The 54,386-nt window shown below is 73.4% G+C and carries 54 protein-coding genes, 3 tRNA genes and 2 pseudogenes (1 of these 59 running past the window's edge); 31 read left to right on the top strand and 28 right to left on the bottom strand.

Going from position 1 to position 54,386, the window contains the following annotated elements; all coding sequences use genetic code 11:
* On the bottom strand, window positions 1-506 hold the start of the coding sequence (locus ACWCV9_RS15545) for a sensor histidine kinase (RefSeq protein ID WP_450787002.1). The gene continues 880 nt to the left of window position 1, outside the view; 506 of the gene's 1,386 nt are visible here — the first part of the coding sequence; it begins with the start codon at window positions 504-506; the stop codon falls past the left edge of the window.
* Window positions 503-1,210 carry a response regulator transcription factor gene (locus ACWCV9_RS15540; protein ID WP_385843748.1) on the bottom strand — a complete coding sequence of 236 codons (708 nt, stop codon included), beginning with the start codon at window positions 1,208-1,210 and terminating at the stop codon, window positions 503-505. The genes ACWCV9_RS15545 and ACWCV9_RS15540 overlap by 4 nt, the downstream gene beginning before the upstream one ends.
* Before the next feature lie 101 nt (window positions 1,211-1,311).
* On the opposite strand from ACWCV9_RS15540, the gene ACWCV9_RS15535 reads away from it, so the two are divergent.
* The gene (locus ACWCV9_RS15535; RefSeq protein ID WP_450787000.1) at window positions 1,312-1,818 is read left to right on the top strand and encodes a hypothetical protein; all 507 of its coding nucleotides are present in this window, start codon (window positions 1,312-1,314) and stop codon (window positions 1,816-1,818) included.
* A 21-nt stretch (window positions 1,819-1,839) separates the two neighbouring features.
* On the opposite strand, the gene ACWCV9_RS15530 is transcribed toward ACWCV9_RS15535, so the two are convergent.
* Window positions 1,840-2,658, bottom strand: a complete 819-nt coding sequence (locus tag ACWCV9_RS15530; RefSeq protein ID WP_450787361.1) for a spermidine synthase — start codon at window positions 2,656-2,658, stop codon at window positions 1,840-1,842.
* Window positions 2,659-2,770: 112 nt separating this feature from the next.
* Window positions 2,771-3,178, bottom strand: a complete 408-nt coding sequence (locus tag ACWCV9_RS15525) for a hypothetical protein (protein WP_450786999.1) — start codon at window positions 3,176-3,178, stop codon at window positions 2,771-2,773.
* 265 nt (window positions 3,179-3,443) lie between these two features.
* Here ACWCV9_RS15525 and ACWCV9_RS15520 point away from each other — a divergent pair, with 265 nt between their 5' ends.
* Both ACWCV9_RS15520 and ACWCV9_RS15515 read left to right on the top strand, forming a co-directional pair.
* Complete coding sequence (locus ACWCV9_RS15520) at window positions 3,444-4,946, top strand: hypothetical protein (RefSeq protein WP_450786997.1); 1,503 nt, start codon at window positions 3,444-3,446, stop codon at window positions 4,944-4,946.
* Between the two features lie 135 nt (window positions 4,947-5,081).
* On the top strand, window positions 5,082-5,597 hold the full coding sequence (locus ACWCV9_RS15515; RefSeq protein ID WP_450786996.1) for an RICIN domain-containing protein: 516 nt from the start codon (window positions 5,082-5,084) through the stop codon (window positions 5,595-5,597).
* 45 nt (window positions 5,598-5,642) lie between these two features.
* Here ACWCV9_RS15515 and ACWCV9_RS15510 read toward each other — a convergent pair whose 3' ends face one another.
* Window positions 5,643-6,239: a histidine phosphatase family protein gene (locus ACWCV9_RS15510; protein ID WP_450786994.1), complete on the bottom strand. Its 597-nt coding sequence runs from the start codon at window positions 6,237-6,239 to the stop codon at window positions 5,643-5,645.
* 194 nt (window positions 6,240-6,433) lie between these two features.
* On the opposite strand from ACWCV9_RS15510, the gene ACWCV9_RS15505 reads away from it, so the two are divergent.
* From ACWCV9_RS15505 to ACWCV9_RS15470, 8 genes are all read left to right on the top strand, one after another.
* Window positions 6,434-7,411 (top strand): phosphatase PAP2 family protein, encoded by a 978-nt coding sequence (locus tag ACWCV9_RS15505; RefSeq protein WP_450786992.1) that lies wholly within the window; start codon window positions 6,434-6,436, stop codon window positions 7,409-7,411.
* Window positions 7,308-8,531, top strand: coding sequence for a hypothetical protein (locus ACWCV9_RS15500; RefSeq protein ID WP_450786991.1), 1,224 nt, complete (start codon window positions 7,308-7,310; stop codon window positions 8,529-8,531). The genes ACWCV9_RS15505 and ACWCV9_RS15500 overlap by 104 nt, the downstream gene beginning before the upstream one ends.
* Window positions 8,522-10,111, top strand: coding sequence for a hypothetical protein (locus ACWCV9_RS15495; protein WP_450786989.1), 1,590 nt, complete (start codon window positions 8,522-8,524; stop codon window positions 10,109-10,111). The genes ACWCV9_RS15500 and ACWCV9_RS15495 overlap by 10 nt, the downstream gene beginning before the upstream one ends.
* Window positions 10,108-11,445 carry an AAA domain-containing protein gene (locus tag ACWCV9_RS15490; protein WP_450786988.1) on the top strand — a complete coding sequence of 446 codons (1,338 nt, stop codon included), beginning with the start codon at window positions 10,108-10,110 and terminating at the stop codon, window positions 11,443-11,445. Before ACWCV9_RS15495 ends, ACWCV9_RS15490 begins: the two co-directional genes overlap by 4 nt.
* Before the next feature lie 282 nt (window positions 11,446-11,727).
* Complete coding sequence (locus ACWCV9_RS15485; protein WP_450786986.1) at window positions 11,728-12,120, top strand: hypothetical protein; 393 nt, start codon at window positions 11,728-11,730, stop codon at window positions 12,118-12,120.
* Between the two features lie 85 nt (window positions 12,121-12,205).
* On the top strand, window positions 12,206-12,574 hold the full coding sequence (locus ACWCV9_RS15480) for a hypothetical protein (RefSeq protein WP_450786984.1): 369 nt from the start codon (window positions 12,206-12,208) through the stop codon (window positions 12,572-12,574).
* Window positions 12,575-12,712: 138 nt separating this feature from the next.
* The gene (locus ACWCV9_RS15475) at window positions 12,713-13,291 is read left to right on the top strand and encodes a bifunctional DNA primase/polymerase (protein WP_450786982.1); all 579 of its coding nucleotides are present in this window, start codon (window positions 12,713-12,715) and stop codon (window positions 13,289-13,291) included.
* A tRNA-Lys gene (locus ACWCV9_RS15470) sits at window positions 13,282-13,355 on the top strand. Before ACWCV9_RS15475 ends, ACWCV9_RS15470 begins: the two co-directional genes overlap by 10 nt.
* Window positions 13,356-13,427: 72 nt before the next feature.
* Here ACWCV9_RS15470 and ACWCV9_RS15465 read toward each other — a convergent pair.
* Window positions 13,428-14,645, bottom strand: coding sequence for a M6 family metalloprotease domain-containing protein (locus ACWCV9_RS15465; protein ID WP_450787360.1), 1,218 nt, complete (start codon window positions 14,643-14,645; stop codon window positions 13,428-13,430).
* A 413-nt stretch (window positions 14,646-15,058) separates the two neighbouring features.
* Between ACWCV9_RS15465 and ACWCV9_RS15460 the strand changes: the two genes are divergently transcribed.
* Complete coding sequence (locus tag ACWCV9_RS15460) at window positions 15,059-16,888, top strand: putative bifunctional diguanylate cyclase/phosphodiesterase (protein ID WP_450786980.1); 1,830 nt, start codon at window positions 15,059-15,061, stop codon at window positions 16,886-16,888.
* Window positions 16,889-16,890: 2 nt separating this feature from the next.
* Here ACWCV9_RS15460 and ACWCV9_RS15455 read toward each other — a convergent pair whose 3' ends face one another.
* The 3 genes from ACWCV9_RS15455 to ACWCV9_RS15445 all read right to left on the bottom strand — a co-directional run bounded on the left by ACWCV9_RS15455 (window position 16,891) and on the right by ACWCV9_RS15445 (window position 20,469).
* Complete coding sequence (locus tag ACWCV9_RS15455; protein ID WP_450786978.1) at window positions 16,891-18,006, bottom strand: LLM class flavin-dependent oxidoreductase; 1,116 nt, start codon at window positions 18,004-18,006, stop codon at window positions 16,891-16,893.
* Window positions 18,007-18,072: 66 nt separating this feature from the next.
* On the bottom strand, window positions 18,073-19,488 hold the full coding sequence (locus ACWCV9_RS15450) for an amidase (protein WP_450786977.1): 1,416 nt from the start codon (window positions 19,486-19,488) through the stop codon (window positions 18,073-18,075).
* Between the two features lie 15 nt (window positions 19,489-19,503).
* Window positions 19,504-20,469: a D-2-hydroxyacid dehydrogenase gene (locus ACWCV9_RS15445; RefSeq protein ID WP_450786975.1), complete on the bottom strand. Its 966-nt coding sequence runs from the start codon at window positions 20,467-20,469 to the stop codon at window positions 19,504-19,506.
* Between the two features lie 155 nt (window positions 20,470-20,624).
* Between ACWCV9_RS15445 and ACWCV9_RS15440 the strand changes: the two are divergent.
* From ACWCV9_RS15440 to ACWCV9_RS15405, 8 genes and pseudogenes are all read left to right on the top strand, one after another.
* Window positions 20,625-20,774: pseudogene (locus tag ACWCV9_RS15440) on the top strand (decarboxylase); the annotation flags it as partial.
* The gene (locus tag ACWCV9_RS15435; protein WP_450786974.1) at window positions 20,771-21,502 is read left to right on the top strand and encodes a maleate cis-trans isomerase family protein; all 732 of its coding nucleotides are present in this window, start codon (window positions 20,771-20,773) and stop codon (window positions 21,500-21,502) included. The pseudogene ACWCV9_RS15440 and the gene ACWCV9_RS15435, both read left to right, overlap by 4 nt.
* Before the next feature lie 64 nt (window positions 21,503-21,566).
* A complete protein-coding gene (gene ehuB / locus ACWCV9_RS15430) occupies window positions 21,567-22,481 on the top strand; it encodes an ectoine/hydroxyectoine ABC transporter substrate-binding protein EhuB (protein WP_450786973.1) in 915 nt (304 codons plus the stop codon).
* Window positions 22,478-23,197, top strand: coding sequence for an ectoine/hydroxyectoine ABC transporter permease subunit EhuC (ehuC, locus tag ACWCV9_RS15425; protein WP_450786971.1), 720 nt, complete (start codon window positions 22,478-22,480; stop codon window positions 23,195-23,197). Before ehuB ends, ehuC begins: the two co-directional genes overlap by 4 nt.
* The gene (ehuD, locus tag ACWCV9_RS15420) at window positions 23,194-23,844 is read left to right on the top strand and encodes an ectoine/hydroxyectoine ABC transporter permease subunit EhuD (RefSeq protein WP_450786969.1); all 651 of its coding nucleotides are present in this window, start codon (window positions 23,194-23,196) and stop codon (window positions 23,842-23,844) included. The genes ehuC and ehuD overlap by 4 nt, the downstream gene beginning before the upstream one ends.
* Window positions 23,834-24,616: an ectoine/hydroxyectoine ABC transporter ATP-binding protein EhuA gene (gene ehuA / locus ACWCV9_RS15415; RefSeq protein ID WP_450786967.1), complete on the top strand. Its 783-nt coding sequence runs from the start codon at window positions 23,834-23,836 to the stop codon at window positions 24,614-24,616. Before ehuD ends, ehuA begins: the two co-directional genes overlap by 11 nt.
* A 175-nt stretch (window positions 24,617-24,791) precedes the next feature.
* Complete coding sequence (locus tag ACWCV9_RS15410) at window positions 24,792-25,544, top strand: IclR family transcriptional regulator (RefSeq protein ID WP_450786966.1); 753 nt, start codon at window positions 24,792-24,794, stop codon at window positions 25,542-25,544.
* A gap of 107 nt (window positions 25,545-25,651) precedes the next feature.
* Window positions 25,652-25,725, top strand: a tRNA-Lys gene (locus ACWCV9_RS15405).
* A gap of 66 nt (window positions 25,726-25,791) precedes the next feature.
* Here the strand turns inward: ACWCV9_RS15405 and ACWCV9_RS15400 are convergent.
* The 4 genes from ACWCV9_RS15400 to ACWCV9_RS15385 all read right to left on the bottom strand — a co-directional run bounded on the left by ACWCV9_RS15400 (window position 25,792) and on the right by ACWCV9_RS15385 (window position 29,605).
* On the bottom strand, window positions 25,792-26,256 hold the full coding sequence (locus ACWCV9_RS15400; RefSeq protein ID WP_450786964.1) for a DUF3592 domain-containing protein: 465 nt from the start codon (window positions 26,254-26,256) through the stop codon (window positions 25,792-25,794).
* Window positions 26,257-26,376: 120 nt separating this feature from the next.
* Window positions 26,377-26,982, bottom strand: a complete 606-nt coding sequence (locus tag ACWCV9_RS15395) for a lytic polysaccharide monooxygenase auxiliary activity family 9 protein (protein WP_450786962.1) — start codon at window positions 26,980-26,982, stop codon at window positions 26,377-26,379.
* 127 nt (window positions 26,983-27,109) lie between these two features.
* Entirely contained in the window at window positions 27,110-28,243 is a 1,134-nt protein-coding gene (locus ACWCV9_RS15390; protein ID WP_450786960.1) for an SPFH domain-containing protein, read from the bottom strand.
* A gap of 66 nt (window positions 28,244-28,309) precedes the next feature.
* The gene (locus tag ACWCV9_RS15385) at window positions 28,310-29,605 is read right to left on the bottom strand and encodes a peptidoglycan-binding protein (RefSeq protein ID WP_450786958.1); all 1,296 of its coding nucleotides are present in this window, start codon (window positions 29,603-29,605) and stop codon (window positions 28,310-28,312) included.
* Between the two features lie 187 nt (window positions 29,606-29,792).
* Here ACWCV9_RS15385 and ACWCV9_RS15380 point away from each other — a divergent pair.
* The 3 genes from ACWCV9_RS15380 (at window position 29,793) to ACWCV9_RS15370 (ending at window position 34,027) form a co-directional block, all read left to right on the top strand.
* Window positions 29,793-29,866 (top strand) — tRNA-Lys (locus ACWCV9_RS15380).
* Window positions 29,867-30,152: 286 nt separating this feature from the next.
* On the top strand, window positions 30,153-32,096 hold the full coding sequence (locus ACWCV9_RS15375; protein WP_450786956.1) for a glycosyltransferase family 2 protein: 1,944 nt from the start codon (window positions 30,153-30,155) through the stop codon (window positions 32,094-32,096).
* Entirely contained in the window at window positions 32,093-34,027 is a 1,935-nt protein-coding gene (locus ACWCV9_RS15370; protein ID WP_450786954.1) for a galactose oxidase-like domain-containing protein, read from the top strand. Before ACWCV9_RS15375 ends, ACWCV9_RS15370 begins: the two co-directional genes overlap by 4 nt.
* Here the strand turns inward: ACWCV9_RS15370 and ACWCV9_RS15365 are convergent, their stop codons facing one another.
* The 9 genes from ACWCV9_RS15365 to ACWCV9_RS15325 form a co-directional block, all read right to left on the bottom strand.
* Window positions 34,028-35,065 (bottom strand): glycoside hydrolase family 6 protein, encoded by a 1,038-nt coding sequence (locus ACWCV9_RS15365; RefSeq protein ID WP_450786952.1) that lies wholly within the window; start codon window positions 35,063-35,065, stop codon window positions 34,028-34,030. It abuts the gene before it with no gap.
* Window positions 35,066-35,154: 89 nt separating this feature from the next.
* A complete protein-coding gene (locus ACWCV9_RS15360) occupies window positions 35,155-35,832 on the bottom strand; it encodes a class F sortase (RefSeq protein ID WP_450786950.1) in 678 nt (225 codons plus the stop codon).
* A gap of 16 nt (window positions 35,833-35,848) precedes the next feature.
* Window positions 35,849-36,388 (bottom strand): hypothetical protein, encoded by a 540-nt coding sequence (locus ACWCV9_RS15355; RefSeq protein ID WP_450786948.1) that lies wholly within the window; start codon window positions 36,386-36,388, stop codon window positions 35,849-35,851.
* Window positions 36,389-36,492: 104 nt separating this feature from the next.
* Complete coding sequence (locus ACWCV9_RS15350) at window positions 36,493-37,272, bottom strand: HAD-IIA family hydrolase (protein WP_385843697.1); 780 nt, start codon at window positions 37,270-37,272, stop codon at window positions 36,493-36,495.
* Between the two features lie 132 nt (window positions 37,273-37,404).
* A complete protein-coding gene (locus ACWCV9_RS15345) occupies window positions 37,405-38,091 on the bottom strand; it encodes a phosphonatase-like hydrolase (protein WP_450786946.1) in 687 nt (228 codons plus the stop codon).
* Between the two features lie 8 nt (window positions 38,092-38,099).
* Window positions 38,100-39,185, bottom strand: coding sequence for a TIGR03364 family FAD-dependent oxidoreductase (locus ACWCV9_RS15340; protein ID WP_450787358.1), 1,086 nt, complete (start codon window positions 39,183-39,185; stop codon window positions 38,100-38,102).
* Between the two features lie 184 nt (window positions 39,186-39,369).
* Entirely contained in the window at window positions 39,370-40,125 is a 756-nt protein-coding gene (locus tag ACWCV9_RS15335; RefSeq protein ID WP_450786944.1) for a GntR family transcriptional regulator, read from the bottom strand.
* A 36-nt stretch (window positions 40,126-40,161) separates the two neighbouring features.
* Complete coding sequence (locus ACWCV9_RS15330; protein ID WP_450786942.1) at window positions 40,162-41,052, bottom strand: hypothetical protein; 891 nt, start codon at window positions 41,050-41,052, stop codon at window positions 40,162-40,164.
* 135 nt (window positions 41,053-41,187) lie between these two features.
* Window positions 41,188-42,318, bottom strand: coding sequence for an ROK family transcriptional regulator (locus ACWCV9_RS15325; RefSeq protein ID WP_450786940.1), 1,131 nt, complete (start codon window positions 42,316-42,318; stop codon window positions 41,188-41,190).
* 56 nt (window positions 42,319-42,374) lie between these two features.
* On the opposite strand from ACWCV9_RS15325, the gene ACWCV9_RS15320 reads away from it, so the two are divergent.
* The 3 genes from ACWCV9_RS15320 to ACWCV9_RS15310 all read left to right on the top strand — a co-directional run bounded on the left by ACWCV9_RS15320 (window position 42,375) and on the right by ACWCV9_RS15310 (window position 44,932).
* Window positions 42,375-43,451 carry a Gfo/Idh/MocA family oxidoreductase gene (locus ACWCV9_RS15320; protein ID WP_450786938.1) on the top strand — a complete coding sequence of 359 codons (1,077 nt, stop codon included), beginning with the start codon at window positions 42,375-42,377 and terminating at the stop codon, window positions 43,449-43,451.
* Entirely contained in the window at window positions 43,451-43,951 is a 501-nt protein-coding gene (locus ACWCV9_RS15315) for a heme-degrading domain-containing protein (RefSeq protein ID WP_450786936.1), read from the top strand. Before ACWCV9_RS15320 ends, ACWCV9_RS15315 begins: the two co-directional genes overlap by 1 nt.
* 105 nt (window positions 43,952-44,056) lie before the next feature.
* Entirely contained in the window at window positions 44,057-44,932 is an 876-nt protein-coding gene (locus ACWCV9_RS15310) for an LLM class F420-dependent oxidoreductase (protein ID WP_450786934.1), read from the top strand.
* Between the two features lie 21 nt (window positions 44,933-44,953).
* On the opposite strand, the gene ACWCV9_RS15305 is transcribed toward ACWCV9_RS15310, so the two are convergent.
* The 3 genes from ACWCV9_RS15305 to ACWCV9_RS15295 form a co-directional block, all read right to left on the bottom strand.
* Window positions 44,954-45,811 carry a fumarylacetoacetate hydrolase family protein gene (locus ACWCV9_RS15305; RefSeq protein WP_450786932.1) on the bottom strand — a complete coding sequence of 286 codons (858 nt, stop codon included), beginning with the start codon at window positions 45,809-45,811 and terminating at the stop codon, window positions 44,954-44,956.
* A 128-nt stretch (window positions 45,812-45,939) separates the two neighbouring features.
* Complete coding sequence (locus ACWCV9_RS15300) at window positions 45,940-46,677, bottom strand: YidC/Oxa1 family membrane protein insertase (RefSeq protein WP_450786930.1); 738 nt, start codon at window positions 46,675-46,677, stop codon at window positions 45,940-45,942.
* 133 nt (window positions 46,678-46,810) lie between these two features.
* Entirely contained in the window at window positions 46,811-47,134 is a 324-nt protein-coding gene (locus tag ACWCV9_RS15295) for a DUF6412 domain-containing protein (protein WP_450786928.1), read from the bottom strand.
* A gap of 102 nt (window positions 47,135-47,236) precedes the next feature.
* On the opposite strand from ACWCV9_RS15295, the gene ACWCV9_RS15290 reads away from it, so the two are divergent.
* Window positions 47,237-47,623, top strand: coding sequence for a thiol-disulfide oxidoreductase DCC family protein (locus ACWCV9_RS15290; protein WP_450786926.1), 387 nt, complete (start codon window positions 47,237-47,239; stop codon window positions 47,621-47,623).
* A 76-nt stretch (window positions 47,624-47,699) separates the two neighbouring features.
* Entirely contained in the window at window positions 47,700-48,521 is an 822-nt protein-coding gene (locus tag ACWCV9_RS15285; RefSeq protein WP_450787356.1) for a serine hydrolase domain-containing protein, read from the top strand.
* Window positions 48,522-48,599: 78 nt separating this feature from the next.
* Here the strand turns inward: ACWCV9_RS15285 and ACWCV9_RS15280 are convergent, their stop codons facing one another.
* Window positions 48,600-49,412, bottom strand: coding sequence for a class E sortase (locus ACWCV9_RS15280; protein ID WP_450786924.1), 813 nt, complete (start codon window positions 49,410-49,412; stop codon window positions 48,600-48,602).
* A gap of 201 nt (window positions 49,413-49,613) precedes the next feature.
* Between ACWCV9_RS15280 and ACWCV9_RS15275 the strand changes: the two genes are divergently transcribed.
* Window positions 49,614-51,086, top strand: a complete 1,473-nt coding sequence (locus ACWCV9_RS15275; protein ID WP_450786922.1) for a beta-1,6-galactanase — start codon at window positions 49,614-49,616, stop codon at window positions 51,084-51,086.
* Between the two features lie 12 nt (window positions 51,087-51,098).
* Here the strand turns inward: ACWCV9_RS15275 and ACWCV9_RS15270 are convergent, their stop codons facing one another.
* Complete coding sequence (locus tag ACWCV9_RS15270; RefSeq protein WP_450787354.1) at window positions 51,099-51,848, bottom strand: TIGR03943 family putative permease subunit; 750 nt, start codon at window positions 51,846-51,848, stop codon at window positions 51,099-51,101.
* Between the two features lie 5 nt (window positions 51,849-51,853).
* The gene (locus ACWCV9_RS15265) at window positions 51,854-52,894 is read right to left on the bottom strand and encodes a permease (RefSeq protein WP_450786920.1); all 1,041 of its coding nucleotides are present in this window, start codon (window positions 52,892-52,894) and stop codon (window positions 51,854-51,856) included.
* 103 nt (window positions 52,895-52,997) lie between these two features.
* Here ACWCV9_RS15265 and ACWCV9_RS15260 point away from each other — a divergent pair, with 103 nt between their 5' ends.
* Both ACWCV9_RS15260 and ACWCV9_RS15255 read left to right on the top strand, forming a co-directional pair.
* Window positions 52,998-54,008, top strand: coding sequence for a hypothetical protein (locus ACWCV9_RS15260; protein WP_450786918.1), 1,011 nt, complete (start codon window positions 52,998-53,000; stop codon window positions 54,006-54,008).
* A 56-nt stretch (window positions 54,009-54,064) separates the two neighbouring features.
* Window positions 54,065-54,295: pseudogene (locus tag ACWCV9_RS15255) on the top strand (very short patch repair endonuclease); the annotation flags it as partial.
* Window positions 54,296-54,386 lie beyond the last annotated feature (91 nt).

Here is a 54,386-nt window from a genome sequence, read left to right as displayed (position 1 = left end):
CGGTCGGCGACCGCGACCGAGCCGACGACCAGCGCGGCCCCGACGGCGGCGAGCACCGCCCAGGCCGTGCCGACGCCCTGGGTGACCTCGGACTCGGGGACGTACACCTCGACGACGGCGATGGCGCCGGAGCCGAGCGCGACCGGCTGGAGCAGGGTGGAGCCGCCGGCCACGGAGGTGGTGGAGGCACGGCCCAGTCTGCGCACCGCCTGGATGTCCCGGCCGGCGGCGCGCTGCCGGCCGAGGTCGAGCGCGGCCCGGCCGCCCCCGGCGGGCAGGTGCACGGCCATCCCGGAGTCGGCGCCGGCCGAGGCCACCACCCGCTCCAGCTTGTCCCGGTCGGTGGTGATGGACAGCGCGGGCGCGACCGCGGCGGCCTCCCGCTCGGCGTTGGAGAACGCGCGGTCCCGGGCCATCTCCTTGACGACCAGGGCGAGCGGGACGGCGAAGGCGACCACGACCATGGTGGTGACCGCCAGGCAGACCTTGACCAGTGCCCATCTCATCGCGGCGGCTCCCCCTCGGCGGGCGGTTCGAGCTTCACGCCGACCCCCCGGAGCGTGTGCAGATAGCGCGGCCTGGCCGCCGTCTCCCCCAGCTTCCGCCGCAGCCAGGACAGGTGTACGTCGATGGTCTGGTCGTCGCCGTACGACTGCTGCCAGACCTCGGCGAGGAGTTCCTTGCGCGGGACGACCACGCCGGGGCGGCCGGCGAGGAAGGCGAGCAGGTCGAACTCGCGACGGGTGAGGTCCAGGCGGACCCCGTCCAGCTCGGCCTGGCGGCGCAGCGGATCGACGGTCAGCCCGCCGACCCGCAGCACCGAGGAGGGCGCGGCCTCCGCGCCGCCGGAGCGGGCCCGGCGCAGCACGGCCGCGATCCGGGCGGAGAGGTGCTCGACGGAGAACGGCTTGGTGAGGTAGTCGTCCGCCCCGGCGTTCAGCAGCCGGACGATCTCCGCCTCGTCGTCCCGGGCGGTGGCCACGATGACGGGTACGTCGGTGAGGCCGCGCAGCATCTTCAACGCCTCGGAGCCGTCCAGGTCCGGCAGTCCGAGGTCCAGGATGACCACGTCGAAACGGAAATGGGCGACCTCGCGCAGCGCCTCCAGCGCCGTGCCCACACTGCGCACGGTGTGCGCGGCGTCGGTCAGCTGCCTGATCAGCGCCGAGCGTACGAACTGGTCGTCCTCGACCACGAGCACACTTGCCATGCGCCGCACCGTACGCCATGCGGCCCACGCCGGTCCGGGGCCTGTGGACAACTCCGCCCCTGTGGACAACCGGTGTCACCCCTGGGGCAGTATGGCCCGCGATGCGCAGAGGACTCGTACACGTACTGGCGTGGCTGCTGGCCACCGGAGCGGCGGTCACGCTGTCGTGGTGGGGCGTGCACACGGTGCTGGCCGCCACCGCGTACACCCCGCCGCGCGCCCTGCCCGTGACGGCGTCCGACGCGACCCCGCAGGGCTCGACGGGCACACCGGCGCCGCCACCGGCACCCTCGCCGAGTCCGCCGCCCCCGTCCCCGTCCCGCCGTCCGTCCCCCGCCCCCGCACCTACCGCTTCACGCACCCCCGCTCCCACCCCCACCGCGTCCGGCCGGGTCAAGGCGTACGACACCGACGGCGGTCGGGCGGTCTTCGAGCTGGGCGCGGCCGACGCCACCCTGGTCTCGGCCACCCCGGGCAGCGGCTGGTCGATGCAGGTGTGGAAGACCGAGACCTGGATCCGGGTGGAGTTCAGCCGGAGCACGGACCGGGTGTCGGTGTTCTGCACCTGGCACGACGGCCCCCCGCAGGTGCAGATCGGCACCTACTGAGCGCGGCTCAGCGGAAACGGCTCAGCGGAACACCGAGGGCGGCGGGGCCGGCGAGGCCACGGCCGCCGCGTCCGTCACCGGGACGGCACCACCGGTGAAGTCGATGAGCGGCTTGCCGTGTTCGACCCGGCCCGGGTGCGGGTCGGAGGCGGCGCGGCGGGTGAGCTGGGCGAGCGGCAGCGGGGCGTCCGAGGCCACGAGGATCGCGTTGCCGAAGCGCTTGCCGCGCAGTACGGCCGCGTCGGCGATCAGCGCGAGTTCCCCGAACCGGGCGGCGGCGGTGGCGATCTGCCCGCGCAGATGGGCGAGCGGCGGCCCGTCGGCGAGGTTGGCGGCGTAGACCCCGGTGGGCGCGAAGGCCCGGCGGACCTCGTCCAGGAACTCGGTGGAGGTGAGGTGGGCGGGGGTGCGGGCGCCGCTGAAGACATCGGCGATGACCAGGTCCGCCCAGCCGTCCGGCACCTTGGCGAGCCCGGCGCGGGCGTCCACCGACCGCACCCGGACCCGGGCGTTCGGATCCCACGGCAGCTCGCGGCGGACCAGTTGGACCAGGGCCGCGTCGCGCTCCACGATCTGCTGGGTGGAGCGGGGCCGGGTCGCGGCGACGTACCGGGCGAGGGTGAAGGCGCCGCCGCCGAGGTGCACGACGTGCACGGGCCTGCCGGGCGGCGCGACGAGGTCGATGACATGGCCCAGGCGGCGCTGGTACTCGAAGGAGAGGTAGGCGGGATCGTCCAGGTCGACATGCGACTGGGGCGCCCCGTCGATCAGCAGTGTCCAGGCCCGCCCGCGGTCCGGGTCGGGGACCAGCTCCGCGAGTCCGCCGTCGACGGCCTCCACGACGGCGGTGGCACCGCCCGCCCTGCGCCGCGTACGCGCCGCGTCCTTCGCTTTCCCTGCATCCCTGGCCCTGCCCACCGGTCCATTTTCGCAGGTGTCCGGGGGTCCTGCCTCAGCGGCAGCTGTCGGCCGCCTCGATCAGCCGGGCCGCCTCGCCGAGGGCCCGGCGCAGCACCACCGGGTCGGTGGCGAGGTGCTCCTCGCCGGGCGGCAGCAGCCAGTCGGAGCCCTCGACCGGCGGCTGCGGGGCCAGCCTGAGCCCGCGCCCGTCCGTCTCCGTGCAGGTGCTGCCGGGCACGTCCCAGCCGGCCGCCGTACCGGCCGGCACCAGGAAACCGAGGGTGCCTCCGCCGTCGTCGTGCAGGACGGGCCCCACCGCCCGCGTCGCCCCGCGCCGCAGGATGTCGACCGCCTCCAGCCCCTGCCGGGCCGGTACCGTCACAAGGTCGCATCCCACGTCACCCGCGGCCACCGGCACCGGCGACGGCGGACAGGGTTCGTTTCTCTGGCTGGTCTCCATACCGGCCTCCACCACACAGCACTGTTGCGGTCCAACGGGTTCAACGCGTGAGCGGGTCAACGGCTACGGCACAAGTGCGCCGCAAAGGATGGCACTTCATGGCGGATCGTGGATGAGATATCCGGTTTGTAGCCAAACACCGCGTGGCGGACCGGTCACAGCAGGTACGTTCATGCCCGCCGGAACCAGGGCGTCACTCGGGCAACTCGTCCGAAACCGCCCCGGTTCCGGCCTGGTTCGACGGTTCGCACGAGAGGACCCGGCCATGGCGTCGTCAACCGAGACCTCGTCACTGCCCGAACGGCCACCCCGGCCGAACCTCGCCTTCCGGCAGCTGCGCGGCCGCCGTTCACCCGCCGAGTTCGCGGCTCTGGTACGGCGTGCCGCCCGCGAGATCGGTGAGCGGGTGAGCTGTGACGCGCGCTATGTCGGCCGGGTCGAGGCGGGCGAGATCCGCTGCCCCAACTACGCCTACGAGCGGGTGTTCCTGCACATGTTCCCCGGCCGCACGCTCGCCGACCTCGGCTTCGCGCCCCGCTCGTCCGTCCGCGGCCGGGCGGCGCGCCCGGCCGTCGAAGAGCGCGCCGTCGAGTCACCGGAGCCCGCGAATCCGTATGTCCTGAAGCAGTACGGCAGCGGCCTGAGCGTCACCGACCCGTACGGCACCGATCCGTACGAGGGCCCCGGCAGCCCGTACGACCCGCACGAGCCGTACCCGAAACACCACCCGAACCACGAGGAGAGCGACGTGCTGCGTCGCGCATTCATGACCGGCGGAGGCGTCACCGTGGCCGCCGCCACCCTGGGCCCGCTGGGGCTCGCCACCGGCGCGGCGGCGGCCGTGCCGTCCGCACGGCGCGCCGGAAGCTCCGAGGCGGCCGCCCTGGAGGAGGCCGTCCGCCGGATCCGGCTGCTCGACGACCGGCACGGCGCGGACGGCCTCTACCGGCGCGCGGCGGCTCCGCTGCGCGCTGCCTACGCGCTGCTGGACGCAGGTGCGACCCGGCAGACCACCGCCGACCGGCTGCACTCCGGTGCCGGTGAACTCGCCATCTCGGTGGGCTGGCTGGCCCATGACTCCGGCCGCTTCGACGACGCCCGCTCGCACTACGCGGAGGCGCTGGCCACCGCCCGGATGACCGGCGATCCGGCGCTGGAGGCGCACGCCTTCTGCAACACCGCGTTCCTCGCCCGGGACGCCGGCCGTCCCCGGGAGGCGCTGCGCGCCGCGCAGGCCGCGCAGCGCGCCGCCCTGCCGCTGGGCTCCGCCCGCCTGATGTCCCTGCTCGCCCTGCGCGAGGCGGGCGGCTGGGCGGGGCTCGCCGACCGCACCGGCTGCGCGCAGGCGCTGGCCCGGGCGCAGGCCCTCTTCGAGCGGGGCCGCTCGGACGCCGACCCCGAGTGGATGAGCTTCTACGGAGAGGCCGAGCTGGAGGGGCTGGAGGCGCAGTGCTGGTCCACCCTGGGCGACTGGCGCCGGGCCTCCCGGCACGCCCACCGGGCGGCCGCGCTCCAGGACCCCCACTTCTCCCGCAACATCGCGCTGTACACCGCCGAACTGGCCGACGACCTCGCCCGCGAGGGCCGTCCCGACGAGGCGGCGGCGGCCGGCCTGCGCGTGCTGTCCCTGCTGGACCAGGTCCAGTCCTCGCGCATCCAGAGCATGCTGGCGGGCACGGCGCGGGTGCTGCTGCCGCACCGCCGCGCGTCGGGGGTGTCGGAGTTCCTGGACCGGCACGCGTCGATGCCGAGGGCGGGGCGGGCCTGAGGGCGGCCACCGGCGGTCAGGCCGCCTGTTTGGCAGGAACACGCCGACACGCCGAGCGAAGAGACCTTCCTTGGTGATCATTTCACATACCGTGCCACCGTCTTGATCAGCTCTTGAGTGCAGGAAGGCACAAAGATGCGCATATCCCGGAAGATTCCCGTCCGTTTCGGTCTGGCGCTGGCCGCCACCCTCGGCATCACCCTGATGTCCCCGGCCGCTCCGGCGTCCGCCGCCAGCGCCCAGTTCGTCCTGAAGAACGCGCACAGCGGCATGTGCGTGGACGTGCCCGGCAGCACCGGTGAATGGGGCACCCAGCTCATCCAGTGGCCGTGCAACGGCGGCGCCAACCAGCGCTTCTACTTCGACGAGGTCAACGGGACGCCGGTGCTGCGCAGCGCCGCCACCAACCTGTGCATCGAGGTGCCCGGCTACCGCACCGACAACGGGGCCCCGGTCACCCAGTGGGGATGCAACGGCGGCACCAACCAGCGCTGGTACATGGGCAGCGCCACAAACGCGATCCTCGACGAGTACATCAACTACAACAGCAAGTCGTGCATGGAGGTCGCCGACTGGCGCACGGACGCCGGCGCGCCGATCCGCCAGTGGGACTGCCACACGGGCGACAACCAGCGGTTCCTGAACTCCTGACCGTCCGGTGCCCGGGTCCACACACCCCCGCCGGGCACCCGGGGCTCAGCCCGCCAGATGGCCGACGTCGTTCCAGCTCACGATCGACGGCTCCCCGTACGCCCAGCCCAGCACGGACAGTGACGTCGGATGCAGTCCTATGCGGGCGCCGAACTCCAGCGGCAGGCCCAGCCACCGGGCCCCGATGGACCGCAGCATGTGCCCGTGCGCGAAGACCAGGACGTCCCGGTCGGCCGAGCGGGCCCAGGCGACGACCTCGTCCGCGCGCGCGGTGACCTCGGCGACGCTCTCGCCCTCCGGGACGCCGTCCCGCCAGATCAGCCAGCCGGGCCGCACGGCCTGGATCTCGGCCGGGGTCATGCCCTCGTAGGCGCCGTAGTCCCACTCCATCAGCGTGTCCCAGGAGGTGGCGCGGTCGCCGAAGCCGGCCAGTTCGCACGTCTCACGCGCGCGTGCCAGCGGGCTGGTGCGCACCTCCACGCCGGGCAGTCCGTCCAGCGGAGCGCGGTGCAGCCGCTCGCCGAGCAGCTTGGCCCCGCGCCGGCCCTCCTCCAGCAACGGCACGTCGGTCCTGCCGGTGTGCTTGCCGGACAGCGACCATTCCGTCTGTCCGTGCCGGGCGAGCAGGATGCGCGGTGCCATGGGGAACCTTTCCGGGGGCTTCCAAACAGGGATTCCCTTCCATCATCGCGCACCCCGCCCCGGAGCAACCCGGCGGCCGGTGTCGGCGTCTTTGAGGGCCGGAGCACCCGGAGAGGGGTGTGATCGGGACGCCGTAAAGTGGCACGGTCGCCCGACCGGGTGGACCAGACAGCGAAGCGGGGAGGGCGGATCGGATGCCGCAGAGCGAGACACCGGGCACCGAGGTGGCCCCCACCCGGCTGCGCTGGTGGACCGAACTGCCGCTGATCCTGCTGGTGTACGGCTGCTACCTGGCCGGCCGGCTGCTCGCGCGCGACGACGTCTCGGGCGCCGTCGACCACGGCCGGGCGATCGTGCGCTTCGAGAAGATGCTGCACCTCAACGCCGAGCACCCGCTGAACCGGCTCTTCACGCGCGAGGCGTGGATCGGGGTCCCGGCCGACTTCTGGTACGCCTCGCTGCACTACGTCGTCACGCCCGCGGTCCTGGTCTGGCTGTTCCGGTCCCGCAGCGCGCACTACCGCTCGGCCCGCACCTGGCTGATGACGTCCACGTTCATCGGGCTGATCGGCTTCATCCTGCTGCCCACCGCGCCGCCCCGGCTGCTCCCGGCCGGCCAGGGCTTCGTCGACACCATGGCGCACTTCAGCTCGTACGGCTGGTGGGGCGCCGAGGCCAGCGCGCCGCGCGGTATGGGCGGCATGACCAACCAGTACGCGGCCATGCCGAGCCTGCACGTCGGCTGGGCGCTGTGGTGCGGGGTGATGCTGTGGCGGCACGGCAGCTCCCGCCTGAGCAGGATCTTCGCCGTCTGCTACGCGCTCGGCACCGCGCTGGTGGTCATGGGCACCGCCAACCACTACCTGCTGGACGCGGTCGCGGGCGCCGCCGTGATGGGCGCCGGCCTGCTGCTGGCGCCGTCGGTGACGCGGGCCGTGGACCTGGTCCGGGCCCGGCTGCTCCGGCGCCCGGCGACGGCCGCGGCGACAGCCCCTGCGACGGCCTCGGCGACGGCCTCGGACGGCGTGGGCTCCCCGATTGTCAGTGCCGGATGCCAGACTTCCGCGGGTGAGCGAATTCCACGGCAGCGCGAGTCGCGGCTCGACGCCGGTGACGCAGCGGACGCCTCTTCCGACGACGCGGGCGAAGGGGCTGCGACACCGGCTCGCTGAGCTGCGCGGTCCGGAGGTCCCGGCCAAGGCCCTGGACGCCCGCGCCCTCGCGGCGCTCGCCGCGAACCCCGGGTGCGCGCGCCGGGCGATCCTGGACGGCGCCGGAGTGGACAAGGCCCGGCTGGCGAGCGCGCTGGGCGCACCGTCCGGGTTCGGGCAGTCGCAGTTCGCGCTGACCCGCGGGAACGCGTTCGAGGCGAAGGTGAAGGCGGACGGCGGCGCCGAACTGCTGCGGCTGGTGCACGCCCGGCTGGACCCGGGCGCCGAGCCGCCCGCCGAGGCCGCCGTGCCGGACCTGACCGCGCACGGCCCCGAGGGGCGTACGGCCCGTACCGCGCTGGCGCTGCGCGAGGCCACCGGGGCGGGCGGCTGGACCCTGCTGGACCACCCGATGCTCGCCCTGGACGTGGCCGGTTCGCTCGCCTTCCTGGAGCCGGACGCGGTGGTCGTGCACCCGGACGGCAGCTGGTCCGTGGTGGAGATCAAGTCCTTCCCGCTGCTGGACGGCGCGGCCGACCCGGCCAAGGTGGGCGCGGCGGCCCGGCAGGCGGCGGTCTATGTGCTCGCCCTGGAGGAGGTCGCCGGACGCCTGGATCCCGCGCCGCGGGTGCACCACCGGGTGCTGCTGGTGTGCCCGAAGGACTTCTCCAACCTGCCCGGCGGATCCGCCGTGGACGTCCGCAAGCAGCGCGCGGTCACCGCCCGCCAGCTGGCCCGGCTGACCCGGATCGAGGAGATCGCCGGCGCGCTGCCCGAGGGCACCTGCTTCGCGCCCGACCGGAGCGCCGAGGAGCTTTCGGCGGCCGTGGCGGCGGTCCCGGCGACCTACGCGCCCGAGTGCCTGGCGGCCTGCGAGCTGGCCTTCCACTGCCGGGACCGGGCCCGCGCGGCCGGTGCCGTCACCCGCCTCGGCCGGCCGCTGCGCGCCGAACTGGGCGGTCTGACCACGGTCGAGGAGGTCCTCGCAGCGGCCCGCGGCGAGCACGGCGACCCGGACGACCCCGCGGTGGCCGCGCTGCGCCGGGCGGCGCAGCTGCGCGCGGAGGCGCTGGCCGAGGCGGCGGAACTGGCCGGGGAGAGGGCGCCGGCCGGGGCGGAGGTGGCGGCCGTATGTCGCTGATCACCACCCTGGCCCGCCTCGAGGCCGTCGGCAGCGGCCGGGCCCAGCCCGTCGCGACCGTCCGGCACCGGCATCTGTCGGACCGCCCGCTGGTGTTCGTGCCGCTCACCACCGCCGGTGAGGCGGGCGCCCCGCTCGGCGCGCTGGTCGGCACCGACCGGGACGCGCCGCGCCTGCTGGTCGTACCGCAGCCGCGCGACCGGGATCTGCGGTTCACGTTCCTCGCCGAGCTGGCCGATGTCGTCCTGCCGTACGTCGAGTCGTACGCGCAGGCGGTGGAGGCGGCCGAGCGGTCCGAGACCGACCCGGAGACCGGCAAGCGGGTCAAGGTCGAGGTGGAGCTGTGCACGGACGCGGCCCAGCTGATCGTGCCCAGCCGCGCGGGTGTGGAGTTCGTACGGCTGCTGGGCCGCTCGATGCGGTTCCGCCGTACCGCCGAGCAGGACCCCGACGCGCCCTACCCGGCGCCGCCGCGGGTGCCGCTGCTCGGCCGCTGGCTGACCCACTACGGCGAGCGGGCCCGGGTCCCCGGCTCCTCCCTGCTGCTCGCGCTGACCGATGTGCTGTCCCGGCACTGGGCGACCGGCCAGTCCAGCCTGGAGGACCAGCACCTGGGCGCGCTGCTCGCCTGGATCGACCCGCCGGAGGGCGTCCCGGGCGCCGAGGCCGCGGCCCGCGCGGAGAGCGCCCGGGACGCCGACGGCCAGCTGCTGTGCCCGCCCGCGGGCCCGGCGACCGACCCGGCCTTCGACAACCGGCTGCTGGCCCCGGCGATCGAGCGCTACGACCGCGCGCGGACCGCGCTCGCCGCCGCCGAGGACCCCGTGGACGCCGACGACCGGCTGGCCGCGCTCACCGCGGCCGAGCGGGAGATCCGCGACCTGGTGGAGAGCCGTACCCGGCCCACCTGGGACGCGGTGTGGCGGGGGCTGGACCTGCTGCGGGCGCTGCCGGAGGGCGCGCATGTCGCGGAGCGCTGGACCCGGGACCGCTGGTCGTTCACCGGCCACCGGGACCGGGTGCTGGCCGGCGAGCCCCCGCAGCCGCGCCGGGACGACGCGGTGACGGCGGCGAACAAGCTGGCCACGCGCGAGCGTGAGCAGGCGCGGCTGGAGGCGCAGGAGGCGCTGGACGATCCGCTGGTGATGGCGGGGCGGCGGCTGGCCGGGGAGGCGTTCACGGGCGAGGTGACCGATGTGGTCATGGCGTACAGCGAGGGCAAGCGGCCCAGCCCGCGCCCGCTGGTGACGGTCCGCACGGACGACCGGCCGCAGCTGGGCGAGCGGGCGAAGGTGTACCGCTCGCTGGGCGGCCGGCCGCAGTCGGCGGAGTTCGTGGGCGCCGAGGCCGACGGGGTGCTGGTCCTGCGGATCCTGGACAAGATGGGCCGCGGCAGGGAACCGGATCCCGGGTCGGTCCCGGAGAAGGGCGACCGGATCTGCTGCACGCTCTTCGAGCACGAGCCGCGCGGCGGCGCCAGGCTGCCCGACCCGGAGCAGACCCCGTGGACCCATGGCGGCCCGCCGGGCGAGAGGGCCCAGGAGGCCGCCGACCCCATCACCGAGGAGGACGTCCTGTGACGACGGTCGGCTTCGACCCCGGTACGGCCGCCGCGCGGGCCACCGCCGCGATCCTGCACGACACGCTGCACGGCACCGAGCGGGGCGTGGTGGTCGACTCCCCGCCGGGCGCCGGCAAGTCCACACTGGTGGTCCGCGCGGCACTGGAACTGGCCGACGCGGGCCGCCCGCTGATGGTGGTGGCGCAGACGAACGCCCAGGTGGACGATCTCGTGCTGCGGCTCGCCGAGAAGAACCCGGACCTGCCGGTCGGCCGCCTGCACAGCAGCGACACCGACCCCTACGACAAGGCGCTGGACGAGCTGCCTCAGGTCCGCACCTCCGCGAAGGCGGCCGACCTGACCGGCCTCCCGGTGGTCCTGTCCACGGCCGCCAAGTGGGCGCATGTGACGACGGACGAGCCGTGGCGGCACGCGATCGTGGACGAGGCGTACCAGATGCGCTCGGACGCGCTGCTGGCCGTGGCGGGGCTGTTCGAGCGGGCGCTGTTCGTGGGCGACCCCGGTCAGCTGGACCCGTTCGCGATCGTCGGCAGCGAGCAGTGGGCGGGCCTGTCGTACGACCCCTCGGCGTCGGCGGTGTCCACCCTCCTCGCCCACAACCCGGCCCTCCCCCAGCACCGCCTCCCGGTCTCCTGGCGGCTGCCCGCCTCCGCGGCCCCGCTGGTCTCGGACGCGTTCTACCCGTACACCCCCTTCCGCAGCGGCACCGGTCACGGCGACCGCCGGCTGACCTTCGCCGTCCCCTGTGACGGCTCCGGCCCGGACCGGGTGATCGACGAGGCCGCGGAGTCCGGCTGGGGCCTGCTGGAGCTGCCCGCCCGGCACACCCCGCGCACGGACCCGGAGGCGGTGCGCGCGGTCGCGACGGTCGTCCGGCGCCTGCTCGACCGGGGCGGCGCGGCCCTCTCCGAGCGCTCCCCCGTCCCCGCTCCCCTCACCGCCGACCGCGTCGCCGTCGGCACCGCCCACCGGGACCAGGCGGCCGCGGTCCGGGCGGCGCTGACCGAGCTGGGTGTCCCGGACGTCACGGTGGACACGGCCAACCGCCTCCAGGGCAGGGAGTACGACGTCACGGTCGTCCTGCACCCGCTCTCCGGCCGCCCCGACGCCACCGCCTTCCACCTGGAGACCGGCCGCCTCTGCGTGCTGGCCTCCCGCCACCGCCACGCCTGCATCGTGGTCTGCCGCGCGGGCGTCACCGACCTCCTGGACGACTACCCCTCCACGGAACCGGTCCAGCTGGGCACGCTGGTGAAATTCCCGGACGGCTGGGAGGCGAACCATGCGGTGCTGGCGCATCTGGGAGAACACCGTGTGGCCTGGCGGCCGTGACCACCCCACCAGCACCCGCCGGGCAGCCGACCGACTCCGCACCGCCCACCCCGCCGGACGGAGTCCGGCACGCCGCCGGAGGCGGCCGAGGGCTACAGCCCCGGACGGCTGGGAGGCGAACCATGCGGTGCTGGCGCATTTGGCGGAGCACAGGGTGAGTTGGCGGCCGTGATGACCGGAGGGGAAGACGGGGGTGGACGTATGTACGCGTACCGAGTGCGCGCACATCGGCGCAGTGCTGTCGTGTTGTGGGTCGGTGGGCGCGGGGACGAGGGTGACCGGGTGCTGGCGGACCAGGGACGCGTGCCGGTGTTCGTGACCGTGCGGCAGGCGCGGGTGTATGCGCGGCGGCGGGGGTGGGGGGCGGTCGCCGGTGGGGGCGGTGTGCTGGAGCTGGGCCGGGTGCAGCGGTGGCTGGCGGATCCGGGGCGGCGGAGGATGCCGTCCGGCGCGGTGCTGGAGGCGTGGAACTTCGTCGAGGATCTGGGGCGGGGGCTCGGGGAGGGCCACGCGTTGCCCCGGCAGGGGGCGGTGCACGGCAGGGCGTACGAGCGGCTCTTCGAGGGGGAGGGTGCCGTGTGGGCGGCCGACGAGGAGCGCGCCGCACGGGAGCTGGTCGCGGCCGGGGTGGAGCTGTGGGAGTCGTGTCCGGTGAGGATGAATCCTCCGTCGTGACCGCCCCTTGCGCGGGCGCGGGACAATGGACGGTGGCCCGCCCGCAGGCGGTGCCGAGCGGACCGTACGAGGAGGAGATGGAGACATGGCGGAGCCCACGCCGCGTCGGAACGAACCGCGGCTACGCCCCGCGCCCCTGATCTTCGAGCCCGCGGAGGCGGCCGCCGACCCCGAGCACTTCTTCGACCTGGAGTCGATCGAGGATCCGCGCGCCCTGCTGGCCCGGGCGACCGAGCTGACGCAGGCGTTCCGGGCGGCCGCCGACCGTGCCGTGGAGTTCCAGGCCATCGCGGCGGCCCAGCTCGCCGACCCGCGCCGGTTCGACCGGCTGACCACGGCGGACATCGCCGATCGGGCGGAGTGGACCGAGGACTACGCGAAGAAGATGGTCGAGTTCGGGCGGGATCTGCTGCGGGGCAACGGGGAGGGGCGCGCCTCCGCCGATCCGGTGTAGCAGAGAGCCGGTACAGCCCGTCGTAGACCGGCCCGTGGCATATGCCGGGCGGGCAAGATACTCCTCCCCTCGCCGCCCTGTCCCCGTTTTCTGCAACTCAGGGAAACCGCGCGCTCACCGCCGGTACATATGGGTGCCATGAGCAGTGCACCGAACGTCACCTCTGTCACCTGCGACGGCGTGGCCTGGCTCGCCTCGGCAGGAACGTATCCCCGTAGCACGCTGGCCCTGTGGGCGGAGCGCCCGGACGCGCCGGTCGTGCTGCCCTGCGGCACCGCCTTCGACGTGGTGAGCGCGCCTGCGGTCTTCGGCCGCCGGATGGTGGACCAGCTGTGGGGCGAGGGGCCGGGTTCCGGGCCGGTCGCGGTGTTCCGGGGCCGCATGCTGCTGTTCGCCGCCCCCGGTACGGCCCAGCGGCTGCCCTCGCTGCTGCGCTGGGAGGAGTGGGGGTCGGGCCAGCGTACGGAGGCGGTGCCGGCGCTGCTGTGCCACGGCAGCGGGGACGCGGTGACCGTCCCGGCGCCGGCGGCCGGCTCCGAGGAAGCCGCCGGCGGCTGCCGCTGGGTGGTCGCCCCGGACACCCGGCATCCCTGGCTGCCCGGGCCCGAGGTGCTCCTGTGGGCCGCCGTGCGGGCCGCCCGGGCGGCGGTGCGGATATCGATTTTTCCTCCCGCCGACCAGGATGCTAAGGTCTACGACGTCAGCAGGCGCCGCTAGCTCAGTTGGTTAGAGCAGCTGACTCTTAATCAGCGGGTCCGGGGTTCGAGTCCCTGGCGGCGCACAGACGGGAAACGGCGGGTCCGGTTCGAAAGAATCCGGCCCGCCGTTTTCGTATACAGCCACAGTCACCTGCTCAGCCGTCACCCGTCCCCGGGGTGATCTTCACCGTCCAGGCGCCCGACGCCGTCCTTCCCTCCACCTCCACCTTCACGCCCTCGCCGGGCACGGTGAAGCTCTCGCCGAGGGCGACCGGGGCGTCGGCCAGGGGCGGGTAGACCGAGTTCTCCCAGCAGGCCTCGGTGTGCGGGTGGGCGTCCACCACCTGGACCGGGCCGTCGCCGGACTCGGCGCCGCTGTGGATGCGGTAGACGAGGACGCCCTGGCGGCAGGCGGCGCGGTCGTTCCCGGCGGTGCTGCGGGCCTCGAAGCCGAGCGCGCTGTCCGGGCCGGTGCGGACGACGGCCAGCTTCACGCCGTCGCCGAGGCCGAAGGCGGGCGCGCCGCCCGCGTCCTGCACCGGGACGCCCGGGCCGGCGGCGAGCGGCTCCAGGGTGAGCCGGGTGGGCGCGGTCCCGCGCACGCACAGCACCTGGCGCGGATCCAGCCAGCCGAGCTTCCACTTGTGCCAGGCGAACAGGTCCGGCGAGAGGCCGAACTGGCTGCCCATCAAATCCCAGTCCCCCACATAGGTGTCCCAGTCGCCCTTGCCGTCGACCGGGCGGTGGTAGAGGTCGGGCAGGTCGAAGACATGGCCGGTCTCATGGGCGAGCACGAGGCGGTCCGGCGGGTGCTTCTCGAAGACCGTGACGACCCGGCGGACGTCCGCGCCGTCCACGTGCATGGGCGTGTCCAGGTTGACGACCTTCGTGGCGTCCGAGTCGACTCCGGGGGCGTCCGGGTCGGCGACGAAGTACACGACCGGGTACCGCGAGAAGTCGACCTCCCTGTCGGCCACGGCGAACGCGTCCCGCAGATAGGCGGCGCGGCTCTCGGCGCTCCAGTCCCGCCGTATGGCGTACGCGGTCGACGGGCGCGGCATGCGCAGCCAGTGGTTCAGCGCGTGCGGGTGCAGGGTGAACCTGCCGTAGGAGGCCCGCCGGAAGAAGTTGCTGGTGGCCGGGAAGTGGTCGGCGGTCAGCTCGGCGGGGGTGGTGCGCGGGGTCGCGTCCGGGAAGGACAGGAACACCAGGACGGCGTCCAGTGGCCTGGTCGGGCGGGTGTAGCCGGGGCTCCAGGTGTCCAGGCCCTCCGAGTGGTGGGCGTCGGTGCGGTGCAGGGCGCACGGGGCCGGCGAGAAGGGCTCGGCGACCGACGGGCCGGTGAGGATCGAGGTCGCGGCGAGCGCCGACATCGTGGTGCACACGGCGGCGGTGCTGCGCAGCTTGGGCACGGACTTGACCTCCGGGTGCGGTTCACGGCATCGGAATCCCGCATCCAGATTGCTGGTGTTTGACGCGTTGTGCCCTGTTTGCCTGCACCAGAAGGGTGAGCGCGGTACGCGCACGCCCCGGCGCACTCCGGCGACCGACACCCCGAAACACTCACGGAACGTCACAACCGGTCGGGGGCTTGAAGAAGCTGTCCAGGTGCGGGCAGAAACGATCTGTCAGAACCTGTGTCCGATCCGGGAGACTGGACAGTGGCTGGAAGGGCCCCGGGACAGCCTCTATGATCGGCACACTTTCCGGCCCTGCCAGGCAAAGACAGGCACGGAAATGCACGGACAGGCACGGACAGAGATCGAGTGCACTGCGGGAGCGAGCGGTGAGCGCAACGTCCGAAGGGCCGACGCCCGCGGCAGACCTCGACCGGTCAGCCGTCACAGTAATTACAGACAGTGATCACAGCACCTATCACCGTGTCTTCGCGGCCGCCCCGCTGTCCATGGCCGTGGTCGACACCGAGGGACTCGTCGTCAGCGCCAACTCCGCACTCGGCGAACTGCTCGGCGCCGACCCGGAGGCGCTCCCCGGACGGCCCGCCGCCGATCTGGTGGACCTGGCCTCGGACACCCGCACCTGGCACGCCTACCGCGAGGTGCTGCGCGGCAGGCAGGCGAGGCTGCGCTGCACCCGCCGGCTGAAACATCCCGACGGGCGCTCGCTGTGGGTCCAGGTCACCGTGGCACCGCTGGCCGAGGGCGAGGGGACCGGCGTCCTGCTCTCGGTCGCCGACATCAGCGGCCGCCGTGAACTCCAGGCCCGACTGCGGCACTTGCAGATGCACGACCCGGTGACCCGGCTGCCCAACCGCACGCTGTTCTTCGAGCGCCTCTCGGCCGCGCTGGAGGCGGAGGCCTACGAGCAGAGCGGCACCGGCCGGATCGGCCTGTGCTATCTGGACCTGGACGGTTTCAAGGCCGTCAACGACACCCTCGGCCACCGCGTCGGCGACCGGCTCCTCGCCGCGGTGGCCGAACGCCTGACCAGGGTCGCCGACGAGGCCGGTTACGCCCGCGCCGCGACCCCCCTCGTGGCCCGGCTCGGCGGCGACGAGTTCGCGCTGCTGGTCGAGGACTCCACCGGCACCGAACAGCTCGCCGACCTCGCCGAGTCGGCGCTCAAGGCCCTGGAGGAGCCGTTCGACCTGGCGGGCCAGCGGCTGTCGCTGACCGCCTCGATCGGGGTCGTGGAACGCCATGCGGCCGGTACGACCGCCACCGGGCTGATGCAGGCCGCGGACACCACGCTGTACTGGGCGAAGGCCGACGGCAAGGGCCGCTGGACCCTGTTCGACCCCGAGCGCAACGCGCACCGGATGACCCGTCAGGCCCTCTCCTCCTCGCTGCGCCCCGCCATCGAGCGGGGGGAATTCGCCCTGGAGTACCAGCCGTTGGTGGGCATGGGGGACGGACGCCTGTCCGGGGTCGAGGCGCTGGTGCGCTGGCACCATCCGCAGTTCGGCACCCTCACGCCGAATCGGTTCATCGGACTGGCCGAGGAGGACGGCTCGATCGTGCAGCTGGGCCGCTGGGCGCTGGCCACCGCGTGCCGGCAGGCCCGCCGCTGGCAGCTGGACCGCCCCGGTGAGCCGCCCATCTTCGTCAGCGTCAACGTGGCCGTACGGCAGGTGTGGGACTCCGACCTGGTGGCGGACGTGGCCGAGGTGCTCGCCGAGACGGGCCTCGCCCCGCATCTGCTCCAGCTGGAGCTGACCGAGTCGGCGGTGATGGGCTCCGCGGGCCGCCCGCTCCAGGCGCTCCAGGCACTCAGCGACATGGGCGTGCGGATCGCCATCGACGACTTCGGCACCGGCTACTCCAACCTGGCCTACCTCAGCCGGCTCCCGGTCTCCGTGCTGAAGCTGGACGGCTCCTTCGTCCGCGGCTTCCAGTACGAGGCCGAAGCCGCCGGCAAGGCCCCGGCGATCGCCCCCAACCCGGCCGACGAGGTCATCGTGGAGGCGATGATCCAGCTGGCCCACCGGCTCGGCCTGACGGTCACCGCCGAGTGCGTGGAGACCTCCGCGCAGGCCACCCGGCTGCGCCGGATCGGCTGCGACACCGGCCAGGGCTGGCTGTACTCCCGTCCGGTGCCGCCGGATCGTATCTCCGAACTGCTGGGCACCGGGGCCTGCGCGGCGGGCCAGCAGTAGCGCTACCGGGTGGGGAAGCCGTAGGCGTCGGCGATCAACTCGTAGGAGCGGACCCGGAGTTCGCCGCGGTGGGCGTGGGTGGTGAGCATCAGCTCGTCGGCACCGGTGCGCTTCTGGAGGTCGTCCAGGCCGGAGCGGACCTGGTCGGCGGTGCCGGAGACCACGGTGGCGGTCCAGGAGGCGATGAAGTCCTCCTCAGCGGCGCCCAGTTCCAGCTTCTCGACCTCCTCCGGCACCGGGAAGAGGCCGGGGCGCCCGGTGCGCAGCCGGAGCATGTTCAGGCCCATCGCCCGGGTCTGCCGGCGGGCCTCCCGCTCCTCGTCCGTGGCGAGCGCGGCGACCCCGATGAGCGCGTACGGCGCGTCCAGCACGGCGGACGGCCGGAAGGTCTCGCGGTACAGGTCGAGGGCGGGGACGGTGTTCTGCGAAGAGAAGTGGTGGGCGAAGGCGAAGGGCAGGCCGAGCAGGCCGGCCAGCCGGGCGCTGTAGCCGGAGGAGCCGAGCAGCCAGATCGGCGGGCGGTGCGCGGACTGCACCCCGCCGGGGGTGGTGCCCTGCACCGGGCCGGGTACGGCGTGGATCCGGCGGTAGGGATGCCCGTCGGGGAAGTCGTCGTCCAGGAAGCGGGTGAGTTCCGCCAGCTGTTGCGGGAAGTCGTCGGCGCCCTCGTTCAGGGTGTCGGTGCGGCGCAGCGCGGCGGCCGTCGCCCCGTCGGTGCCCGGTGCCCGCCCGAGCCCCAGGTCGATCCGGCCCGGCGCCATCGCCTCCAGGGTGCCGAACTGCTCCGCGATCACCAGCGGGGCGTGGTTGGGCAGCATGACGCCGCCCGAGCCGAGCCGGATGCGCTCGGTGTGGGCGGCGAGGTGGGCGAGGATCACGGCGGGCGAGGAGGAGGCGACCCCGGGCATCGAGTGGTGCTCGGCGATCCAGTACCGGGTGAAGCCCCGGGACTCGGTGAGCCGGGACAGCTCGACGCTGGTGCGCAGGGCGTCGGTGGCGGTGCGGCCCGCGCCGACGGTCACCAGGTCCAGCACGGACAGGGGGACGGGGGCGCTGCCGTGCGCCGTACCCCGGATCTCGTCTGCCGCGTCTGCCTCGACTGCCTCGTTCGCCGCCACGGTGTGCGCCTCCTGTGTGTGCCCTGGCTGTCCTGCCGAAGCGCACCAACAGGAGACAGTCCCCGCTTATTCCGCGGCCCGTACCAGGGTCTCCGGGTCCTCCGTCGCCGCCACCCCCGCCTCGTACAGTGCGTGGGCCGTGCGCAGGACCAGGTCGTCGCGGTGGCGGGCGGCGACGAGCTGGAGGCCGACCGGGAGGCCGGCCTCGTCCGTGCCGACCGGGACGGTGGCGGCGGGCTGCTGGGTGAGGTTGAAGGGGTAGGTGAACGGGGTCCAGCCGGTCCAGCGGTGGGACGGCGCGCCGGGCGGCACCTCCACGCCCGCTTCGAAGGCCGTCAGCGGCAGGGTGGGGGTGACCAGCAGGTCGTACGTCTCGTGGAAGCGGCCCATCCGGCGGCCGAGGTGCATCCGGACGTCCACCGCGGCCAGATAGTCCAGCGCGCTGTACCGGGCGCCCTGGGCGCAGATCTCCCGCAGGCCGGGGTCCAGCAGCTGCCGGCCGCGCGGGGAGAGGCGCTGGGTGAGCCGGGCCGCGCCGCTGAACCACAGGGTGTGGAAGGCCTCCACCGGGTCGCTGACGTCGGGGTCGGTCTCCTCGACGTACGCGCCGAGGTCCGCCAGCCGGGCCACCGCCCGCCGCACCGCCGCGGCGACCCCCGGCCGGACCGCCACCTGCCCGCCCAGGGTCGGCGAGTACGCCACGCGCAGCCCGTGCACACCGCCGTGCAGGGCCTCGGTGAAGGGGCCCGGCGTGGGCGGCAGCGCCGACCAGTCGCGGGCGTCGGGAGCCGAGACGACGTCCAGCAGCAGGGCCGCGTCGGCGGCGTCCCGGGTCATCGGGCCGGCGTGGGACAGGGTGCCGTACGCGCTCGGCGGATACAGCGGCACCCTGCCGTACGTCGGTTTCAGCCCGAAGATGCCGCAGAAGGCCGCCGGGATGCGGATGCTGCCGCCGCCGTCCGTGCCCAGCGACAGCGGGCCCGCGCCGAGCGCCACGGCCGCCGCGCTGCCGCCGCTGGAGCCGCCCGCGGTGCGCCCGGGGTCGTACGGGTTGCGGGTCACGCCGGTGAGCGGCGAGTCCGTGACGCCCTTCCAGCCGTGCTCGGGGGTGGTGGTCTTGCCCAGGAAGACCGCGCCGTGCTCGCGCAGCCGGGCGACGGAGGGCGCGTCCTCGTCCCACCGGCCCTGCTCGGAGACGGTCCGGGAGCCGCGCAGGGTGGGATGGCCGCGCAGCAGCAGGATGTCCTTGACCGTCACCGGCACCCCGTCCAGCAGCCCGCACGGCTCGCCGCGCCGCCAGCGCTCCGCCGACTCCCGGGCCCGGGCCAGCGCGTCCTCCTCGGTGAGCCGCACGAACGCGTTCACCTCCGGCTGGATCCGCCGGGCGCGTTCCAGCGCCTGTTCGGTCGCCTCCACGGGAGAGAACTCGCCCTTGCGGTAGCCGTCGAGGAGCCGGCCTGCGGTCAGGTCGGTGAGCTGCATGCACCCTCCAAGGGGTCAGTGACCGGGCACGTAACCACGTTGTTTGTCGACGACGTTCAGCAGGGGTCTGCCCATCGCCCACCGCTCGTACAACTCCACGAACTGCTCCCCCAGTTCGTCCCGCCAGCCGACCGTGTCCCCGCTCATGTGCGGGGAGACGATCAGATCGGGCAGCTCCCACAGCGGGCTGTCCGCGGGCAGCGGCTCGGCGGCGAACACGTCCAGCGCGGCGCCCGCGATCCAGCGGTGGGTCAGGGCCCGGACGAGCGCGTCCTCGTCCACGAGCCCGCCCCGGCCGACGTTGACGAAGAACGCCGAGGGCTGCATCACGCCGAAGCGGTGGGCGTCGAACATGCGGTACGTCTGCTCGGTCAGCGGGGCCGCGGCGATCACCCAGTCCGCGCGCGCGATCAGCCGGTCCAGGTCGGCCGGGCCGTGGATGCCGGTCCGCGGCACCCGTCCGACCAGTGCCGTCGTCACACCGAGCGCCTTCAGGGTGCGGACGATCGCCCGGCCGATCGGGCCCGAACCGACCACGCACGCGCGCGTGCCCGCCACCCGGCGTCCCTCCCGGTGCCGCCAGACCCGCTCCCGCTGGTGCTCCAGGGTGCGCGGCAGATCCTTGGCGACGGCCAGCACCAGGGCCGCCACGTACTCGGCGATCGGCTGGTCGAAGATCCCGCGCGCGTTGGTCACGACCGTGTCGGAGGCGGCCAGCTCGGGGCAGAGCAGATGGTCCACGCCCGCGCTCGCCGTGTGCACCCAGCGCGGCCGGGGGCCCTCGCCCGGCCAGGCCTCACGCACCGCGTGCGAGGTGAAGTCCCAGACCAGCAGGACGTCCGCCGTCGGCAGCCGGTCGGCCAGCCCCGCGGCGTCCGTGCGGACGATCCGGGCGCGGCCGGTGAGCCGGCCGAGCCGCGGCGGCGGGTCGGCGTCCAGGACGAGGACGGTGGGAAGGGGCGGGGGCGGGGACGTCAACATGCGGGGCTGCTCCCGGCGGCTGCCGAACTGACCTGCTGGGTCCACCTGCGCTGAGAGGGGCGGATGGACCACGCTCGCACCCGAACCTACCGTCGTCAACACGGTCGTCCCCGACATCCGTTGCCCGCGCGCCGCCCGCTGAAAGTGCCGCCAGTTCGGCCAACCAGGTCACGATGTGGGCGGCGCTGCGCCGACTGGGTACCCGAGCCGTGGGGCCCTGTCGGGCGCTGCCGGACGAGGCGGCGCGTGACCGGCCCGGCTTGCGGGAACACACGCCGGAAGAGACGCAGGAAGGCTGGACATGACCGCACTCGGACTCCTCTACCCGGGCCACTCCGCCGAGGACGACTATCCACGCATCGAGCAGCTTCTGGGCAGCGACATCCGGGTGGATCTGGTGCACACCGACGTCGGCGAGGACGCGCACCGGGTGGACGCGCTGCGCGAGCTGGGCTCCGCCGAGCGGCTCGCGGCGGGCATGGAGCAGCTGCGGCTGACCGGCGCCGAGACGGTGGTGTGGGCGTGCACCAGCGGCGGCTTCGTGCACGGCTGGGAGGGCGCCCAGGACCAGGTGCGGCAGCTGGCCATGCTGGCGGGGATGCCCGCCTCCTCGACGGCGTTCGCCTTTGTGCACGCGGCCCGGGAGCTGGGGGTGCGGCGGGTCGCCGTCGGCGCGACCTATCCGCAGGACGTGGCGGAGCTGTTCGCGGAGTTCCTGCGGGCCGGCGGGCTGGAGGTCGTCGCCCTGCGGTCCTCGGGGATCGTCACGGCCGCGGAGGCCGGCACCTGGGGCGAGGAGGACGTGCTGACCTTGGCGCGGGCCGCCGACACCCCGGACGCCCAGGCGGTGCTGCTGCCGGACACCGCGCTGCACACGGCCGCGCATCTGTCGCTGCTGGAGAAGTCCCTGTCCAAGCCGGTGCTCACGGCGAACCAGGTGACGGTGTGGGAGGGCCTGCGGCTCGCCGACCGGCGGGTGAACGCCCCGAGGCTGGGGGCGCTGTTCACCCGGGAGCCGATCGTGCAGGTCTGACCGGCGCGGCGGCCGGAGAAATCCAGGGCGCATAGGGCGCGTTCGCCTGGGTAGCCGCGCCGCCATGGCTCGACCACTTGGGAACGACGTATCCACATTCCGGAAAGCGAGACACAGCAGGCGGGCGGTGCTCGCGGGCGTGGCCGCCCTCGGCGCGCTGGGTGCCGCGGGCTGCACACGGGTGGCGGCCCAGTCCGGCAAGCCCGGCGGGGACCTGCTGGAACGGCTCCGCGCCCAGGGTGTCGTACGACTCGGGATCGCCGGTGAGATCCCCTTCGGGTACATCGGCAAGGACGGACGGCTGACCGGTGAGGCGCCCGAGCTGGCCAGGGTGATCTTCCAGCGTCTGGGAGTCGGCCGGGTGCAGCCGGTGCCGACCGAGTTCGGGTCGCTGATCCCTGGCCTGAAATCGCAGCAGTTCGACGTCGTGGCGGCCGGGATGTACGTCAACCCCGAGCGGTGCGAGCAGGTGATCTTCGCCGACCCGGACTACCAGATGCTGGACTCCTTCATCGTGCGCAAGGGCAATCCGAAGGGGCTGCACTCCTACCGGGACGTCGTCGAGAAGAAGGCGCGGCTCGCCACCGGCACCGGGTACGCCGAGATCCAGTACGCCGTCGAGGCCGGGTACCCGGAGGCCGACATCCTCATCGTCCCGGACCAGGTGGCCGGGCTGAACGCCGTGGAGGCCGGGCGGGTCGACGTGTTCGCCGGTACGGCGCTCACCACCCGCGAGGTGGTGAAGAAGTCGGCCAAGGCCGAGGCGACCCGGCCCTTCGCGCCGCTCGTCAAGGGCAAGCCGCATGTCGACGGCGGGGCGTTCGCGTTCCGGTCCGGCGAGACGCGGCTGCGGGACGCCTTCAACGCCGAGCTGCACAGGATGAAGCGGAGCGGGGAGCTGTTCCGGGTCCTGCGGCCCTTCGGGTTCACCGAGGCCGAGATGACGGACCTGACCGCGAAGGAGCTGTGCGGCGGATGACCCCGGGGCTGTGGGAACTGGTACTGAACGGCGTCTGGGCCACCCTCCAGCTGCTGGTGTTCAGCGCGCTGCTGGCCGCCGCGGTGTCCTTCGTGGTGGGCATCGCGCGGACGCACCGGCTGTGGATCGTGCGCTTCGTCGCGGGCTGCTACACGGAGGTGTTCCGCGGCACCTCCGCGCTGGTGATGATCTTCTGGGTGTACTTCGTGCTGCCGCTCGCCTTCGGCTGGCAGCTGGTGCCGATGTGGGCGGGCACGCTGGCGCTCGGCATGACGTACGGCGCGTACGGCGCGGAGATCGTGCGCGGTGCGCTGAACGCGGTGGACCCGGCGCAGCGGGAGGGCGGGATCGCGCTCAGCTTCACCCCGGCGCAGCGGCTCCGGCTGATCGTGCTGCCGCAGGCCGTGCCGGAGATGATCCCCTCCTTCTGCAATCTGCTGGTCGAGCTGCTCAAGGGCACCGCCCTGGTGTCGGTCATGGGCATGGGCGATCTGACGTTCAGCGCCGACCTGGTGCGGCTCGCGCTTCAGCAGAGCGCGGAGATCTACACCTATGTGCTGCTGATCTACTTCGCGATCGCCTTCGTGCTGACGCGGCTGATGCGGGCGCTGGAGAAGCGGCTGAAGGCCGGGGTCGGCAAGGAGGCCGGTACCGAGCGGGCGGCGCGTGCGCTGAAGCGGGCGCAGACGACCGGTGTGGGCGGTGGTGTGGCATGACGTGGGACTGGAACGCGGTGAGCGGGTTCCTGCCGGACTTCTGGCGGGGGCTCCGGGTGACCCTGGAGGCCGTGGCCCTCGGCTCGCTGCTGTCCTTCGGGCTCGGCCTGGTGTGGACGCTGCTGATGCGGGCGCCGTCCCGGTGGCTGCGCTGGCCGGTCGGGGCGGTCACGGAGTTCGTGCGCAACACCCCGCTGCTGGTGCAGCTGTTCTTCCTCTTCTATGTGCTGCCGGAGTGGGGGCTGACCTTCTCCGCCCTGTCCACCGGTGTCTTCGCGATCGGGCTGCACTACTCGACGTACACCATGCAGGTCTACCGGGCCGGTATCGAGGCGGTGCCCGTCGGCCAGTGGGAGGCGGCCACCGCGCTGAACCTGCCCCGGCGGCGGACCTGGACCGCGGTGATCCTGCCGCAGGCGATCCGCCGGGTGATTCCGGCGCTCGGCAACTACGTGATCTCCATGCTCAAGGACACGCCCATGCTGATGGTGATCACCGTGCCGGAGATGCTGGGCCGCGCGCGGCTGTACTCCCAGCAGCACTTCCAGTTCACCGAGCCGCTGACCGTGATCGGCGTGGCCTTCATCCTCATTTCCTATCTGGCCTCCCTGCTGTTGCGAGCCCTGGAGCGACGCCTTGTCCGTTGAGACCCGTACGAAGCCGTCCGCCACCGAAGTCCCGTCCGCGGAGCTGATCCGGCTGGAGCATGTCACCAAGCGCTTCGGGACCCACACCGTCCTCGACGACCTGGACTTCTCCGTCCGGGCCGGCCGGCACGTCACGCTGATCGGGCCGTCCGGCTCGGGCAAGACCACCATCCTCAGACTGCTGATGACGCTCACCCGGCCGGACGAGGGCACGATCACGGTCGACGGGGAGCGGCTGTTCCCGGCGCCGGAGAAGCAGGTCCGGGAGGTACGGAAGAAGATCGGGATGGTGTTCCAGCAGTTCAACCTCTTCCCGAACATGTCGGTGCTGCGGAACATCACCGAGGCGCCGGTGCAGGTCCTCGGCCTGTCCCGGGACGAGGCCGAGGCGCGGGCCCGGGAGCTGCTGGACCTGGTGGGGCTCGCCGACAAGTGCGACGCCCGGCCGACCCGGCTCTCCGGCGGGCAGCAGCAGCGGGTGGCGATCGCCCGGGCGCTGGCGATGCGGCCGCGGGTACTGCTGCTGGACGAGGTGACCTCCGCGCTCGACCCGGAGCTGGTCGCGGGCGTCCTGGACCTGCTCAGGGACATCGCCCGCAGCACGGACATCACCATGCTGTGCGTGACCCACGAGATGGGTTTCGCCCGGGACATCTCCGACCAGGTGCTGATGTTCGACTCCGGCCGGATCATCGAGGCGGGGTCACCGGAGAAGATCTTCACCGATCCGGAGCAGGACCGTACCCGGGAATTCCTCGGGGCCATGCTGTGAACGTCCGAGGTCCGGCCACTGGGGCATGACATCGGCATATGCCAGAGGGTTCCCGTCGCAGTTGGGGGGCGGGCGAAGGCGAACGAATCTCGCCAACGCCCTCTCCCCCGGCCCGGTTTGACAGCTATCGTGGAGTCCATCCGCCGACCGGGATCGCGGCCGAGGGGGGACCGACATGAGAATCGAGCCGACCGCCCCGTACCACTCCGCCCAGGACGCCCTGCGCGTCCTGGAGACCGTCGCGCGCCACGGTGCCGGCATCACCGACACCGAGCTGGCCCGGCACACCGGCCTCGGCACCGAGCGGCTCACCGCGCTGCTGCGCATGCTGCGCCGCGAGGGCTATGTCACCCAGATCACCGACGGCGCCTATGTCACCGGCGACACCCTGCGCCGCCTCACCTCGGCGCACGACCGCGAGCGGGCGCTGCGCGAGAAGCTCCAGCACACCCTGGACCGGCTGCGGGACTCGGTGGGCGCCGCCGTCTACATCAGCCGGTACGTCGACGGCGAGGTCAAGGTCACCCAGTACGCCGCCGGACCCGCCACCCCGGCGGTCAACGAGTGGGTCGACTTCCGCTGCTCCGCGCATGCCACGGCCGTCGGCAAGAGCCTGCTGACCCAGCTGGACCACAACGCACGCCGCGACCATCTCTCCCGGTACAAGATGGCCCGCCTCACCTCGCGCACCATCACCAGCGACAAGCTGCTGCTGTCCCGTCTGGAGTCCCAGCCGCCGACGGTGCCGGTCCTCGACCTCCAGGAGTACGCGGTCGGCACGGTCTGCGCGGCGGTGCCGATCACGGCCGGCGCGTCCGTGGGCTGCCTGGCGCTCTCGCTGCCGGTGGAGCACGCGCACCGGCTGAAGCGGGCCGCGGAGACGCTGAACCGCGGCGCGACCCCGGTCCTGCTCTCACTGACCCTCTAGCCCTCCCCGGCCGACCTCAGGGTGGTCACGAGCACCCCTCGGGACCAGGTAGTATTTTCTTTGTCGCCGGCCGCGGGAAGGAAAAATCCGCGGAAGGCGGGAGTCATGCGCCGCTAGCTCAGTTGGTTAGAGCAGCTGACTCTTAATCAGCGGGTCCGGGGTTCGAGTCCCTGGCGGCGCACCTGAACGAAGGGTCCCTTGCGAAAGCGAGGGGCCCTTCGGCGTTCCCGGGCTCCGGTCGGGGCGGTCACGGCATCAGGCCGTCGAACTCCGAGAACATCGCGTGGGCCGTGACCATGAACGCGACGCAGAAGGCGATGCCGATGCCGAAGAAGGCCAGCGTGAAGGCGGTGCCGGCGGCGAGCTTGCCGGGGGCCGGCGGGAGGGCGGTGGCCTGCTCGGGGCGGTCGGGGAGGTAGCGCACGGTGACGATGTCGCCCTCCACGACGGTGGCCGGGCCGTTCGGCTCCTCGAAGCGGACGGCGCGGCCCTCGCGGGTGGTGAACTCGTAGACGTGGTGCAGGGTCGTGCGCACGGCGGTGTCGTCGCCGCCGCCGCTGGTCTTCGTGTACATCCGCAGGCAGCGGCCCTCGGCGGTCAGCCCGTGCGACCACGCCCGGCCGATCCGCCGGGCGCGGCCGAGCAGCGTGTACGCGGCGGCACCCAGCCCGATGATCATGAGGCTGGGTATGGCGTAGAAGAAGAGTTCCATGAGATTCCCCCGGGGTCCGGTGCGCCGGTCCCGAACGATCGGCGTGGCCGGAACCTATCCGCCGCGCCGGGCAGGGGACCTCAGGGGAAGCTCAGTTTCCGAGCCGTGACGGGGCAGGGCTCAGAACGTGACGTCCGAGCAGGCGTAGAACGCGTTGCCGGTGTCGGCGATCGTCCAGACCGCGAGGATCACATGGTGGCCGGTGAGGCCGGTGGGCAGGGTGCCGCTGTGGGTGAGCGTGGCCGGCGGACGCTGGCCGTTGTAGGGGACGGTGAGGAAGGGGGTGAGGTTGAGGTCCGAGCGGGACAGCGGGTGGTTCTGGTTCCAGCCCGGCTTGGTCACGTAGTACGTGAAGTCCGTCGTGGCGTGCATGGCGGTGAACTGCCAGCGGAAGGTGTACGACTGGCCGCCCGTCACCCTGGTGGTGGGCCAGGGGGCGCCGGACGGGGTGGTGGGCGAACTCAGCTCGGCGAAGCGGCTCTGGCCGCCGTTGCAGAGCTGGCCGTCGGCGGGGCCCGCGGCCGGGAAGCCCTTGGGACCCTCGACGCTCTGCGGCTCCCACTGGATGTCGCCGCAGCCGGTCACGGTGCCGTTGGCGCAGAGCTTCTGTCTGCTGATGGGGAGGTCGGTGTAGCCGTGCCCGCTGGCGCCGCCGGTGGAGAGCGCGAAGGCTCCGGCGGTCACCGCGCCCAGCACGATCGCGGACACCTTGGTCTTGGTGCGCATGCTGCCGCTCCTGGTGAACGTGGGGAGTTCAGGGTGGCCGTGCAGGTAGGTCTAGACCAAGCGTCAGAGTAGGGCGGGTAGTTGAACATGTCCATACCAATCGCAGGGCCGGGGCACCGGGGCGCCGCTAGCCCGGCTCCCCCCGGCCCGAGCAGAACGCCACCGTCAGATCGCGGACCAGGACCTTGCGTTCGCAGTCGTCCAGGTCGACCAGGCCGCGCAGGGTCAGCCGGGTCACCGTGTCCTCCACCGAGTCCACCACCGAGTTGAGCATGGCGGCCCGCCGGCGGGCGTCCAGGGCGGCGATCCGGCGGCGCTGCATCGCGGGGGCCACCTCGGGGGCGTACTCCACCCGGAGCGGCAGCACCGAGAACACCTCCACCCCGACCGGCGCGGTCTCCGCCGCCACCAGGCGGGTCAACGCGTCCCCGGCCGCCGCCACCCCGCCCCGGGTACCGCCCGCCGGCTCCACCGGCACCCGGGCCAGCGCCGCCTCCACGCACTCCCGCAGATACGTCTCGTGGTCCTCGATGCCGAACACGGCCCGCGCGGTGTCCCGCACCCGCCACACCACCAGCAGGACCACCCGCAGCGCCATCCCGTCGGGGTCCGCGGCCGGCATCACCTCACTGCGCCAGTGCCGCAGCCGGACATCGACCCGGTGGCGCAGCAGCAGTGGGTTGACCCAGAGCAGGCCGGTGCGCCGGACCGTGCCCCGGTAGCGGCCGAACAGCGCCAGCACCGACGCCCGCCCGGTCCGCACCCGGGCCAGGCCGCCGAAGCCGAACACCCCGAGCGCACCGGCCCCGGCGTACGCCGCCCACTGCGCCGGACCCAGCCCCGCGCCGGTGTACGCGGGCAGCCGCAGCGCCTCCACCGCGAGCGGCGGCAGCGCCCCCGCCCACCAGGACGTGGCCAGGACGCCGGTGAGCCCGCACACCCCGGCCAGCACCCCGGCCGCCCCCGGCAGCACCCGCGCCGGACGCTCGGCCAGCTCCGGGTCGACCTCGGGCAGCGGCCGGCCGCGGACCGGGGCCGGGCGCCGCACCCGGGGCTGCTCGCCGGTGCCCTGCCGACGGCCGACCACGGCGGGCCGCAGCGGCACCCGCACCGGGTCGGATTCGTCCCGGAACAGCAGATGGACGGGGATCTCGGTGGTCGCCTCGTTCTGGATCAGCCGGTTCTGCCGGATGCCCGGGACCGCCGCGCACTCCGGTGGCCCCTCGGATTCGGACGGTGTGGACGAAGTGGTCGTACTCATGCGTGCCTCCAGCCTCCGCGCCAGATGCGTCATGAACAGGAAGAGAGCAGGGGAAACGGCGGCGGCCTACGCGAACAGGCGGCGCCAGGTCTCCGGGCCCGGGCAGCCGTCCGCCGCGCCGCCGCGCCAGCCCTGGGTGCGCTGGAAGGCCTCCACCGCCCTGCGGTAGGTGCCGTCCCAGCGCCGGCCGGGACCGCCGGGGAAGAAACGGCCGAACCCTTTCTCCACCAGCCGCCGGCCCAGCCGGGGGATGTGGTCGTTCTCCGCGCCGGGCAGGAAGAGGTTCCGGCCCGGATACCCCGGAACCCCGTGCGAGGCGGGCCCGGCCGCGCCCGGTGCGATGTCCTTGCCCTGGCCGGTGACCAGCAGGTCCCAGGTGCGCGGACCGGGCAGCCCGTCGGCGTCCGCGCCGGACCAGCCCTGGGCCAGCTGGAACGCCTGGGTGGCCCGCCGGTCCGCCTCGCCCCAGACCGGCCCCGGGCCCTGGGGGTAGTAGCCGGCGCCGCCCCGGGCGGTCAGCAGCCGGCCGAGCAGCGTCACGTACTCGTTGCCGGCCCCGGGGCCGAAGCAGGCGGCCCCCGGGAAGGCCGTCCGGGTCGCGGCGACGACCGGCCGGGCGCCCGCCGCGCCGGGGGTCAGGCCCTTGTAGCGGTAGGGGACATAGGCGTCGGCGTGGCTCCAGTAGGGGTAGGGGGTGATCTGGCGGCGGGTGCGCGGGGGTGTCTGCTCGTAGACCGTGTAGGAGGTGCGGGTGTAGTCCGTCCAGCCGCCGAAGATCACCACATGGGAGCCGCGCTCGGGGTCGGCGGGGTTGTGGCGGAGCAGGATGTCGCCGGGTTGCAGCTCGTCCTTGGTGATCCGCACCCCGTACTGGTCGAGGCTGCCCGTCCACTCGTTGCCGGTCAGCCCCCAGGCCATGGAGACGAAGCCCGAGCAGTCCTGCCGGTAACCGTCGGACCAGTAGTCCTCCATGCTGTACGGCACCTGCGCGGCCACCCAGATCTTGGCCCGGTTGATGATCTCGGCCCGGGTGGTGGCGGGGATCCGTACGGCGGCGGGCCCCGCGGGACGGCCGCCCGGACCGTGCAGCGGGGCCTTGTGCCCCTGGGGGGTGGCGGGCTCGCCGTCCCCGGGGACGTCCGGGCGCTGCACCGCGGGGCGGGCCGCGGTGACGGCGGCGGCCGGCGGGGCCGTGCCGAGGGCGGCGGCCGCGGCGGCCATGACGACGACACCGCAGGCGGCCGCCGGGTGGGCGCCGAGCCTGCCGGGGGTGAGCCGGGGGCTCACCCGGCGCCAGTGGGCACAGCCGGGGCAGTCGCAGTCGCGCTCCGGGTCGACTTCCTCGAACACCGGAGCGATCATGCGATCTGCCTCACATTCGGGGGTGGGGTGTCCGCGAGTGTGCACGTTGATCAGTTTCCCAACTCTCCCCTCCGCCGCCACTTTGACGGTCCGAATGACGGATGAGGCCACCCCCGGGGTGCTCCCGGGCCCGCACGGGTGGTCGGGAGCACCCCGGAAGGTCATGTAGAGTTTTCTCTGTCAGCAGGCGCCGCTAGCTCAGTTGGTTAGAGCAGCTGACTCTTAATCAGCGGGTCCGGGGTTCGAGTCCCTGGCGGCGCACCGACCGGAAAGCCCCTCGCGCAAGCGGGGGGCTTTCTGCATGTCGGAGCCAAGGCCATAAGAGACCACTTCGGCAACATCCGTGCCTGACTGTCCCCCGGTGGCCGTGTTTGAACCGTGAAGAACACCTTTGCCCCTTGCGATCATGTCGAGCAGCGTAGAAACCTGGTTGCTCGACATACCGCCGGGGGGCGGTGGCCGGGGGGCCAGCAACCGGTTGTGGGGGCCGGGCGCGCTTCAGGACTGGACTGACACGCGCCGACGCGCGCGTGTGGGGGGATGACTCATGACGTCGACGCCGCAGGGCGCCCGGCATAGCCACGATCCGTCACAGTACGCACACGAGCGATCACCAGCCGTCCATGGTCACACATCCGGGCCTCGGACGGGGCACACAGGGGCGTTCCGCCGGCTCAGGAACAGCCTGCCCAGATACGACTACGAGCACTACAGCCGGCTCGCGGGCCCGCTCACCCGGCCCGACCCGACCCGGCCCTACACGGTCCGCTACCGCTCGCTGCTCTCCCAGGAACCGCACCGGATACGCGCCGCGCTGATGCTGGGCGCGGCCCCCGTGCTCTCCGTGGTCCTGCTGGTCTGGCTGCTCCAGCCGGCGCACTGGACCGAACGCGACCACCCCGCCCACGACTTCCTGCCGGCCCTCGACACCGTCATGCTCGTCTCGATCGGCCTGATCGAGCTGTTCCGCTGCGTGAACGTGCTGTCCAATGCGCACGCCACCCTCGTCGCCCGCGACCCGGTCCCGGTCGTCCCCGAGACCGGCACCCGGGTCGCCTTCCTCACCACCTTCGTGCCCGGCAAGGAGCCGCTGGAGATGGTGACCCGGACCCTCGAGGCGGCGACGCGGCTGCGCCACCGGGGGCTGCTGCACGTCTGGCTGCTGGACGAGGGCGACGACCCGAAGGTGCGGGACGTCTGCGCCCGCCTCGGCGTGCACCACTTCACCCGCAAGGGCGTCGAACGCTGGAACCGGCCCACCGGCCCGCACCGCGCCCGGACCAAGCACGGCAACTACAACGCCTGGCTGGAGGCGCACGGCGACGCCTACGACTACTTCGCCTCCGTCGACACCGACCATGTCCCGCTCCCCAACTACCTGGAGCGGATGCTCGGTTACTTCCGCGACCCGGACGTCGGCTTCGTCATCGGCCCGCAGGTGTACGGCAACTACGACACCTTCGTCACCAAGGCCGCCGAGTCCCAGCAGTTCCTCTTCCACGCCCTGATCCAGCGGGCCGGGAACCGCTACGGCGCCCCCATGTTCGTCGGCACCTCCAACGCCGTACGCATCAGCGCCGTCCGACAGATCGGCGGGCTGTACGACTCCATCACCGAGGACATGGCGACGGGCTTCGAGATGCACCGTGCCAGGAACCCGCTGACCGGCCGGAAGTGGCGGTCCGTGTACACCCCGGACGTGCTCGCGGTCGGCGAGGGCCCGGCCGCCTGGACGGACTTCTTCAGCCAGCAGCTGCGCTGGTCCCGGGGGACGTACGAGACCATCCTCACGCAGTACTGGAAGGGCTTCTTCACCCTGCCGCCCGGCAGGCTCTTCAACTACACCATGATGATCGTCTTCTACCCGATGGCGGCCCTCAACTGGATTCTCGCGGCGCTGAGTTGCTCGCTCTTCCTCGGTCTCGGCGCCTCCGGTGTGAACATCGACCCGACGGTGTGGCTGATGCTGTACGGCAACGCCTCCGCGCTCCAGATCGGCCTGTACGTGTGGAACCGGCGGCACAATGTCTCGCCGCACGAACCGGAGGGCTCGGGCGGGGTGGCGGGCATGGTGATGTCCGCCCTCTCCGCGCCGATCTACGCCCGCTCGCTGATGGACGCCGTACTGCGCCGCAGAAGCAGGTTCGTGGTCACGCCCAAGGGCGAGTCGGCCAGCCCCGACACGCTGTTCGGGACCTTCCGGGTGCACTGGTTCTTCATCGCGGTCTTCGGCGGCTCGCTCGTCGCCGGCCTGCTGCTCGGCCACTCCCACCCCGCGATGACCGCCTGGGCGTCCTTCGCCCTGCTGATCACCGCCGCGCCGATGGCCGTGTGGGGGTACACGCTGCGCCGGGAGCGGAAGGCGGCCGCCGTCGCCGCCCGGGAGCCGCAGGACGCCGTGCCGGTGCGGTACGCCTGGGCCGGCCCCGGCGAGGACCACGAGCAGACCGTGCGGATCGCCCTGGGCGGGCTGGGGGGACGTAAGGAATGAAGGACCAGGCCGGTCTGCGCCGCGTGCGCAGGTTCGGGATCGGCACGGTGGTGGTACTCGCGCTGGCCGGGACGAACGGGCCCTGGCTGTACCGCTTCGGCACGGCCCAGTACCACCAGTACGAGATCAACAGACCCGCCTACAAGGCCGCGAACGGCCACTGGGACATCATCGAGTTCCCGCCGGAGTACCGCCAGGACACCATTCACGCGGCGCTGCTGCACACCGGGAAGGTGCTGCTGGTCGCCGGTTCGGGCAACAACCAGGACAACTTCGACCGGAAGAAGTTCGACACCCGGATCTGGGACCCGGTCAAGGGCACGGTCAAGAAGGTGCCCACGCCCAACGACCTGTTCTGCACCGGCCACACGCAGCTCGCCGACGGCAACCTGCTCATCGCGGGCGGCACCAAGCGGTACGAGAAGCTCAAGGGTGACATCAAGAAGGCCGGCGGCGTCATGATCCTCTACAACGAGAACCCCGACAAGCCGATGACCCTGCCCGCGGGCACCCGGTTCACCGGCAGGCGGAACGGCCGGACGTTCGTCTCCCAGGACCCGGTGCTGGTCCCGCGCGCCACCAAGGTCTTCGACAAGGCCGGCACGTGGCTGCGGAACAACCCCGGTTACGGCCGTGTCTATGTCGAGGCGCCGAAGGAGGGCTCCCGGTACCAGACCGGCACCCAGGACAACTACCGGATCCAGGGCCTGACCGGCGTCGACGCGCGCAACACCTACGGCATCGCGCAGAAGCTCGCCCTCGACAAGAAGGACTTCGAGGGGATCAGGGACGCCTACGAGTTCGACCCGGTCGCCGAGCGGTACATCAAGGTCGACCCGATGAACGAGGCCCGCTGGTACCCGACGCTCACCACCCTGTCGGACGGGAGGATCCTCGGTGTGTCCGGCCTCGACGACATCGGGCAGCTGGTGCCGGGCAAGAACGAGGTCTTCGACCCGAGGACGCGGAAGTGGACGTACACGAAGACGGTCCGGCAGTTCCCGACGTATCCCGCGCTGTTCCTGATGCAGAACGGGAAGATCTTCTACTCGGGGTCGAACGCCGGGTACGGGCCGGACGACGTGGGACGTGAGCCGGGTGTGTGGGACGTCGGCACCAACCGGTTCACCCGGCTGCCCGGGCTGAGCGACCCGGACCGGATGGAGACCTCCGGGACGGTGCTGCTGCCTCCGGCGCAGGACGAGCGGTTCCTGGTGATCGGCGGGGGCGGGGTCGGCGAGTCGGCGCTGTCCAGCAGGAAGACCCGGCTGATCGACCTCAAGGCGAAGGACCCGCACTTCGTGGACGGTCCCCGGCTGGAGAAGGGCACCCGGTATCCGCAGTCCTCGATCCTGCCCGACGACACCGTGCTGGTGTCCGGCGGCTCGGAGGACTACCGGGGGCGCGGCGCCTCCGACATCCTCCAGGCCCGGATCTACCACCCGGACAGCAACAGCTTCACCCGGGTCGCCGATCCGCTGGTGGGCCGGAACTACCACTCCGGGTCCATCCTGCTGCCGGACGGGCGGGTGATGTTCTTCGGGTCCGACTCGCTGTACGCGGACAAGGCGAACACCAGGCCGGGGAAGTTCGAGCAGCGGATCGAGATCTACACCCCACCGTATCTGTACCGGGGGTCCCGGCCGACGCTCGGCGGGGGTCCGCAGACGATCGCCCGCGGCGCGTCGGGGACGTTCACGTCGGACCACGCGGCCGGTATCAGGAAGGTGCGGCTGATCCGGCCGAGTGCGTCGACGCATGTGACGGACGTCGACCAGCGGTCCGTCGCGCTGGACTTCAGGACGTCCGGGAACCGGGTCACGGTGACGGTGCCGGGGAACCGGAACCTGGTGCCGTCCGGCTGGTACATGCTGTTCGTGGACGACCAGAGGGGGACGCCGTCGAGGGCGCAGTGGGTGAGGGTGCCGTAGTCACCGAGTATTGCCGGCAAGGGCGAGTGCGTAACTCGCCCACCAGTCCCCCGCCTTCGGGCCGCCCTTGCAGGTGCCGTCCGACTCTCCGGGCCTCTTGACCCACAGGTAGGCGTCCACCAGGGGGTCGCCGGTCCGGGTCGTCGGGGTTTCGCCCAGGGCCCGGCCCGGGGGGTTGCACCAGCGCCTGGCCGGGTCGCCGGTCGTGGCGGGGCCGTTGCCGTTCCTGCTCGTGTCGATGACGAAGTGTTTGCCGCCGACCTCGGCCGAGAGCTGTTTGCCGTAGGCGAGGGAGTCCCGGGTGGAGTAGAAGTTGGCGACGTTCACGGCGAAGCCGTCGGCCCGGTCGATGCCGGCCTGCCGGAGGGCCTGCTGCATCTGGTCGGGGTGGCTCCAGCCGGCGTTGCCCGCGTCCAGGTAGACCCTGGTGTTCTTGAGGGACGTGAGCGTGGTGACCGCGCCCCTGAGGAGGTCGTAACGCTCCTCCCGGAACCGAGCGGGGGTGCAGCCGTCCACCAGGTGGAGTACGGCGTCCGGTTCCAGGACCACCAGGGCGGGGCGGTCCTGGATGCCGCGGGCCACGGCGGCGATCCAGGCGCGGTAGGTGTCGCCGTCGGCGGCGCCGCCCTGCGAGTACTGGCCGCAGTCGCGGTGCGGGATGTTGTAGAGGACGAGCAGGGCGGTGCGGTGTTCGTGGGCGGCGGCCTCGGTGAAGCCGCGCGCCTCCTGCTCGGGGTTCTCCGGGCCGATCCACTCCCCCACCGGCTGCTCGGCGATCTTCCGGATCTGTGCGGCCTCGGCGGTGCGGCCGGCCTTGGCGTAGGCGGCGAGCTGACGGGCCGCGCTGCCGTCGGGGTTGACCCAGAACGGGTCGGCGGCCCGGGGCTGCTGGCGGATCGGGGCGCCCGGGTCGCCCTTTGCGGAGCCGTCCTCGTCCCCGCCGCCGGAGGTGCAGCCGGCGAGCAGCAGTGCCGCCCCCAGCAGCACCGCAGCCGCCCGTGCCCCTGCCGTGGACCGGGCCCCCCTGCTGTCGTCCATGCGTTTCCCCCCTGGGCGCGCTGGCGCACTGGTCTGGCGCCAATCGTGGCATATCCGATCTGTCCCCCACGAGGGCGCACGGGCGGGCGTCAGCGCCTGCCGGTGAGGTAGGCGGAGACGACCACGTTCGCCGTGTAGGCGTGGCTGGTGCGGTCGTAGCTGCCGCCGCAGGTGATCAGGCGGAGTTCGGCGCGGCCGGGCTTGCGGGGGCCGTAGGCGGTGTGCGCGTCGAAGCCGGTGCGCGGCAGGACGCGGACGTCCTCGACGGTGAACTCGGCGACCCTGCCGTCCGCCCGCACCACCCAGACCGCGTCACCGGGGGTGACGGTGCTGAGCCGGTAGAAGACGGCGGGGCGGGTGCGGGTGTCGACATGGCCGACGAGCAGCGCGGGGCCCGGGGCGCCGGGTCCGGGGCCGGCGCCGTACCAGCCGACGACGCCGGCCTGGTCGTACGGCGGTGGGTCGATGGCGCCCCGGGCGTCCAGGCCGCGGGGCACCACGGGCGCCTGGACGCCGAGCCGGGGGATGTCGAGGCGCTGGGGCGGCGCGTCGGGCAGCGGTGCGGCGGCGGGCGGCAGCCGGGCGGGGTCGGCGGGGTGTCCGAGGGTGAGCACATCGCCGGTGGCGGGGCCGTCCGGCGGCCGGCGCTGGGGTACGCCGGTCACCTCGCGGCCCCAGAGCCAGAGCCCGAGCAGCAGGACGGCCCAGGTGAGGACGGTGAGGAGCCGGCCGGTGCCGGTGGTGCGGGCGGCGCGGTCCTCGGTCATGGGGCGGCCGGCACGGTCAGTGGCTGCGGCGGCCGCGTCGGGCGCGCAGGCCCACGGCGAGTGCGGCACCGCCGGCGAGCGCGACGCCGGTCACCGCCTGCCCGGTGCCGGGGCCGGAGGCGCTGGTGGCCACGGTGGCGAAGTGCGCGGTGCCCCCGCCGCCCGCGGGGACCGGGGCGACCGGGGAGGCGGGCGGCCGGGACGCCCCGGACCGGGCGGCGGCCCGGTCCAGAACGCGGATGTGTCCGGTGAGGACGCGGTCGGCGCAGGCCACCTTCACGTCGTACGAGCCCGGCTGCGCGGTGGAGCCGACCCGGGTGTCCCCGGTCAGCGCGGACGGGCCGCCGGTCAGCCGGGCGTCGCTGACGAAGGCGGGCGAGGCCGCGGTGGCCTGCCGCCCGGTGCAGCCGCTGACGCGCAGGGTCACCTCTGCGCCCGGTGCCGGGTCGGCGGGCGTCACCGTGACCGGGTCGCCGTCCGCCGCGTGGGCCGGGGGGCCGAGCGCGGCCGCCCCCACCAGGAGACCGGTACAGAGAGTGAGGCGAATTGAGCCCATCGTGAACCTCCAGACACCAGGAGGTTCCCCCCGGCGGGGCGTCCCCGCATCCTCGGGGCGCCCCGGTTGCTCCGTCCGGGTGAAGCCGAAAGGGCGGTGCGGCCTCAGACCAGGTCGACCAGGTCCGCGATGGAGTCGACGACCTGGGAGGGACGGAAGGGGTAGCGGTCGACGTCGGCCGGCTGGGTGACGCCGGTCAGCACCAGGAAGGTGCGCATCCCGGCCTCCAGGCCCGCGAGGACGTCGGTGTCCATGCGGTCGCCGATCATCGCGGAGGCCTCCGAGTGGGCGCCGATGGCGTTGAGCCCGGCCCGCATCATCAGCGGGTTGGGCTTGCCGACGAAGTACGGCTTCTTGCCGGTCGCGGCGGTGATCAGCGCGGCGACCGAGCCGGTGGCGGGCAGGTCGCCCTCGGTGGACGGGCCCACGTTGTCCGGGTTGGTGGCGATGAACCGGGCGCCGGCGTTGATGAGCCGTACGGCCTTGGTGAGGGCCTCGAAGGAGTAGGTGCGGGTCTCGCCGAGGATCACGAAGTCGGGGTCGTGGTCGGTGAGGATGTAGCCGATGTCGTGCAGCGCGGTGGTGAGGCCGGCCTCGCCGATGACATAGGCGCTGCCGCCGGGCCGCTGGTCGTTCAGGAACTGGGCGGTGGCCAGCGCCGAGGTCCAGATGTTGTCCACCGGCACGTCCAGCCCCATGCGCCGCAGCCGGGCGTGCAGGTCGCGGGCGGTGTAGATGGAGTTGTTGGTGAGCACCAGGAAGGGCCGGCCGGACTCACGCAGCTTCTTCAGGAAGGCGTCGGCGCCGGGAATCGGCACGCCCTCGTGGATGAGGACGCCGTCCATGTCGGTGAGCCACGACTCGATGGGCTTGCGGTCTGCCATGCTGTGCGTCTCCTGGCGTACGACGGTCGAGAAAGGCTGGGGCGCCGGAACCACGGCGTACCGACGCCACCAGCCTAATCAGAGCGGCCTGATCTTGACCCCTGCCGGGCGAAGATCGTCCCGGTGCCCGGCTCAGCGCGCTCCGGCGAGCAGCGCGGGCAGGCCGGCGACGGAGTCGAGGACATGGGTCGCGCCGGCGGCCCGGAACTCCGCGTCCCCGTGGGCGCCGGTACGCACCCCGGCGACCAGGCCCGCGCCCGCCCGTACGCCGCTGAGCACGTCGTACGAGGTGTCCCCGACGACGGCGACCTGCCGCACGTCCTCGGCGGCCTTGGTGCGCAGGAACGCCTCCAGGACCATGTCCGGGTACGGCCGCCCGCGCCCGCCGGCGTCGGCCGGGCACAGGGTGAGCGGGACGAGGTCCCGCCAGCCGAGGGCGTCGAGGAGGGCGTCCTGGGTGACCCGGGCGAAACCGGTGGTCAGGACCACGGTACGGCCGTCGGCGGCCAGCTCCTCGATGGTCTCGCGGGCCCCCGGCACCGGGGCGATCAGACCGCCGGCGACCAGGTCGCCGTACGCCTTCTCGAAGGCGGTGTTGGCGCGCCGGGCGCGGTCCTCGTCGCCGAACAGGTGCCGGAAGACGGAGATCTTGGACTCGCCCATGGTGGCGCGGACGTAGGAGAGGTGCTCGGTGTGCTCGGCCGAGCCGGGCTCGACGCCGAGTTCGGCGGCGGCCGCGGCGAAGGCCCGCTCGACCAGGCCGCCGTCGGCGACGGTCGTGCCGGCCATGTCGAGGACGACGAGTCGGATGTCGGTCATGGGGTCGCTCACCAGCCCAGTTCGTTCGCGGTGGTCTCGGCTATCGCGGGGGCGCAGGTCATGCCGCGCCCGCCGGGCCCGGTGACCAGCCACACCCCGTCGCGCACCTGCTGCCGGTGCACGATCCGGCCGGGTTCGGTGCACTGCGCGTACACGCCGGCCCAGCGGCGGCGGATGCGGGGCAGCGGGCGGCCGAGGAGGGATTCCACGACGCCGGTGAGGTGCTCGTAGGGCTCCTCGACGGTGTCGAAGGCGAAGGGGTGCTCGTACTCGTGGGTGTCGCCGATGGTCAGTCCGCCGTCGGCGCGCTGCACCATCAGCAGCTGCATCCGGTGGGCCGCGGCGGTCTCCGGCTGCGGCTGCCCGACGTTCAGCCGGTCCAGGGCCGGGGAGGCGTAGGCGGGGTAGTAGCGGAAGCTGTCGGCGTCGGCGACGGAGGTCGGCAGCGGCTCGCCCAGCGGGTCGGTCTGCATCATCTGGAGGCGCACCCGGCGCACGGGGAGGTCCGGTCCGGCGAGTTCGCGGACGAGTCCGCCGAGCCAGGCGCCGGTGCACAGCACGACCGCGTCGGCGCGGTGCACGTCCCCGTGGTCGTCCCGGACGGTCCCGGCGCCGACCACCTCGCGCACCTCACGGCCCGGCAGGAAGGTGTAGTCGGGGGACTTCAGCAGCGCGGCGCGGAGGGCCAGCTGGGCGGTGCGCGGTTCGACGGCCGCGTCCCGCTCGCAGTACAGGGCGGCGGTGAAGTCGCCGCGCAGGGCCGGGTTGAGGGCGCGGGCCTCGCTCGGGAGCAGGAGCTTGTAGCCACGGGCGGCGGCGTCCGCGCGGGCGACGGCGGCCTCGGCGACGGCCAGCTCCAGGGGGCCGCGGACGGGGGTCAGGGAGCCGTTCGCCCGGAAGCCCAGGGCCGGTACCCGGGCGCCGATCCCCTCCCACAGCTCCCGCGCCCGCAGCGCGGTCTCCAGCTCCTCTCCGCCGGCCCGGCCGCTGACCCAGATCTGCCCGAAGTTGCGCAGCGAGGCGCCGCGCGCCTCGGTCTCGCGCTCGATCTGGACGACCTGGTGGCCGCGCCGTATCGCGTGCCAGGCGTGCATGGTGCCCACCACGCCTGCTCCGACGACTGTCACTCTCACGGCGGCAACGCTCCTCGCGCTCGGGGAACCGGCGACATCCGGCTGTCCACGAGCGTGGACCCACCCATCCCCTTTGGGCTAGACCCGTTATCTCTTTGTGATATTACGGTAGGGGTCGATATCCGGATTTCTCAGTCCTTGTCTCTCAGCCCTTGAGGTGCGTGCTGAAGGAGAACCGGTCGCCCCGGTACAGCGACCGCACGCGCTCCAGGGGCCGGCCCTCGGTGTCCCGGGAGACGCGGTGGATCAGCAGCATCGGAAGGGCGGGCGGGGTGCCGATGAGCAGGGCCTCGCGGGGGGTGGCCAGCACGGTCTCGATCCGCTCGTCGGCGTCCCCGAAGGCGATGCCCTGGGCGGCGAGATAGCCGTAGAAGGAGGAGTCCGGGTCGAAGTCCGCGTCCAGGCGGGGCACCCGCCCGACCGCGACATAGGTGCTCTCCAGGCCGACCCGCTCGTCGTCGGCGAGGAGCACCCGCTCCAGGTGCCAGACCGGCTCGCCCCGCGTCAGCCCGGTCTCGGCGGCGAGGGCGGCCGGGCACGGGAAGCGGTCGAGGGAGACGAGCGCACGGCCGGGGGTACGGCCCTGCCGGCGCACCCCTTCGGTGTAGCTGGCGAGGGACAGCGGCTGGGCCAGCTTGGGTCCGGCGACGACCGTGCCCCGGCCGCGCCGGCGCAGCCGCCCCTCCAGCACCAGCTCCCGTACCGCCTGCCGCACGGTCTCCCGGGCCACGTCGTACCGCTCGGCGAGGTCCCGCTCGGTCGGGATGGCGCCGCCCTCCCCCAGCTCCTCCAGCAGCGCCTCGATGCGTGCCTTGACCGCGTAGTACTTGGGGATGCGCCCGTGCTCGGGGATGCCGGAGCGGACGGGGGCGCCGGGGGCCTGGTCGTTCGGGTAGTCCACGCAGGGATCGTCGCAGACCGGCGGGGCGGCTTCGGATCAGGGGCGTCTGCGGGCGAACAGGAAGGCGGCGGCGCCGAGGGCGAGAAGGGTGGCGGTGGCTGCGAGCAGGACGGCGGCGCGGCCGGGTCCGGTCCCGGCCAGCTCACGGCCCCGGTGCCCGGCGTCCTCCACGTCACCGGCGGCTTCCTCCGCGTCACCGGCGGCTTCCTCCGCGTCGTCCGCGACCTCCTCAGCCTCCTCGGCGGCGGGCGGGGAGGAGGCCGGGGGCGCGGTGCCGGAGGTCGCCCCGGGGGACGGGGACGGTTCCCCGGTGACGGACGGCCGGGGACCCGGCGTGCCCGTGGGCTCCGGCGTCTCCTCGTCGCCGTCGATGCGGAAGTGGTAGGCGTTGGACTCGCCGACCCAGTCCCCGTCCCGGCCCAGGTGCTGGACGACGGCGGCGTTGGCGGTGACGCCGTCCGCCGCGGCGTCGGAGGCGAGCGCGAGTCTGACCCTGACGCTGACGGTCCTGCCGGGCGGCACGGTGAAGCCGTCGAACCCGGCGCCGTCGAGCACCCCGACCAGCTCCTGCTCGTCGGTGCCGTGCAGGGGGACCAGGTGGGTCCGCTTGCCGTCGTCGAAGTCCAGCTCGGCCTGGTCCGGGCGGAGGGTGCGGTGGTCGTCCACGAGGACGACGACCGGGTGGATCCGGGTGCAAGTGCGGTGGGTGGTGTTGGTGAGGTCGATGTACCAGGTGCCGTATCCGCCGCCGGGGTCGTACGCGTCCGGGCCGCCGCGGATCCGGGTGGCGAGCGGGAAGTTCCGGGCGTCGGCGGCGGCGCAGGGGGCGGTGTCGTCGGCGGCGCGGGAGGGCGTGGCGACGGCCAGGGGGGCGACGGTGGTCGCGGCTGCGGCGACGCAGAGGGACAGGGACGTACACAGTCGCATGAACACATGACCATGCCGGGCGGGGCGGGAGGGCGAGGGGCGCCACTCCGGGGCCACTCGCCAGGTCCGCCCGATCAGAGGACCGGGACCTACGGATCCGCCCCCCTCACGCTGGACCGGCCCAACCGGAGTCCCCTACGCCTCCCCCCACCCGAACAGCGGCGCCAGCAGCAGCTGAGCCGCTCCCTCCGCGACCCCTCGTTCGCCTCGCGGAGCGACCCGTACCGGGCCCGCGCGGACCCCCTCCCGGCGGGCTCGCGCGTCCAGCACCTCCCCGACCCCCCGGACATACACCTCGGGCGCCGCCGTGACCGTGCGTCCGCCGAGCAGGACCAGGTCGATGTCCAGCAGCCCCACCAGGTTCGCGGCCGCCACGCCCAGCACCCGGGCCGCCTCCGCCGGGTCCCCGCGCCGTACCGCCGCCAGGCACAGCGCCTCCACGCAGCCCCGGTTCCCGCACTCGCACGGCGGCCCGTCCAGCTGGATCACCTGGTGGCCGAACTCCCCGGCGCCGGTCCGCGCCCCCCGGTGCAGCTGCCCGCCGATCACCAGACCGGCGCCGAGCCCGGTGCCCAGATGGAGGTAGGCGAAGGAGCCGCCCAGGCCGCCGACCGCCACGCCCAGCGCCGCCGCGTTCGTGTCCTTGTCCACCACCACCGGCACCCCCAGCCGCTCCGCCAGCGCGTCCCGCAGCGGAAAGCCCGCCCACTCCGGGAAGCCGGTGACCCGGTGCAGCACGCCCCGGGTGTGGTCCAGCGGACCGGGCAGCGCGACGCCCACCCCCAGCAGCGACCGCGCCCCGGCCGGTCCCGCCGCGCCGGGCCCCAGCTCCTCCTCGACCACCCGGCGCACCGCTCGGGCGACCTCGCCGAGCACGACCTCCGCCCCGGCGCCCAGATCCAGCGCGTCGCGGTGTTCGCCGACCACGGCGCCGTCCAGGTCGGCCAGCACCACCCGCAGCTCGTCCCGGTCCAGGTGCACCCCGACCGCATGCCCGGCCTCCGGCACCAGCCGCAGCACGGTCCGCGGCTTGCCCCCGGTCGAGGCCCGTCGCCCGGCGTCCGTCGCCAGCCCGTCCTCCCGCAGCCGAGCGGTGATCTTGCTGACGGCCTGCGGGGTCAGCCCGGTGCGCTCGGCCAGTTCCAGCCGGCTGATGCCCTGCGCCCCGGCCGCCCGCAGCAGCCCCAGCACCAGGGCGGCGTTGTGCGAGCGCACCGCCCCGAGATTCGCCCCCGTCGGCCCACCGCGTCCCGTGCTCCTGTTCACCCCGACATTGTCCCCTCCGCTTGCACTTTGGAAACAGCGTTGCGAAAGTGGGGCGCATGACAGGACACACGACAGGACAGCTCCGCGTCGGCCTGATCGGCTACGGCCTCGCCGGCTCCGTCTTCCACGCCCCGCTGATCGCCGCCACCGCGGGCCTCACCCTGGACACCGTGGTCACCTCCAGCCCCGAGCGGCAGCAGCAGGCGCGGGCCGAGTTCCCGGACGTGACGCTCGCCGCCGGCGCCGACGAGGTGTTCGACCGCGCCGCCGAGCTGGACCTGGTCGTCATCGCCTCGCCGAACAAGACGCACGTCCCGCTCGCCACCGCCGCCCTCGAGGCCGGCCTGCCGGTGGTCGTGGACAAGCCCGTCGCCGGTACGGCGGCCGAGGCGCGCGCGCTCGCCGCCCTCGCCGAGGAACGCGGCCTGCTCCTGTCCGTCTTCCAGAACCGCCGCTGGGACGGCGACTTCCTGACCCTGCGCAGGCTGGTCTCCCAGGGCGACCTGGGCGACGTCCAGCGCTTCGAGTCCCGCTTCGAGCGCTGGCGCCCGCAGCCCAAGGGCGGCTGGCGCGAGTCCGGCGACCCGGCCGAGATCGGCGGCCTGCTCTACGACCTCGGCAGCCATGTCGTCGACCAGGCACTGGTCCTCTTCGGCCCGGCCGCCGAGGTGTACGCCGAGACGGACGTCCGCCGCCCCGGCGCCGAGACCGACGACGACACCTTCATCGCGCTCACCCACGCGTCCGGCGTCCGCTCCCACCTCTATGTCTCCGCCACGACCGCCCAGCTCGGGCCCCGCTTCCGGGTACTCGGCTCGCGCGCGGGCTTCGTGAAGTACGGCCTCGACCCGCAGGAGGGCGCGCTGCGCGAGGGCCTGCGCCCCGGCCCCCGGTGGGGCGCCGAGCCCGAGTCGCTGTGGGGCCGGATCGGCGCCGGCGAGTCCCCGCTGACCGGCGGCGGCACCGCCGTACCGACCGAGGCGGGCGACTACCCGGCCTACTACGCGGCCGTCGCCGACGCCCTGACCGGCGCCGGCCCCAATCCGGTGACCGCCCTGGAGGCGGCCGCCACCCTGGACGTACTGGAAGCGGCCCGCAGGTCCGCCGAAGAGAAGGCGACGGTGACCCTCTGATGCACCACCCGCAGATCACCCCGCGTGCCACACCTGAACTGACGCCCAGCGTGGCGGAGTTGGAGGCGCAGGAACGGCGTCTGGTCTTCCGCCGGTTCACCGAGGACGACGCCTGGGCGCTCGGTTCGCTCCTGGTCGAGCTGGCCCGCGAGCGGCAGGCCCCGGTCGCCGTCGACATCCACCGCGCGGGGCAGCAGCTATTCCACGCCGCACTGCCGGGTGCCACCGCGGACAACGACGCCTGGATCGCCCGCAAGCGCCGGGTGGTGGAGCGCTACGGCGCCTCCTCCTACCTGGTCGGCGCCCGCTTCCGGGCCAAGGGCACCACCTTCGAGGACTCCTCCCGGCTCGACCCCGGCCGCTACGCGGCCCACGGCGGCTCGTTCCCGATCCGCGTCGAACACGTCGGCGTCATCGGCGCGGTGACGGTCTCCGGTCTCCCCCAACTCCAGGACCACCGCTTCGTGGTGGAGGCGCTGGAGCAGTTCCTGGCGGACTGACGGCCGGGAATGATCCCGGTGGCCCTCCGGTTGGCATGAGCTGTCACGGCCACCGCAGACAGTACGGACGGCATCGCGCCGCCACCGACCGGAGGGACCCGACCGATGAGCGACACCCCAGGCCAGCTGAAGGACACGGTAGGCCCGTACGGCATCTGGAGCGCCGGTCTGCGCTCGGAGGACCCGGAGCTGCGCGGCGCACTCGCCGACAGCGCCGCCGAACTGGAACAGCTCGGCTTCGGCGCCGTCTGGCTCGGCAGCAGCCCCGCCGCCCGGCACGCCGTACCGCTGCTGGAGGCGACCTCGACTCTCGTGGTCGGCACCAGCATCCAGAGCATCTGGCAGTACGACGCCGCCGCCAGCGCGGCGTCCTTCGCGGAGCTGGAGGCCGCGCACCCCGGCCGGTTCGTGCTCGGCCTCGGCGTGAGCCATGCCAAGCTCGCCGACCAGTACCGCCGCCCGTACTCCGCGATGGCCGGCTACCTCGACGCCCTGGACGCGGCCGGGGTGCCCGCCGGGCGCCGGGTGCTGGCCGCCCTCGGCCCGAAGATCCTGGAGCTGTCCCGGGACCGGGCGGCGGGCGCGGTGCCGTACCTGGTCACCGCCGAACACACCGCCCGGGCGCGGGAGATCCTCGGCGCGGACGCGCTGCTCGCGCCCGAGCTGAAGGTGGTCCTGGAGGCCGACCCGGAGCGGGCCCGCACCCTGGCCCGCGGCGCCCTCGCGATCTATCTCTCGCTGCCCAACTACACCAACAACTTCCTGCGGCTCGGCTTCACCGAGGAGGACCTGGCGGACGGCGGCAGCGACCGGCTGGTCGACGCGGTCTTCGCCTGGGGCGACGACAGCCGGGTACGGGAGCGCATCGACGCCTTCCGGCAGGCGGGCGCGGACCACATCGCCCTCCAGGTGGTGACGGAGGACGGCCCGACGGCCCTGCCGCGGGCGGAGTGGCGCAGGCTCGCCGACCTTCTGAAGTGAGAAGCGGGGGCGGGGTCCGGCTCAGGCGTCCTTCAGTTCCTGCCGCTGCCGGCCCAGCCCCTCGATCTCCAGCTCGACCACGTCGCCGGCGCGCAGGAACGGCTTGGGCTCGGGCTGTCCCATGGCCACCCCGGCCGGCGTGCCGGTGTTGATGACGTCACCGGGGTAGAGGGTCATGAACCGGCTGACGTACCGCACGACCTCGCCCACCGGGAAGATCTGCTCGGCCGTCGTGCCGTCCTGCTTCAGCTCGCCGTTGACCCACAGCCTCAGCGGCAGCCGCTGCGGGTCGGGCACCTCGTCGGCCGTGACCAGCCAGGGGCCCAGCGGGTTGAACGTCTCGCAGTTCTTGCCCTTGTCCCAGGTCCCGCCCCGCTCGATCTGGTACTCGCGCTCGGAGACGTCGTGGGCGACCGCGTACCCGGCGACATGCGCGAGCGCCTCCTCGGCCGACTCCAGGTAGCGGGCCGTACGCCCGATGACGACGGCCAGCTCCACCTCCCAGTCGGTCTTGGCGGAGCCGCGCGGCACGAGCACGGTGTCGTTCGGGCCGACGACCGTGTCCGGCGCCTTCATGAAGACGACCGGCTCGGCGGGCGCCTCGGCGCCGGTCTCGCGGGCGTGGTCGTGGTAGTTGAGCCCGATGCACACGATCTTCCCGATCCGGCCGAGCGGCGGTCCGATGCGCAGCCCGGACGGGTCCAGCTCGGGCAGCTCGCCGGAGTCGGCCGCCGCGCGGATCCGGTCGAGCGCGGCGGCGTCGGCGAGGAGCGTGCCGTCGATGTCGTCCACGAGCGCCGAGAGGTCCCGCAGGGTTCCCCCGGCGTCGAGCAGCGCGGGGCGCTCGGCCCCTGCCGTACCGACGCGCAGCAGCTTCATGGTCACAATCTCCCTCGATCGCGGGCGCCCGTCCGACGGGTGCAGCCATCGAAGGGACTGGCTGATCCTCCAATTCGGCTGTCCAGTCCGCAAGACCCTGTTCACGTACTGGACCGTAACCGCGGCTCCTACCGGTACAGCGCGGCCCGCTCCAGGGCGCTCCAGGTGGTGGAGGTGACGACGTACAGCGCGGCCGCGAGCGGTACGACGGCCACGGTGACGAGGGTGAAGAAGGACATGAAGGGCGCGGCCTTGGTGAGCGCGCCGAGCCCGGGGACCTGTTCGCCGGTCCCGGTGGCCGCCGGGACCGGGTTCTGGGCCATGGTCCGCTTGGTGCGCCGGTAGGTGAAGGCGGCGACGGCCGCGACGAGCACGAACAGCGCGAGGTAGACGAGCCCGGCCGGGCCGAGGAGGCCGCCGTCGGCGAGCGCGTCGGCCCACCGCCCGCCGAGCGGGGCCGCGAACAGCCGGTGGGCGAGCAGCGCGTTGCCGGCGCCGCCGATCTCGGCGCTGGAGAAGAGGTGGTAGAGGAGGAAGAAGGCGGGGAGCTGGAGCAGGCTGGGCAGACAGCCGGACAGCGGCGAGACCTTTTCCTCGGTGTGCAGCTCCAGCACCGCCCGCTGGAGCCGCTGCGGGTCCCGGGCGTGCTTCTTGCGCAGCTCGGCGATGCGCGGCTGGAGTGCGGCGCGGGCGCGCTGGCCACGGGCGGCGGCCCGGGACAGGGGGTGGACGAGGAGTCGTACGAGGGCGGTGAACACCACGATCGCCACCGCGGCCGCGGAGCCGTGGAACAGCGGCCGGAGCAGGTCGGCGAGGTGCTCGACCAGCTGGGCGAAGAGGGAGAAGAGGTCGGAGAAGACGGACATGGGTGAGCCCTCCGGGGGTCTCGTCGTGCCGGAGGCATCCGGAGATGTACGGATGCGCGGGAAGAGCGCGGAATGCGCTCGGCGGCAGGACGACCCGCGCGGGGTCACGTGCAGGAAAGGGAGAGGACGTGCCCTACGCGGCGGTCGCCGGCAGGACGCGTCCGGGCGCCCGGGGCCGTCGCCGGCCGGGTGCGTCGGGGTCGCGTTGCGGCAGGAAGGCGGTACGCCGGGCCCGGTCGCGGATGGCCGTACGCACCCGATGGGGCGGTACGGCGGGCACGCACCGCGCGGCGATCAGCGCGCAGGCGGCGAACGCGGAACCGGCCGCGGCGGTCGCGGCGAGCGCCACGGTGGTGAAGAGGGAGCCGGTGTCGAGCAGCACGACCGGCAGCAGCAGAAGCAGCAGGGAAAGGAGCAGCGGGGCGAGCGCACGCGACCGCGCGAGACTGCGGATCATCTGGCTACCCTCCCCCGCTCACGACCTCAACGGCCTCTGTCCTGCCCTCTTTTATACCTGACCGGCTGTCATGCCCGACGGGCGGAGGCGGACAATGGGAGGGTGAAGACTTCCTCACTCGTCCTCGCCTACGACGGGGACTGCGGCTTCTGCCAGGCGTCCGTCGACCGGATCCGGGCCCTCGCCCGGCCGGCGATCGACGCGGTGCCGTGGCAGTTCCTGCCCGAGGAGACCACCGCGCCCCATCTGCGGCGCCTGGAGACGGAGGTGCTGCTGCTGGACGGCGGCATGGTCGTCGCGGGCGGCGCCGACGCGCTCGCCCGGTTCGCGGCCTCCTCCCCGGCGCGTGCGCCCCGCGCTGTGGCGGCCCTCGTCGTGGCGCCGGGGGTGCGCGCCCTGTCCCGGGCGGTGTACCGCCAGGTGGCCCGGCACCGCCACCGGCTGCCCGGCTCCACCCCGGCCTGCGCCGTGCCCCCGCGGCACGCCTGACCCGCCCCTGTCCGAGAGACACCGGCACCGCACAGAAGCCGGTGGCCAGGGGACCACCCACCCGAGAGGACCGGCCCTGCCTCCCATACCCACCTGCGTCCTGAGCGACTCGGCCCCCGCCCGGCTGAGCGACGGCCACGCGACGGACCGGTTCGTCGAGATCGGCTCCTTCACCAAGGTGCTCACCGGCACCGCCCTCGTCCGCATGGCCGCCGCGGGCCTGCTCGGCCTGGACGACCCCGTCGAGCGCTGGCTCCCGGCCACCCCCGGCACCGGCATCACCCTGCGGCAGCTCGCCGACCACACCTCGGGGCTGCCCCGGCTGCCGCCCGGCACCAGGGGCCGCGACCCGTACGCCGCCTTCGACCGGGCCGCCCTGCACCGGCTGCTCGACCGGCTGGACCGGGTCGCGGTGCGGCAGCCGGGGCAGCAGGAGGAGTACTCCAACCTGGGGTACGCCGTCCTCGGCGCGGCGCTCGCGGGCGCGGCCGGCACCTCGTACGAGGAGCTGGTCGACGAGCATGTGCTGCGCCCGCTCGACGTCCACGAGGTGAGCGCGCGGCCCGACCCGGCGCGGCGGCTGCTCGCGCCCGGCTTCCTGGGCCGGCCCCGACGGCCGTGGACCATGGACGGGGCGATCCTGCCGGCGGGCGGTCTGTGGGCCACTCCGCGGGCGGTCGCCGACCTGCTGGTCCGGCTGGTCGTCGAGCGCCGGCTGGGCGAGCCCGCCCCGACCTGGGCCACGGCGGGCCCGATCCACTGGCACAACGGCGCGACCCGGCACGCCTCGCTCTTCGCCGGAGCCGTGCAGGACGGCCGCTGGGCGGTGGTCCACCGGCTGAACGGCGACCCGGAGGGGACGGACCAGGCGGGCGTCGACGTGCTGCGGGGCGAGTGAGCCGGACCGGTCGGGCGGCGTCCGTCTCCAGCGGCTCGGGCGGCATCCGTCTCCAGCGGCTCCAGCAGCCACCTGGGCTCAGCGCGGGCGCACGGACACCAGCTTGCCCCACACCACCATCCGGTACCGCGAGGTGAACTCGGGGGTGCAGGTGGTCAGGGTGATGTAGGAGCCGGGCTCGTCGTACCCGTAGCCGGGCCGGACCAGGGAGCGCGGGACGGGCCGGACCACCCCCGAGTCCCGGGCCGAGGTCCGCGGCAGGATCCGGTCGACGTCGTAGGTGTACGTCGCCGTGGCCGTCTCCACCTCGACGGCGTCCCCGCGCCGCAGCCGGGGCAGGTACCGGAACGGCTCGCCGTGCGTGTTCCGGTGCCCGGCGAGCGCGAAGTTCCCTGACTGACCGGGCTGTTGGGTGCCGCGGTAGTGGCCGACGTACCCCTTGTCGAGGACGTCCGCCTTGCTCACCCCCTCGGCGACGGGCACCCGGAGCCCGAGCCGGGGGATGGTCAGCACGGCGTACGCCTGGGACGGCCGGGGCGGGGCGGCGGCGGGGCGGTACGAGCGGTGCGGGGCGGGGGCGGTGGCACCGGCCGTGGGCGCGGGCGTGGACGTCGTACCCGATCCGTCCCGCGGTCCGCCACCCGATCCGCCGGCGGAACCCTCGCCGGAACTCCCGCCGGAGGCGTCCTGCCCCCACTGCCGCTCCAGGGCCTGCACGGTCCGCTCGGCGCCGCGCCGGGCCTCCCGGTTGGTCCACCACACCTGGTGCACGACCAGCAGCAGAAGCACCACCCCGACGGTGACGAGCGCCTCGCCGCCGCCCCACAGCACCCGCCGGCGCCGAGCCCGCCGACGCCGGTCGCCGTGCCGTACGACCCGTACCCGCGCCATGCCGCCTCCCCCACCGAACGGCCGGAAGTCGCCCGCACGATAGACGCGGGCGCTTCAACCGGCCAGAGCCGCACCGGGACCAGGGCTTTCTCCAGCCGTTTTCACAAGCACCGGAGAAAGGGGTGTCAGACCTCTCGACATCCCCACCCGTCACCCCCGATGCTTCGTGCTGCCGGAGCCGCACGGAGAGGCAGACGACCCATGATCCGACGCAGAACGCTGCTGGCCGCCGCGGGCGGTGGCCTCCTCGGCAGCGCCCTGGCCACGGGCACCGCCCGCGCGGACGCGACGATTTCCGTCAACCCGTCCGCGACCTACGGCACCTGGGAGGGCTGGGGCACCTCCCTGGCCTGGTGGGCGAACGTCTTCGGCACCCGGGACGACTTCGCCGACATCTTCTTCACCACCAAGACCACGACGTACAACGGCACTTCACTCCCCGGTCTCGGCCTGAACATCGCCCGCTACAACCTGGGCGCGTGCAGCTGGAACAGCGTGAACGGCGCGACGATGACGGCCTCGCCCAACATCCCCGCCTTCAAGCAGATCGAGGGCTACTGGCAGGACTGGACGAACGAGGACCCGGCCTCCTCGGCCTGGAAGTGGACGGCGGACGCGAGCCAGCGGGCGATGCTGGTGAAGGCGACCCAGCGCGGCGCGATCTCCGAGCTGTTCGCCAACTCCCCGATGTGGTGGATGTGTTCCAACCACAACCCCTCCGGCGCCGCCGACGGCGGCAACAACCTCCAGTCCTGGAACTACCGCCAGCACGCCTCCCACCTGGCCGCGGTCGCCCTGCACGCGAAGCAGAACTGGGGCGTGGACTTCGCCACGGTGGAGGCCTTCAACGAGCCCTCGTCCTCCTGGTGGACGGCGACCGGCACCCAGGAGGGCTGCCACATCGACTCCACCGTGCAGGCGGCCGTACTGCCGTATCTCCGCAGCGAGCTGGACAAGCGCGGCCTGACGGGCACCAGGATCTCCGCCTCCGACGAGACCAACTACGACCTGGCCCGCACCACCTGGGGCTCCTTCTCCGCCACCACGAAGGGCTATGTCGACCGGGTCAACGTGCACGGCTACCAGGGCTCCGGCGGCCGCCGCGACCTGCTCTACACGGACGTCGTCACGACGGCCGGCAAGGCCCTGTGGAACTCGGAGACCGGCGACGGCGACGCCACCGGCCTGACCACGGCCAGCAACCTCCTCTACGACTTCCGCTGGCTGCACCCCACCGCCTGGGTCTACTGGCAGGTGATGGACCCGAGCGCCGGCTGGGCCACGATCGCGTACGACGCCTCGACCCTCCAGCCGGGCGCGGTCCAGACGAAGTACTACGTACTGGCCCAGTTCACCCGCCATATCCGCCCCGGGATGACGATCCTCGACACCGGGGTGAGCTATGCCGTGGCCGCCCTGGACCGGGCGGCGAAGCGCCTGGTGATCGTGGCGGCGAACACGTCGGCCTCGGCCCAGACCCTGACCTTCGACCTCTCCCGCTTCTCCGCGGTGACCGGCGGCTCGGGCGGGCTCGTCCCACGCTGGAACACGGTCACGACGGGCGGCGACCGCTACACGGCCCACTCGGACATCCGGTTGTCCGGCAGGACGGTGTCGGTCCCCTTCGCCGCGAAGTCGGTGCAGACGCTCCAGATCGACGGGGTCACGGTGTGAGGGCCGAGCAGGTCACCGTGTCAGGGCCGAGGGCAGCGGAAGGGCGTCCTGGTAGCCGTTCAGCGGGCGGGGCACCTTCGTGACCGTGCGGGCGTCGAGGGCGACCTCCGCGGACCTGGTGCCGAGCGTGCCGCCGGGGTGCCAGGTCCCGGTGACCGACACCCAGGTGTTGGCGGGCAGCGCGGGTCCGCCGTAGATCCGCACCTTCACGGACTGGGCGTCGGCGGCGCAGCAGCTGATGATGATCCGCGTCAGATCCCAGCTGTGGTCGTCGTGCGGGGTGACGATCCCGGTCATCAGCACGGTGCGCCCCTCGATCGCCCGCCCGCGGTCCTGCTGCACCCGGCCGGTGAAGTCGGACAGGGTGATGGGCAGCGGCGAGGTCGCGGGCAACGGCTCGAACGACCGCCGCTCGGCGACGGCCTTGGCCGGCTGCCGGGAGGCGGTGTAGGCGCCGAGGGCGGGCGGGGCGTAGACGAGGAGGCTGAGCGCGGGGAGGAGGAGCAGCCAGGCGACGCGGGGCAGACCGGAGTGATCGTGCCCGTGCGACGCTTCCCCTCGGTCGGCGCGGGGACGGTCGAGGAGCAGGCTCGCGACCCCGAGGAGGAGCAGGACGGCCCCGGAGGCGATGAGCAGGGGCCGCATGCTCTCCTTCACATACCGCAGGCAGAGGTCGGTGAGGAGGGAGATGTGCAGCAGCCCGGCCCCGCAGAGCAGCAGCAGCCCCGCCTGGAGAACCCCTCGCCACGACGGTCTCCGGATCCGCCTCACAGCACCACTCCCCCGATCAGCGCGCTGCACGCGATGGCGACGACGACGGTGGCGGCGGAGAACCGTACGGCGAAGGCCCGCCCGAAGGTGCCCGCCTGAAGGGCGATGAGCTTGAGGTCGACCATGGGCCCCACCACCATGAACACCAGCCGCGCCACCGCCGGGAACCCGGTCAGCGAGGCGGCGAGAAAGGCGTCGGCCTCGGAACACACCGCGAGCAGCACGGCGAGCCCGGCCAGGAAGAGCACCGACAGCCAGGTGGACCCGGCGAAGGTGTCGAGCACGGAGCGCGGCACGGCGACGTTGAAGGTGGCCGCGGCCATGGCCCCGAGCACCAGGTAGCCGCCCGCGTGCAGGAAGTCGTGCTGGAACCCGGCCCGGAACTCGTCCCACCGGCTGCGCCCCTCCGTGTGCCCGGCGTGCCGCACGGCCGGCCGCAGCCACTCGGCCCGCCCGAACCGCAGCCAGAGCCAGCCCATCGCGACGGCGGTGGCGAGAGAGGCGAGCAGCCGGGCCAGCACCATGCCGGGCTGCCCGGGAAAGGCGACGGCGGTGGCCGTGAGCACCACGGGATTGACGGCCGGCGCGGACAGCAGGAAGGCGAAGGCGGCCGCGGGCGTGACCCCGCGCCCGATGAGACTGCTCGCGACCGGCACGGAGGCGCACTCGCACCCCGGCAGGACCACGCCCGCGACCCCGGCCACCGGTACAGCGAGAAAGGGCCGCCGGGGAAGGAAGCGCCGGAAGACCCGCTCGGGCACGAACGCGTTGATCGCACCGGACAGCGCGGTCCCCAGCAGCAGGAAGGGCAGGGCCTGCACGGTGACGGCGAGACACACGGTCCGCCAGGCCTGCACGGCCGGGGCGTCGCCCCAGCGCCCGACGAGAAAGAGAAGGGTCCCGGGCACGACGGCGGCCCCGAGCAGCAGCAACCCCCAGTGCCGAGGCAGCTCTGCTTCTGTCTCTGCTTCTATGTCTGTTTCTATGTCTGCTTCTATGTCTGCTTCGACCGGAGCCACCCCACCCGTCCTCTGCATGCCGACTCCGCGTGTTAGACGTCGGCTCCGAAGATAGCGGCCTGCCCCGTACGCTCCCCCACGCGCCTCACTTTTGTCACCGGCCGGCAGTACGGTGTCCCTCATGCGCCCCGACACGCCTGCCGAGAACGTCGACCACACCGCCGAGGCGGCACGCCTGGAGCGGACCGCCGCCCTGTACCCCGAGGACGCCGAGACCCTGATCCTGCGGGCCGCGGCCCACCTGGAACTCTCCGGCGACCGCCCCGCCGCCACCGCGCTCTACGACCGCCTGCTGTCGACCCCGGACGCCCTGGACAACCCGGCACTGGTGCGAGCCCTGAAGGCCTCGAACCTCTGGGAGTACGGCCATGAGGCGGAGGCCCGGGCGATCATCGAGGGCATCCGCACCGCGGCGCCCCGGGACCCGGCCCCCTGGGTGATCGTGGCGGAGGCCCTGGAGTCGCACGACGAGCTGGACGCGGCGGAGCAGACCTTCACCGAGGCGACGACCCTCCTCCTCTCGCCCGAGGAACCCCCGCCGCCGGCGGCTCACCCCCTCCTCTACGGCCGCCACCGCGTCCGCCGTATGCGCGGCCTCCCGCACGACGACTGGGACACCCTGGCCGACAGCCTCCACACCTCCCCGGTCACCCTGGACGAACTCCACGACCCGAAACGCGTGTGGTCCCTGGGCTCCGACAACCCGGCGGAGCTGGAGGCGGAGATCTCCCGCCTGCGCGCGGAACTGGGCGCCTACCGAGCGGCCCTCTCCCGCCCCTTCCCGGTGGCGGTCCTGCACTGGCCGGCCCCCGAACTGGCCGAGCTGCTGTCGGCGTACCCGGCCCTGACCTCGGAATACCCCTCCCACGAGGCCCACCTGTCGGCCATAGAGTCCTCCCTGCGCGAACTGGCCTCCTCCGGCACCCCCAACCTGGGCATCGTCACGGGCACGGTCCCCTCCTACGAAGCCTTCGCCGCAGCAGAAGCCACCACCCCGGAAGACCCCGCCCTCCTCCCCCAATACGCCACCACCCTCGCCTCCCGCGGCCGAGCAACGGCTTGGCCGCCGGGGAGGGGGGAGGGTTGCTGGTGCGGCACGGAGCTGTCGTATGAGCGGTGCCACGGGGTGTAGCGGCCAGCCAAGACAGTCCGCCCGGGCCGGCCGTGCCTCCGGCTACCCTCTCCTGTGTGTCCGAAGTTCCCGCGTGGGAAGCGCCAGAGGGATCCTGGGCTTCGTCCGCAGCACGCCGTCGCAACATGCAAGCGATCCGCAGTCGCGACACAAAGCCAGAGCGGCTGATCCGACGGCTGGTCCATGCGCAGGGACTGCGCTATCGCGTGGCTGCCCGGCCACTGCCCGATCTTCGCCGGACGGCAGACATGGTCTTCCGTCCGGCGAAGGTAGCCGTATTCATTGAGCCTTTTCAGAGTGGCCACCGATCGGGTGACGCCGGTGAGGTCGAGGTGAGGGCCGCAACGCACAAAGCTCCCGTGCCGTTGGGGGAGGTGT

The organism is Streptomyces sp. NPDC001606 (assembly GCF_053596835.1).
The sequence above is the reverse complement of the archived record's forward strand: the minus strand, read 5'-3'. Positions and strand labels throughout refer to the sequence as shown.

Coding starts and splice junctions, on each gene's coding strand:
- ACWCV9_RS15280 (WP_450786924.1), bottom strand. CDS start 49,412: ATGGCGCGGGTACGGGTCGTACGGCACGGCGACCGGCGTCGGCGGGCT.
- ACWCV9_RS15520 (WP_450786997.1), top strand. CDS start 3,444: ATGGCGTCGTCAACCGAGACCTCGTCACTGCCCGAACGGCCACCCCGG.
- ACWCV9_RS15365 (WP_450786952.1), bottom strand. CDS start 35,065: ATGGACGACAGCAGGGGGGCCCGGTCCACGGCAGGGGCACGGGCGGCT.
- ACWCV9_RS15295 (WP_450786928.1), bottom strand. CDS start 47,134: ATGATCCGCAGTCTCGCGCGGTCGCGTGCGCTCGCCCCGCTGCTCCTT.
- ACWCV9_RS15265 (WP_450786920.1), bottom strand. CDS start 52,894: ATGCAGAGGACGGGTGGGGTGGCTCCGGTCGAAGCAGACATAGAAGCA.
- ACWCV9_RS15315 (WP_450786936.1), top strand. CDS start 43,451: ATGCACCACCCGCAGATCACCCCGCGTGCCACACCTGAACTGACGCCC.
- ACWCV9_RS15475 (WP_450786982.1), top strand. CDS start 12,713: ATGAGCAGTGCACCGAACGTCACCTCTGTCACCTGCGACGGCGTGGCC.
- ACWCV9_RS15340 (WP_450787358.1), bottom strand. CDS start 39,185: ATGCACGCCTGGCACGCGATACGGCGCGGCCACCAGGTCGTCCAGATC.
- ACWCV9_RS15320 (WP_450786938.1), top strand. CDS start 42,375: ATGACAGGACACACGACAGGACAGCTCCGCGTCGGCCTGATCGGCTAC.
- ACWCV9_RS15445 (WP_450786975.1), bottom strand. CDS start 20,469: ATGTTGACGTCCCCGCCCCCGCCCCTTCCCACCGTCCTCGTCCTGGAC.
- ACWCV9_RS15345 (WP_450786946.1), bottom strand. CDS start 38,091: ATGACCGACATCCGACTCGTCGTCCTCGACATGGCCGGCACGACCGTC.
- ACWCV9_RS15505 (WP_450786992.1), top strand. CDS start 6,434: ATGCCGCAGAGCGAGACACCGGGCACCGAGGTGGCCCCCACCCGGCTG.
- ACWCV9_RS15400 (WP_450786964.1), bottom strand. CDS start 26,256: ATGGAACTCTTCTTCTACGCCATACCCAGCCTCATGATCATCGGGCTG.
- ACWCV9_RS15395 (WP_450786962.1), bottom strand. CDS start 26,982: ATGCGCACCAAGACCAAGGTGTCCGCGATCGTGCTGGGCGCGGTGACC.
- ACWCV9_RS15355 (WP_450786948.1), bottom strand. CDS start 36,388: ATGGGCTCAATTCGCCTCACTCTCTGTACCGGTCTCCTGGTGGGGGCG.
- ACWCV9_RS15390 (WP_450786960.1), bottom strand. CDS start 28,243: ATGAGTACGACCACTTCGTCCACACCGTCCGAATCCGAGGGGCCACCG.
- ACWCV9_RS15360 (WP_450786950.1), bottom strand. CDS start 35,832: ATGACCGAGGACCGCGCCGCCCGCACCACCGGCACCGGCCGGCTCCTC.
- ehuC (WP_450786971.1), top strand. CDS start 22,478: ATGACCCCGGGGCTGTGGGAACTGGTACTGAACGGCGTCTGGGCCACC.
- ACWCV9_RS15525 (WP_450786999.1), bottom strand. CDS start 3,178: ATGGAGACCAGCCAGAGAAACGAACCCTGTCCGCCGTCGCCGGTGCCG.
- ehuD (WP_450786969.1), top strand. CDS start 23,194: ATGACGTGGGACTGGAACGCGGTGAGCGGGTTCCTGCCGGACTTCTGG.
- ACWCV9_RS15410 (WP_450786966.1), top strand. CDS start 24,792: ATGAGAATCGAGCCGACCGCCCCGTACCACTCCGCCCAGGACGCCCTG.
- ACWCV9_RS15495 (WP_450786989.1), top strand. CDS start 8,522: ATGTCGCTGATCACCACCCTGGCCCGCCTCGAGGCCGTCGGCAGCGGC.
- ACWCV9_RS15260 (WP_450786918.1), top strand. CDS start 52,998: ATGCGCCCCGACACGCCTGCCGAGAACGTCGACCACACCGCCGAGGCG.
- ACWCV9_RS15480 (WP_450786984.1), top strand. CDS start 12,206: ATGGCGGAGCCCACGCCGCGTCGGAACGAACCGCGGCTACGCCCCGCG.
- ACWCV9_RS15300 (WP_450786930.1), bottom strand. CDS start 46,677: ATGTCCGTCTTCTCCGACCTCTTCTCCCTCTTCGCCCAGCTGGTCGAG.
- ACWCV9_RS15275 (WP_450786922.1), top strand. CDS start 49,614: ATGATCCGACGCAGAACGCTGCTGGCCGCCGCGGGCGGTGGCCTCCTC.
- ACWCV9_RS15330 (WP_450786942.1), bottom strand. CDS start 41,052: ATGCGACTGTGTACGTCCCTGTCCCTCTGCGTCGCCGCAGCCGCGACC.
- ACWCV9_RS15510 (WP_450786994.1), bottom strand. CDS start 6,239: ATGGCACCGCGCATCCTGCTCGCCCGGCACGGACAGACGGAATGGTCG.
- ACWCV9_RS15450 (WP_450786977.1), bottom strand. CDS start 19,488: ATGCAGCTCACCGACCTGACCGCAGGCCGGCTCCTCGACGGCTACCGC.
- ACWCV9_RS15310 (WP_450786934.1), top strand. CDS start 44,057: ATGAGCGACACCCCAGGCCAGCTGAAGGACACGGTAGGCCCGTACGGC.
- ACWCV9_RS15305 (WP_450786932.1), bottom strand. CDS start 45,811: ATGAAGCTGCTGCGCGTCGGTACGGCAGGGGCCGAGCGCCCCGCGCTG.
- ACWCV9_RS15385 (WP_450786958.1), bottom strand. CDS start 29,605: ATGATCGCTCCGGTGTTCGAGGAAGTCGACCCGGAGCGCGACTGCGAC.
- ACWCV9_RS15350 (WP_385843697.1), bottom strand. CDS start 37,272: ATGGCAGACCGCAAGCCCATCGAGTCGTGGCTCACCGACATGGACGGC.
- ehuB (WP_450786973.1), top strand. CDS start 21,567: ATGGCTCGACCACTTGGGAACGACGTATCCACATTCCGGAAAGCGAGA.
- ACWCV9_RS15465 (WP_450787360.1), bottom strand. CDS start 14,645: ATGTCGGCGCTCGCCGCGACCTCGATCCTCACCGGCCCGTCGGTCGCC.
- ACWCV9_RS15375 (WP_450786956.1), top strand. CDS start 30,153: ATGACGTCGACGCCGCAGGGCGCCCGGCATAGCCACGATCCGTCACAG.
- ACWCV9_RS15515 (WP_450786996.1), top strand. CDS start 5,082: ATGCGCATATCCCGGAAGATTCCCGTCCGTTTCGGTCTGGCGCTGGCC.
- ACWCV9_RS15435 (WP_450786974.1), top strand. CDS start 20,771: ATGACCGCACTCGGACTCCTCTACCCGGGCCACTCCGCCGAGGACGAC.
- ACWCV9_RS15540 (WP_385843748.1), bottom strand. CDS start 1,210: ATGGCAAGTGTGCTCGTGGTCGAGGACGACCAGTTCGTACGCTCGGCG.
- ACWCV9_RS15370 (WP_450786954.1), top strand. CDS start 32,093: ATGAAGGACCAGGCCGGTCTGCGCCGCGTGCGCAGGTTCGGGATCGGC.
- ACWCV9_RS15535 (WP_450787000.1), top strand. CDS start 1,312: ATGCGCAGAGGACTCGTACACGTACTGGCGTGGCTGCTGGCCACCGGA.